We start from the raw sequence: 56,421 nt of genomic DNA on the forward strand, positions 1-56,421 counted from the left end.
GGGTTGCCAAGCCGCTGAAAAGGGCCGCCGAATCGACGCGTTTGCGAGGGGTCCGGCGAACCGGCCGGATGTGGGCCGATTTTCGTTCCGTTCTGTTCTCAACGATGTCAAAGAACCCAAGAGAATCAAAGGCCCGCCGGATTCGAGCGCTGCCGGGGTTTTCGCCTGCACCGCAGCGCTCGAAGAAAAAGAACGGCAGAAGAACGTATCACGATGGCGGGGGCCTGTCACCCGCCCTGCGCACGTCCCGCGCGAGACCGGGGTGCTGGGTGCAACGCGGGTCGGCCGGGCGCTCTCCGCCTTGCGTCGGGAGTTCGTTGGTTGTAGGATTATAGTCCCTGAAGCCGGCAAGCCGGAGGATCCGCCATGCCCGTCGCTCCCGGCCTGCGCCGCGGTCCCCGCGCCGTCCCCCGCGACCGGTCGCAGGGCTTGGCGGCGCTGGGGTTCTATCAGACCTTCACGCAGATCGCGTTCCGGAACAACGACCCGCGCGTGGCCTGCGCGGAGGCCGGGCACAGCCAGCGTGGACGCCGGCTGCCGGAATCCGGTCCTGACGCCATCCCCGGCCCGCCCGCCATCCGGGCGCCGGAGGGGCGGCTGGTGCCGCGGTCGCGGACGCCGGACCGGGTGTGGGCGCGGGCGGCGCGGGCTCTGGCGGCGGGCTACTCGCCGCGTCGGGTGTCGGAGTCGCTGGGCATCGGGCCGGACGCGCTGCGCAACGCCTGGAAGGAGGCGGACGACTTCCGCTACCGCACCTATTGGGAATACCACTCCATGATCGCCGAGGCGCGGGCGAGGCTGCGGCGCAACAACGCCTATGTGCTGCCGGCGGCACTGGTGCCGGACTGGCAGACGGCGATGTGGGCGCGGATGGAGGCGGCGAGCCCGGCGCGACAACCCACCCAACCCCCGTGCGACACCCCTGTCGCACGTTCGCTCACGAACGACTCCGCCCAATCCCTTGACGTGACAACGCAATCCACCGCCGCACCCCATGCGACACCCGGCGCGGGCGCCGGAAAGCGTCGCACGATGTCGCGTGGGGAGGCCGCGGCGCGGGCCCCCCTCCCGACCTCCCCCCACGTCGCGGGGGGAGGAGAAAAAGAAGCCCCCCACGTCGCGGGGGAAGGAGAAAAAGAAGCCTCCCCCCACGTCGCCGGAGGACGGGAGGACGACGCCCCCCGCCCCACCGGGGGGATGCCGTCACGACCCCTCCGCCTCCGCCAGCCGCACCGGCTCCGCGTCCGTCCGGCCCATCAGCCAGAGCAGGATGCAGAGAGCCGGCAGGGCGCCCAGCATCGACACCAGGAAGAAGGACACCCAGCCCAGCCCGTCGGCGAGGAAGCCCGACCACGCCCCGAACAGGTCGCCGCCCAGTTTGAAGAAGCTGGACAGCAGCGCGTACTGCGTCGCCGTGTAGGCGGCGTCGCACAGGCTGGACAGGTAGGCGACGAAGGCGGCGGTGGCGATGCCGCCGCACAGGTTCTCCACCGCCACCGTCACCGCCAGCGCGCCGAGGTCGTGGCCGGCCAGCGCCAGCATGACGAAGCCGAGGTTGGAGACCATCTGCGCGATGCCGCCGAACAGCAGCCCGCGCATGACGCCGACGCGCCCCACCAGCACCCCGCCGAGCAGCCCGCCGACGATGGTCGCCCACAGCCCGAAGACCTTGGTGACGCCGGCGATCTCCTCCTTGGAGAATCCCAGATCGACATAGAAGGGGGCGGCCATCACCCCCGCCAGCACGTCGCCCAGCTTGTAGCAGGCGATGAACAGCAGGATCGCGGCCCACGCCCGCCGCGTCATGAACTGCGCGAAGGGGGCGACCACCGCCCCGAAGATCCAGGACAGCGCGTCGGCCCGCCAGCCGCGCAGGTGCGGGCGCGCCGCCAGCCACGCCGCCACATGCCGCTCGCGCTCCACCGACTCAGCGGACGCCCGCACCTCCGGCTCGCGGATCAGCAGCACCGTCAGCATGCCGACCGCGACCAGCGCCGCCATGGCGGTGTAGGCCGTGGACCAGCCGAAGGAGCCGGCGATGAACAGCGCGCCGGCCCCCGACGCCAGCATGCCGAAGCGGTAGCCCAGCACATAGGTGGCGGCCCCCGCCCCCTGCTGCTCCTCCTCCAGCCGCTCCACGCGGTAGGCGTCGATGACGATGTCCTGGCTGGCCGAGCAGAAGGCGACCACCACCGACAGGAAGGCGGTCCACCACAGATCCGCCAGCGGGTCGGTGGAGCCCAGCCCGACCAGGGCCAGGGCCAGGGCCGCCTGCGACACCAGCGCCCAGCCGCGCCGCCGCCCGAAGGTGCCGGTGACCAGCGGGATGCGCAGCCGGTCGATCAGCGGCGCCCACACGAATTTCAGCGCGTAGGGCAGGGACACCAGCGTGAACAGCCCGATGGCGCTGCGGCTGATGCCGCCTTCGCGCAGCCAGACCGACAGGGTGGCCCCGGTCAGCGCCAGCGGCAGCCCGCTGGAGAAGCCCAGGAACAGGATGGCGACGACGCGGCGGTCGAGATAGACGGCGGCCGCACGGCCCCAGGACGACGACAGCACGGGGATTCACCTCTTCGGGATGGCCCCGTGGTTATACGCGTACGATGCCGGGTGCGGCCAGAGTCCAGCGCCGGACGGCCGGGACGCGGCAATCGCCTGGTGAGACGAGGGTCCGACACGGAGCGTCCGGCATCCGCGGCCGGGTGCCTTGTCCGTTCCACCCACCCGGTGGTAGGGTCGGGCCATGATGTTCATGTCCATATTCCTCCTGCCGGTCTGAACCCCCCGGTGTCGTTCCGGCGCTCCGGCGCCGGTCGGATCAGCACGGCCACGCCTGCGCGGTGGCCGAACGGAAGAATGTGCGATGGGCAAGAGCGAACGCATCGGCCTGACCCCGGGTCAGGTCCAAACCTTCATCGACGATGGTTTCGTCCGGATCGACAACGCCTTCAGCACCGGGCTCGCGGCACGGTGCAGGGATGCCTTGTGGGCGGAGATCGGCCTTTCCCCGGACCAGCCGGGCGGCTGGACCCGGCCGGTCGTCCGGGTGGGATGCATGGCGTCCCCGCTTTTCATCGAAGCGGCCAACACGCCGGCCCTGCATCGGGCCTATCACCAACTGGCCGGGGAGGGGCGGTGGCTGGCGCCCGGAGGCCTTGGAACCTTTCCGATCCGCTTCCCCTCGCGGACCCCGCCCGGAGACGATGGCTGGCACGTGGATGTGAGCTTCGGCACCGAGCACCCGGATTTCATGGAATGGCGCGTCAATGTGACGAGTCGCGGCCGGGCGTTGCTGATGCTCTTCCTGTTCTCGGATGTCGGTTCCGACGATGCGCCCACGAGGATCCGCAAGGGATCGCACGCCACCATCGCGCGGGAACTGCTTCCCTACGGCGACGCGGGCGCGACGCTCCGGCAGCTTTCCGCCGACGGGTACGCGTCGACAGCGGGGTGCGCGGTCGAGCTGGCGACGGGCGCGGCGGGCACCGTCTATCTGTGCCACCCCTTCCTCGTTCATGCCGCGCAGCCCCATCGCGGGACGCGCCCGCGATTCATGGCGCAACCGCCGCTGATACCGTCGGGCGCGTTCGATCCGGCCTTGCCGCCGTCGCCGGTCCAGGTCGCCATCCGCCGGGCCTGCGGCCTCCCCTGGTGACCGGATCGGGCGCCCGCGCACCGCCGCCGGTTGGCGCCGCACCCGTGCCGCCCTACCTTCACACTACGCTGGACGACATGCGATTCGGAGTGACCATGGACGACACGCGGGAGCTGACCCGCCGGGTGGCGGAGGCCGCGATGCGGCTGGCGGCGGAACGGGGCTGGCGCCGCACCGGGCCGGTCGAGGTGGCGAAGGCCGCCGGCGTGCCGCTGGCCGCCGTCTACCGCCATTTCCCCGACCGCGCGGATCTGCTGGGCGCGGTCTCCACCGTGGCCGACGAGGCGGTGCTGGCCGACGGGGATGCGGACGGGGCGGGCGCCGGCATCAACGAGATGGCGGGGGAGACCGCGCGCGACCGGCTGTTCGACGTGATGATGCGGCGGTTCGACGCGCTGCTTCCCTTTCGCGACGGGCTGGCCGTGGCGGTGCGGGACCTGCGGCGGGAGCCCTTCACCGCGCTCGCCTTCGCGCGCCGCTACCGCCGTTCGATGGCCTGGATGCTGCGCGCGGCGCGCATCGAGGCGGACTCGCCCGCTGGCGCGCTCAGGGCGGCCGCTCTTGGTGCGCTGCACGCACGCGTCTTCCGCGTCTGGCTCACCGACGACACGGCCGATCTGGCCCGCACCATGGCGGCGCTCGACGGCGAGTTGCGCAAGGCCGAGTCCTGGGCCAACAGCCTGTGCCGGCGTTCATCGGGTGGCACGACCGCCGGTGGGGCGGAACCAATTGACGCACCCGCTGTCTAATGGGGTTGATCGGCAGAATCCATGTTGCGCTGCACAAAGGAAGTGACTATCTTTTCGGCACACTGCATCGGCAGCGTACACGCGTGTCGCGCCGCGATGGATCGGCTCACTTTCAGGGGATGAAACAACATGGCCAAGACGACGGGTAACCCCTTCCTCGACATCGATGTCACGAAGTTCATGGGCGACTACAAGGTCCCTGGCGTTGACGTCGATTCCCTGCTGGCGAGCCAGCGCAAGAACATCGAGGCCGTCACCGCGGCGAACCAGCTCGCGGTCGAGGGGCTTCAGGCGGTGATCCGCCGTCAGGCCGAGATCCTGCGCCAGTCGCTCGAAGAGGGCAGCGCCCTGATGGGCGACCTGATGTCCGCCGGCTCGCCCGAGGACAAGGCCGCCAAGCAGGCCGACATCGTCAAGGCGTCCTTCGAGAAGGCGCTCGCCAACGCCCGCGAGCTGGCCGAGCTGGTCGCCAAGTCCAACACCGAGGCCGCCGAGATCCTCTCCAAGCGCTTCTCGGAGAGCCTGGACGAGCTGAAGGTCGCGATCGTCAAGGTGAAGAAGTAAGCATCACCCCCGTCAGGGGTGTTGTCGAAAGGGCCGCCCCCGCCGGGGCGGCCCTTTTCGTGTCGGGATGCCGGTGTTAGCCTCCCCTCCCACAGATGACAGGGGAAGGGACCGATGACCATCGGCTACGACGATTTCCTGAAGGTGGACGTGCGGGTCGGCACCATCATCGCCGCCGAGCCGTTTCCGGAGGCGCGCAAGCCCGCCTGCAAGCTGACCGTGGATTTCGGGCCGGAGATCGGCACGCGGCGCAGCTCCGCCCAGATCACCCGCCATTACCAGCCGGACGCGCTGGTCGGCCGCCAGGTGATCGCCGTGGTCAACTTCCCGCCCAAGCAGATCGGCAAGTTCATGAGCGAGTGCCTGTGCCTGGGCGTCCCAGACGCCGACGGCGAGGTGGTGCTGCTGTCGCCCGACCAGCCGGTGCCGAACGGCGGGCGGATGTACTGAACCGAAGCCGGGCCCCTCGGTGAGGAGGGGGCGGTGTCCTACCCCTCCATCCCCTTGCGCGGGTTGTAGCCCTCCGGCGGGGTGTAGCCCTTCACGAAGGCTTCCAGCGCCGGGTCGGGCGGATCGGGGAGGGCGATGCGCACGGTGACGAACTGGTCGCCGCGGCTGCGCCCGTCGGCCTCGGGCAAGCCCTTGCCCTTCAGGCGCAACCGCGTGCCGTTGTTGGCCCCGCGCGGGATGGCCAGCATCACCGCGCCATCCACCGTCGGCACGCGCACGCGGGCGCCCAGCACCGCCTCCGCCAGCGTCACCGGCAGGTCGAGGTGCACGGCGCCGCCCTCGCGCCGGAACCAGGGATGCGGGCGAACGCTCACGGTGATAAGCGCGTCGCCGGGCGGGCCGCCACTGGCGCCGGGCAGCCCCTGGCCCTTCAGCCGCACGGTGGCCCCGTCCTCCAGCCCGGCCGGCAGGTCGACATCCAGGCTGCGGCCGTCGGGCAGGGTGACGCGGCGTTTGCCGCCCTTGGCGGCTTCCACGAAATCCAGCGGCAGGGAGAGGCTGAGATTGCCGCCGCGCGCCCGCGGGCGAGGGCCGCCCGCGGCCCCGAATCCGAAACCGCGGTTGCCGAACAGGTTGCCGAAGGCGTCCTGCAGATCCTCCGCCGAAAAGCTCTCGCCCCCGCGCCCGCGGGCGAAGCCGCCCTGGAAGGGGCCGCCGCCGCCGCCGTGGAACGGCCCACCGCCCTGGAAGGGGTTGAAGCCGCGCTCCTGGCCGGCGGCGTCGATCTCGCCGCGGTCGAAGCGGGCACGCTTCTCCGCGTCGGACAACAAATTGTAGGCCGCCGTCACGTCCTTGAAGCGGCGCTCCGACTCCGCCTTGCCGGGGTTGAGGTCGGGGTGATGCTGCTTGGCGAGCTTGCGATACGCCTTGCGGATCTCGTCCGCCGTCGCGGTCGGCGGAACACCGAGTGTTTCGTAGGGGTTGTTCATGCGCCGGTCGGTTGGTCGGTTCAGTCTGCGCTTTGCATGTGTTCACCCGAACTCCGGCGATCAAGAGGGCGAATGGCGGCCATGGTTTTCTTAGGGATCGGATGAAATCGGCGCCCTCCGCCGCAACATGGAGAGGGAGGATTGTTCCGCCGGCACGAGGCCCGACGCATGGTCTACATCCCGACCGACATCGCGCTGGCGCAGTCGCGGCGACGGCACAAGATCAACAACCTCATCCATTCGGGGGCACTGCTGGGCGGGCTGGGGTTGCTGCTGTCCCTCACCGGCTGGACTCTGGCAGGGTTGGAGGGCATGCTGCTGGCCGTGATGGCGGGGGCGCTCAGCGTGCTGTTCGCGCCGCGGGTGTCGCCGCGCATGGTGCTGGGCTTCTACGGGGCGCGTCGTCTCAGCTACACAGACGCCCCCGGCCTGTTCGAGGTGGTGCGCGCCGTCTCCGCCCGCGCCGGTCTCGCCAGCCCGCCGACCCTGCACTGCGTGGCCAGCCCGACGCTGAACGCCTTCGCCGTCGGCGGGCGCGACCAGGCGGCGGTGGCGCTGACCGACGGATTGCTGCGCGCCCTGACGCTGCGCGAACTGGCCGGCGTGATGGCGCACGAGATCAGCCATATCCGCAACAACGACCTGTTCGTCATGGGGCTGGCCGACACCATGGCGAGCCTGACGCGGCTGCTCAGCGTGCTGGGTGCGGTGCTGCTGATGGTCAACCTGCCGCTGCTGTTGCTGCAGCGGGAGCCGCTGCCCTGGCTGGCGGTGCTGCTGATGACGGTGGCCCCGGCGCTTGGGGCGCTGCTGCAACTGGCGCTGTCGCGCACGCGCGAATACGATGCCGATCTCGACGCCGCCTATCTGACCGGCGATCCTGAGGGGCTGGCGTCCGCGCTCGACCGTGTGGAGCGGGTGCAGGGCCGGCTGTGGGAGGGGCTGGTGCTGCCGCGCCGCAGCACCTCGGCCGGCCCGTCGCTGCTGCGCAGCCACCCGCATACGGAGGACCGCATCCGCCGCCTGCTCGACCTGCGCACGCCGCCGCCGGTGTTGCACGACCTCGACCATCTGCCGGTCCATGTGGCCTTCCCCGCGGCGGACCGCCGGCCGCGCTTCCGCCTGTCCGGCTACTGGTATTGAGCCGCCACCGGCGGCGGACAGGGTGTCGCCTGGACAGGCGGCGGGCCGACCGGTAGAAGCCGTTCCCCAAGGGTCACTCACCCCCGAAGGGAACCCATGGACCTCTCCCGGCGTCTCATCCTGCTTGTCTGCGGCGTGCTGATCGCCGCCGTCGCCGTCACCGGCGGCGTCTTCGCCTATGGCGCCCATGGCGCGCTCCTGGAGCGCGCGCTGGCCGACGGCCGCCATGTGGCGGAGCTTGCCGCCCGTTCCACGGCGCTGGTGCGCGAGGTGCCCCGCGCGGCCGAGGAGCTGCTGTCCGCCCAGATCGTCGCCCAGGCATCGCTCGCCGCCGAGCTGGTGGCGATGGGGGAGGCGGCCAGGCAGCCGGCGCGGGTGATCAACGACCGGCTGCGCGCCGCCGCGGACGCCGGTGCCATCGAGGAGATCGTCGCCACCGACCAGCGGGGCCGCATCGTCTACCGCAGCCGGCCGGTCGCCGATGTCGCCTACGGCGCCGACGCGGCGCCGTCGGAACAGCCCTTCACCACCCTGCTGAAGGGCTCCACCACCCCTGTGGTCCGCCCGGCCCAGCGGCTGGAGGCCGGCGGCCCGGTGATCAAGCCGGCGGCGGTGGCCGGGGCCGACAAGCCGCGGGTGGTGCGGGTGGACGCCGACGTGACCGGGCTGGCCGAACTGGCCCGGCGCGCGGGCGTCGAGCGGGTGATCGACGAGCTGCTGGCGAGCCGCATGGTGGAGGCGGTCTGGCTGCTCGCCCCCGACCAGCGCGTGCTGGCGCACGGTGCCGTCACCGGCATCCGCGCCGCCGGCGCCCCGGCCCCCGACGCCGACGAGCTCGCCGCCGCCCGCAGCGCCAGCGGGGGGCGCAAGGCCGCCGCCGTGCTGGCTGGCCCCTGGGTGCTCGCCGCCGCCCCCGTCACCCTGTCCAACAACGAGCCCTTCGCCACGCTTCTGGTGCGCATGCCGGCCGGCGATCTGGACGGCGGCTGGCGCACCCCGGCGCTGGTCGCCGGCGTGGTGACACTGCTGCTGCTGATCCTCGCCGTCGGGCGCATCGCCGCCACCGTCGGCGGTCGGCTCGACGAGCCGCTGGACCGTCTGGCCGAAGCCGCCTCCGCCCTCCACGTCGGCCGCTTCAACCCCTTTACCCTCAACGACCTGTGCGACCGCGACGACGCCGCCGCCCGCGCCGCCCGCGCCTTCCGCGCCATGGCCGTCGAGGTCACCCAGCGCGAGGAGCATCTGGAAGCCCTGCTCCAGTCGGCCCGCGGGGAGCCGGAGGAGGAGCCCGCGCCGGAGCCCGAGGGGGCGCCGGCGGACGAGGAGTATCGGGACGGGCAGGGGGTGTAGACCCGTAGGAAGCGTGAGTTGTGCGCCGCTTCCGGTTGACACCACCCGGCCCGCGCACTATGGTCCGCCGCTCTTGGAGAACCCCGACCAGTCTGGTTATCGCGAGTCAGGACCATTGCCATGAAGATCGTCAATTCCCTCAAGTCGATGAAGACCCGCCACAAGGCTTGCCGCGTGATCCGCCGCAAGGGCCGCGTCTACGTCATCAACAAGCAGAACCCGCGCTTCAAGGCCCGTCAGGGCTGACGTCCTCAGGTTCGGCCGGGCTTCCGGCCGGCCGGATCGACTGGTCGGGTGTTGCAGCATGGACCGCGCCGCGTCAATTCGGCGCGGTTTTTGCGTTTTCGCGTCATGCGCGCGAATCGTTGTTGCCCATGGCTGGTGATACCACTAAATCCTAGCCCACCGCACGAAGGCCCGGATAAGCCGGGCCATGGCCTTGGGAGGACTTGGCCGGCATGAAGATGCCCGCGCCCGACAGCGGCGTGATCGCACGCCGCCGCGAGATCGTCGACCGCCTGCGGGCCATCGTGCCCGGCGAGGGGGTCATCGTCGACGAGAACGAGCTGCGCGCCTACGAGTGCGACGGCCTCACCGCCTATCGCCAGCTTCCGCTGGTGGTCGTGCTGCCCTCCACCACCGAGCAGGTCAGCCGTGTGCTGAAGACTTGCAAGGAGATGGGGGTGAAGGTGGTGCCGCGCGGCGCCGGCACCTCGCTGTCCGGCGGCGCCCTGCCGCTGGAGGATGGGGTACTGCTCGGCATGGGCAAGTTCAACCGCATCCTGGAGGTCGATTTCGACAACCGGTGCGCGGTGGTTCAGCCCGGCGTGACCAACCTCGGCATCTCCAACGCGGTGGCGCATGCGGGCTTCTACTACGCCCCCGATCCGTCGAGCCAGATCGCCTGCACCATTGGCGGCAACGTGGCGGAGAATTCCGGCGGCGTGCACTGCCTGAAGTACGGGCTGACCACCAACAACGTGATGGGCGTGGAGATGGTGCTGATGGACGGCACCATCCTGCGGCTGGGCGGCAAGCACCTGGACCAGGGCGGTTACGATCTGCTCGGCATCATCACCGGGTCGGAGGGGCTGCTGGGCGTCGTCACCGAGGTGACGGTGCGCCTGCTGAAAAAGCCGGCGACCGCGCGGGCGGTGCTGCTGGGCTTCCCCACCAACGAGCAGGGCGGCGACTGCGTGGCCGCCATCATCGGCGCCGGCATCATCCCCGGCGGCATGGAGATGATGGACAAGCCGGCCATCCACGCGGCCGAGGCCTTCGTCCACGCCGGCTACCCGCTGGACGTCGAATCGCTGCTGATCGTCGAATTGGACGGCCCGGCGGCCGAGGTCGACCACCTCATCGGGCGGGTGGAGGCCATCGCGGGTCAGCATGGGGCCTGCTACAGCCGCGTCAGCCGCAGCGAGGAGGAACGTCTGGTCGTCTGGGCCGGGCGCAAGGCCGCCTTCCCCGCGGTCGGCCGCATCAGCCCCGATTACTACTGCATGGACGGCACCATCCCCCGCAAGGCGCTGCCCCTGGTCCTGCAACGCATGCAGGAGATGGCGGAGCGCTACAGCCTGCGGGTCGCCAACGTGTTCCACGCCGGCGACGGCAACCTGCACCCGCTGATCCTCTACGACGCCAACATCCCCGGCGAGCTGGAGCGGGCCGAGCTGTTCGGCGCCGACATCCTGAAGCTGTGCGTGGAGGTCGGCGGTGTGCTGACCGGCGAGCATGGCGTGGGCGTGGAGAAGCGCGACCTGATGACCCACCAGTTCACGGAGACCGACCTGGAGCAGCAGCAGCGCGTCAAATGCGCCTTCGACCCGGACGGGCTGCTGAACCCCGGCAAGGTCTTCCCGGTGCTGCACCGCTGCGCCGAGCTGGGCCGCATGCACATCTCCGGCGGCAAGCTGCCGTTCCCCGACATCCCGCGCTTCTAGAGGGCCGTCCGGCATGACCATCTCCACCTTCCGCCCGGAAACCGCCGCGCAGGCCGCGGACGCCGTGCGCTGGGCGCTGTCCAACGCCGAGCCTCTGGAGGTCCTGGGGCGCGGCAGCAAGCGCGGGTTGGGGCGCCCGGTGCAGGCCGCGCACGCCATCGACCTGTCGGCGATGACCGGCATCGTCGCCTACGCGCCGGAGGAGTTGGTGCTCACCGTGCGCGCCGGAACCCCGATGGCGGAGGTCCAGGCGCTGCTCGCCGAGAACCGCCAGCAGCTCGCCTTCGAGCCGCCGGATCTGGCCCCGCTCTACGGCGGGGCGGCGGGTGAGGGGACCATCGGCGGGCTGGTGGCGGCCGGGCTGGCCGGTCCGCGCCGCATCAAGGACGGAAGCTGCCGCGACCACACGCTGGGGTTCGAGGCGGTGAACGGCCGCGCCGAGGTCTACAAGGCCGGCGGCAAGGTGGTGAAGAACGTCACCGGCTACGACGTGCCCAAGTTGATCGCCGGTTCCTTCGGCACGCTGTCGGTGCTGACCGAGGTGACGGTGAAGGTGCTGCCGGCCCCGGAAACTTCCGCCACCATGCTGGTCCTGGGGCGGGAGCCGGACGCCGCCTTGCGGGTGCTGACGCAGGCCCTGCAAAGCCCCTACGAGGTGTCGGGGGCCGCTTTCCTGCCGGCCGCGGTCGCCGCCCGCTCCGGCGTGGCGGCGGTGGCGGGGGCCGGAGGGTCTGCGGCGCTGGTCCGGCTGGAGGGCTTCGGCCCCTCGGTGACCGCCCGCGCCGCGGCGCTGCGCGACGAGCTCGGCTGCGACGGCGTGCTCGATGCGGCGGAGTCGGCGGCCCTGTGGGCGGAGATCCGCGACGTGTCCTACTTCAGCGCCGCCGACCGGCCGCTGTGGAAGCTGTCGGTCCCGCCGGCGTCCGGACCCGCGGTCGCCGCCGCACTCCAGGCGTCGGTCGCCTGCGAGCTGTATCTGGACTGGGGCGGCGGCCTGGTCTGGGCCGCGGTCGATGGCGGGGATGGCGCCGAGGCCGTACGCGCGGCCGTCGGTGCCAACGGCCACGCCACGCTGATGCGCGCGCCGGAATCCGTGCGCGCGTCCGTTCCCGTCTTCCACCCGCAGCCGGCTCCGGTGGCGGCCCTGACCCAGCGCGTCAAGGCCAGCTTCGATCCGGCCGGCATCTTCAACCCCGGCCGCATGCACGCCGGCGTCTGAGCGGATTCCATGCAGACCAACTTCTCCCTGGCCCAGCTCGCCGACCCCGACACCAAGGAGTCGGAAGGCATCCTGCGCACGTGCGTGCATTGCGGCTTCTGCACGGCGACCTGCCCGACCTATGTCCTGCTGGGCGACGAGCTGGACAGCCCGCGCGGCCGCATCTACCAGATGAAGGATATGCTGGAGAAGGGCGGGCCGCCGTCCGACTCCACCGTCAAGCACATCGACCGCTGCCTGTCCTGCCTGTCCTGCATGACGACCTGCCCGTCGGGCGTGCATTACATGCATCTGGTCGACCACGCCCGCACCCACATCGAGGAGAACTACAAGCGCCCGCCGGCCGACCGCGCGATCCGCGAGTTGCTGGCGCGGCTGCTGCCCAACCCCCGGCTGTTCCGGCTGGCGCTGCTGGGCGGGGCGCTGGGGCGGCCCTTCGCGGGACTGCTGCCAGGGCGCATCGGCGCCATGATGGGGCTGCTTCCCAAGAGCGTGCCGGCGCCCAGCCACAGCGACCGGCCCGGCGTCCACCCGGCCGAGGGGCCGCGGCGCAAGCGCGTCGCCATGCTGCTGGGCTGCGCGCAGCAGGTGCTGGCCCCCGGCATCAACGAGGCGACCATCCGCCTGCTGACCCGCCACGGGGTCGAGGTGGTGGTGTCCAAGGGCGCCGACTGTTGCGGCGCGTTGACCCACCACATGGGCAAGGTGGAGATGTCGCACGAGAGCGCCAAGCGCACCATCGACGCCTGGACCCGCGAGATCGACGGCGGTGGGCTGGACGCCATCGTCATCAACGCGTCGGGCTGCGGCACCACGGTGAAGGATTACGGCCACATGTTCCGCGACGACCCCGTCTGGGGGCCGAAGGCGGCGCGGGTGGCGGCGCTGGCCAAGGACGTGACGGAGTTCCTGTCCGGGCTGGGGCTGATGGCGCCGGTGGTGGCGACCGGGCAGGCGATCACCTACCACTCCGCCTGTTCGATGCAGCATGGCCAGCGCATCAAGGCGCCGCCGCGCGATCTGCTGGCCGCCGCCGGCTTCCGCGTGCAGGAGGTGCCGGAGGCGCATCTCTGCTGCGGCTCGGCCGGCACCTACAACATGCTCCAGCCGGAGCTGGCCCGGCAGCTCCGCGACCGCAAGGTCCGCAACATCGAGAGCACGCGCCCCGACGCCATCGCCGCCGGCAATCTGGGCTGCATCACCCAGATCGGCGGGGGCACCGGCGTGCCCATCCTCCACACGGTGGAGCTGCTGGACTGGGCCACCGGCGGCCCGCTTCCCGAGGCTGTGGCCGGACACCCCGCCTTCATGGTACGAACGGATCCCGCGCAACGGGCCGAGGCGGCGGAATAGTGGACCAAAGGGTCGAGGTACGCGAGCCATACACGCTGCACCGCCGGGCTTCCGCCTGGGCAGTGCACGTCTTCACGGCCAGCGGGGCGGTGTTCGGCCTGCTGGCGCTGTTCGCCGTGTTCCAGGACCAGCCGGCGATGGTGTTCCTGTGGCTGGCGGTGGCGCTGATCGTGGACGGGGTGGACGGCACCTTCGCCCGCCGGGCGGATGTCGCCAACGTGCTGCCCGGCGTGGACGGCTCGGCGCTCGACCTCGTGGTCGATTACCTCACCTATGTGGTGGTGCCCGCGGTCTTCATGGTCCGCTTCGGGCTGTTGCCGGACGGTTTCGCGCTGGCGCTCGCCGGCTGGGTGCTGCTGACCTCGCTCTACTGCTTCGCCAACACCGGGATGAAGAGCTCCGACGCCTATTTCGTCGGCTTCCCGGCCGTGTGGAACGTGGTGGCGCTCTATCTGTGGCTGCTGGATTTCGATCCCTGGGTCAACACCGGCATCCTGCTGGCGCTCGGGGTGCTGACCTTCACCCGGATGAAGTTCCTGCACCCCTTCCGGGTGCGCACGCTGATGCCGCTGAACCTTGCCGCCACGGCCGTGTGGTTCGTGGCGGGCGGCTGGCTGGTCGCCGTGCACCCCGAGCAGCCTTCCCTGGCCTTTGTGCCGTGGCTGGCGGCCAGCGGTTATGTGGTCGGCATGTGCGCGTGGCGCAGCCTGCGTGACCTGAGGGGCTGACCGAAGGGCGGGTGCAACCCATCGGCGGCCGGGCCGTTGAGAGGGGGTGTCGTTCCGGGACGGAGGCCCCCATGCCCGAATCACCCCCGCATGTCGTGATCGTCGGCGCCGGCTTCGGCGGGCTTGCCTGCGCCGGCGGGCTCGGCCATACGCCCGTGCGTGTCACGGTCATCGACCGGCAGAACCATCACCTGTTCGTGCCGCTGCTCTATCAGGTGGCGACCGCCGCCCTGTCGCCCGCCGACATCGCCCAGCCCATCCGCCGTATGCTCGGCCGCTACCCGAACATCGAGGTGCGGATGGCCGATGTGGTCGGGGTGGACACCGCCGCGCGGCGCGTAGGGCTGGCCGATGGCGGAGCCGTGCCCTTCGACCGTCTGGTGCTGGCGACCGGCTCCTCCTACGGCTATTTCGGGCATGACGAGTGGGCGGAGCACGCGCCCGGTGTGAAGACGGTGGAGGACGCCCGCTTCATCCGCGCCCGCCTGCTCACCGCCTTCGAGCAGGCGGAGGCCTGCGACGACCCGGAGCGGCAGAAGGCGCTGATGACCACGGTGGTCGTGGGTGGCGGTCCCACGGGGGTGGAGATGGCGGGTGCCGTCGCCGAGCTGACCCGCCACGCGCTGGCCCGCGATTTCCGCCGCATCGACCCGCGCGCCGCCACCGTGCTTCTGGTGGAGGCCGGTCCCCGGCTGCTGACCACCTTTCCGGAGGAGTTGTCGGACTACGCGTACGCCAAGCTGCGGGATCTCGGCGTCGAGGTGCGGCTGAACCAGGCCGTGGAGGACGTGCGGGAGGACGGCGTGCGCATCGCCGGGCGCTTCATCCCGGCCGGCACCATGGTCTGGGGGGCCGGGGTCAAGGCGTCGCCCGCCGGGCGCTGGATCGGCGTGGAGACCGACCGCGTTGGCCGCATCCCGGTCAACCCCGATCTCTCGGTCAAGGGGATGGAGGGGGTGGTGTACGCGCTGGGTGACACGGCGCTGACCATGGGCGGGGACGGCCGGCCGCTGCCCGGCCTTGCCCAGGTGGCCAAGCAGCAGGGGCAGCATCTTGGCCGCGCGCTGCGCGCCAATCTGTCGGAGGGCGCGCCGATGCCGCCCTTCCATTTCAAGGACCGCGGCAACACCGCCATCATCGGCCGCAGCGCCGCCGTCTTCGATTTCGGCCGCTACCGGCTGCGCGGCTGGTTCGCCTGGATCCTGTGGGCGATCGTGCACGTCTATCTGCTGGCGGGCTTCGAGAAGCGACTGCTGGTCGCCATGCAGTGGCTGTGGCGCTACGCCACCTACCAACGCGGGGCGCGGCTGATCACCAACCCCACACATGGGCATGTGGAGCGGGCGGCGTCGCCCTTGGGGGAGGCACCGCAGGGGGCGCAGGGGAGCGAGCCCCGCCGCCGGGCCGCCGGCTGAGACGCGGAACCGGGGCCTCGGCCGCGGCGTTTCCTGCGGGCGATACCGCTTCGAGGACACGCGCCTTGCCCACCCCCACCACCGTCGCCGCCGTTACCGCCGCCCCGATCCTGCTGCCGGCCATCATCGAGGCCATCGCCGGCATCGACGAGGCGGTGCGTCGGCGCTGCACCGCGTCGCCTGACACCCGCGTCGGGCCGTTGGCGGTCGCCGGGCGCTACGCCATCAAGCGCCATGTGCTGTTCCCCGCCTTCGCCGCCGCCTGGTGGCTGGGGCGGCGGCAGGACCGTCCGCGCCTGCGCCGGGCGGGGGCCTTGGGATTCACCGGAGTGCTCGCCACCATGGCGGTGGTCGATGCGGTGAAGCTGGCCCTGCCGCGCGGCCGGCCGGACGAATGCGGCGACGCGCGGCGCTGGCGCGCCGGGGACCGTGCGCGCTCCTTCCCCTCCGGCCACACCGGCAGCGCCTTCGCTGCCGCCACCGCGGTCGCCATCACCGCCGCCGACCCGCTGGCCGCCGCCGCGGTGATGGGCGGGGCTGCCGCGCTCGCCAGCGGCCGGGTGCTGCGCGACCGGCACTGGACCAGCGACGTGGTGGCCGGTGCGGTGATCGGCACGGTGACGACGGCGCTGGTGGCTCTGTGGAGGGCCGGCGCGGCTGACCGCCGCACTCAGAAATACGGCGCCTCCAGCCCCTCCGCCACGAAGGCGGCACGTACGGCGGGGCGGGCGTACACCCGCTCCAGGAAGTGGCCGAGATTGGGCAGGTCGCGGGCCTTCAGCGTCATGTTGCGGCTCCAACGCGCCAGCATGAACAGATAGGCGTCGGCGGCGCTGTACGTCTCCCCCAGCAGATACGGGCGGTCGGCGAGCGTTGCGTCGGCGATCTGGAACTGCAGGTGCAGCCGCCCCTCCGCCACCGTCTTCAGGTCGGCGCAGGCGGCAGCCGGCACGTAGCGCTCGGGGTAGAAATAGACGAGCATGTCCGGCTGGATGGTGTTGGTCAGCCACGCCATCCACTGGTAGAAGCGCGCCCGCTCCTGCGTGCCGACCGCGGGGGCGAGGCCCGCCTGCGGGTGGCGGTCGCACAGGTGCAGGCAGATGGCGGCCGATTCGTAGACCACGAGGTCACCGTCCACCAGCGTCGGCACCCGGCCGTTGGGGTTCAGCGCCAGATACTCGGCGGATTTGTGCTCCTCCTTCGCGCGTTCGAGGAAGACCAGCTCGTGTTCCGCGCCGATCTCGCGCAGCAGGATGTGCGGGGCCATGCCGGCGGTGGAAGGCATGGTGTGGAGCGTGTACATCGGGGCCTCCGGCACGGGTGTCGCGTCCATCCGGATAGCCCCGCGCGCGGCGTCCGTCCAGTGGCTCGCCGCGCGCATGGCGGCTTTTCGCGCAGGAGTGCCGCGCGCGGCTTGGACGCTGCGGGGGCGGGGATGTAGCATCGGCTACCGCCGCCGGCGGGGCCGCCACCCGCGAGCCCCCGGCGCAACGCCAGGGAACGACATCATGACCGCGATCGGCAACTCGCCCGCCAGCCGCGACAAGGCCTTTGTCCTGCACCCCTACACCAACCTGAAGGCCCACGAGACGCAGGGGCCGATGATCATCGACCGCGGCCAGGGTGTGCGCGTCTACGACGACTCCGGCAAGGAGTACATCGAGGGGCTCGCCAGCCTGTGGTGCGTGTCGCTGGGCTGGGGGCAGGAGCGGTTGGTCGAGGCGGCGGCGCGGCAGATGCGCAAGCTCGCCACCTACCACACCTTCACCCACAAGTCGCACGAGCCGATGATCGACCTGGCGGAGGCGCTGCTGAAGCTGGCGCCGGTGCCGATGTCGAAGGTGTTCTTCGCGAACTCCGGGTCGGAGGCGAACGACACCGTCATCAAGATCATCTGGTACTACAACAACGCGCTCGGCCGGCCCGAAAAGAAGAAGATCCTGTCGCGGTTGAAGGCCTACCACGGCGTCACCGTGGCGACCGCCAGCCTGACCGGCCTGCCCAACAACCACCGCGATTTCGACCTGCCCATCGCGCGCATCCAGCATCTGGACTGCCCGCACCATTACCGCTTCGCCGAGCCGGGCGAGACGGAGGAGCAGTTCGCCACCCGTCTGGCCGAAAACCTGGAGGCCCACATCCTGGCCGAGGGGCCGGACACCGTCGCCGCCATGTTCGCCGAGCCGATCATGGGGGCCGGCGGCGTCATCATCCCGCCGGAGACCTACTTCGCCAAGATCCAGCCGATCCTGAAGAAGTACGACGTCCTGCTGATCGCCGACGAGGTGATTTGCGGCTTCGGGCGCACCGGCAATTTCTGGGGCTCCGAGACCGTCGGCATGCAGCCGGACATCCTGACCTGCGCCAAGCAGCTCTCGTCCGGCTATCTGCCGATCTCCGCCGTCATGGTGAACGAGAAGGTCTATCAGGCCATGGTGGCGGAGAGCGAGAAGATCGGCATCTTCGGCCACGGCTTCACCTACTCCGCCCACCCCGTCGCCGCCGCGGTGGCGCTGGAGACGCTGAAGATCTACGAGGACATGGACATGCTGAACCATGTCCGATCGGTGTCCCCGCGCTTCCTGGAGCGGCTGACGGCGCTGGGTGACCATCCGCTGATCGGCGAGGCGCGCGGCATCGGCCTGATCGGTGCGGTCGAGCTGGTCGCCGACAAGGAGACCAAGACTCCCTTCGAGCCGGCCGGCATGGCCGGGGCCAAGGTGAACGCGCTGGGCCACGAGCAGGGCGTGATCACCCGCGCCATGGGCGACCGCATCGCCTTCTGCCCGCCGCTGGTGATCGGCACGGACGACATCGACGAGATGTTCGACCGCTTCACCCGCGCGCTCGACGCCGCGATCCCGGTGCTGAAGCCGTAAGGGGCGGGGGAGGGGCCGGGTTGGGCTTCGGCCCTCCCCCACAACGCTGTCAGCACCGCGCCAATCTCGACCGCCTCGACCCGGCTGGCGATGACGGGTTCGGCTGCGGCCGGAGACGGGGGCGGGATGGTGAGGAGAAGGAGGAGGATTCGAAGGACGGTCGGCGTCGGCATATTAATGCATGACTTGGCTGGTCGTTTTTTTGGCCGCTATCTTCCGATACCGTCGCTCTATTGAAAGGGCGATGGTGTTTATCACCAAATTTTTGGTGAAGATCACTCAACCGTTGCAGAATTCGGCGCCGTGCCCGAGTTATCGCATATGATCACGGCGGAGCAGATACGGGCGGCGCGCGGCCTCCTCAGTTGGACCCAGCATGACTTCGCCGACCGTGCGCTGCTGTCCGTGAACACCATCCGTTGCATCGAAAAAGGCTCCGCCGACACTCTCGTCCGCTCGGCATCCCAGGTCCCCGCCGACCTGGAAGCGGCGGGCGTCGAGTTTTCCATGCGCGGGGATCCATGGGGTGCTGGAGCGCAGGGAGGGACCGTAGATTGACGTCAAGTCCGGCCCAGCCATGGCAGGAGGAAGCGGTTTGGCTCACATCGAACCATATCGTGTAGGCGAGCGAAGCAGCAGTGAGAAATAAACAAACGATCGCATTGGCGTAAATTTCTCTAAGAGCGTGTGTGTGTCCGGGTTAGAATGCCGGTGACGCGACAAACTAGCGAGATGAGCGGCGGGTGGCGACTGTACCGTACCTGAGTGATCCACGTGAACTTGAACGCTGGCTGGAGGATAAACCGGCTGACTGGTCGCAGGCCATTGCGGCGCGTGCAGCACTGCGACTGCTGCCAAAGATGTTCGATTCTCCAATCATTCGAGAGCGGGAAGCGGCGTCAGTTCTTGCGGTAATGCGCGCCACGTACATTTCGTGGGCAGCGTCTAAGTTTCCTGCCCATGATATGAAGGCCGCCGCTGCCGCTGCCGCCGCTCGTTCCGCTGCCCATTCCGCCGCCGCCGCTCGCTCCGCCGCTGCTGCTTCGGCGGCCGCGGCAGCAGCCGATAGCGCCACCGCTGCGGCAGCAGCCGCTGCCGCTGTTGCGTCTGGCTCCACCGCCCGCATAGGTGTGCGTGCTGTCAACTACTTCACCTCTGTCGTTTCCGGCGACGCCGCATGGCTATTGGGTGTCGACGGCCAGACAGTGCACCGGGGGGGTAGGGAGTTGATTGATCGCCCACTGTGGCCTTCCGGCGCTAAGAACCCGGTGCGTCAAGGACTGCAGGCTGCCCGGCAGCGTACTCTCTTCGCAGATCACGAATTCGTACTCTGGGCCGCATGGTACGAAGCTCTGCTGCCCGCCACCCCGGCCGCGGAGCCCTTCGACATTTTCGGCGAAGCCTTGACGCTGCGCATCGTGACCCAGCCTGATGCGTGGTGGGACCGCCCGGCCAAGGATGTGAACGCCGAAATCGCGCGGTGGCTGAAGGAGCGGGACGCGGTGGCCGTCACGGACACCTCGTCCCTCGCCCCCGCTATTGCCGCGCTGCCCGGATCCAGCCCCGCCCCAGTGAATTTTCGCTGGCGCGCCGATTGGCTGGAGGCGCTCGACCCCGAGACCGCGGGCGACGCGGCGGGGCTGGCGCAGGATTATCTGGACGAGGCGCGGGAGCAGGCGCTTCACACGCAAACGCGCATCGGTGGCAACGCTGACCCCTCCGTTGTCCGCGTGGTCGCGCGGGTGGTAGATGCTTTGCCGGAGCGGGTGGAGGCGGTGCGGCCGGCAATCCTTGACGCGCGCTGCCTAGCGCTCGGCACCTTCCTCGCCCGCTACGATGGGCTGGACCTGAAGGACCGTGAGCTGTCGGAGGAGGCACTGGCTGACCTCGCGGCCTTGATGCTGATCCTGCGACGGCTGTGTGCGCTGATGCCCGACCTTGCTCGGGAGGCGGTGGAGGCCATGGGGTGCGACCTCGCCGGCAAGGAGGAGGCAGTGCGCCCTGCGCTGATCGCCATCGTTCAGGTGGCTGCCGATGCCCCGATCACCGGAGCTAGCGCCCGGCCGGTGTTGGAGGCCCTGTGCGAGGAGCTGTCCCGCCCGCCGAACGAGCCGGAACGCCGCCGCTGGCTCGCCATCGCCGGAACCACCATCCGCGACTGGCTGCTGGAAGCCGCCCGCTTCGCCCACCGGCCGGCGGCCACCGTGTCCCGTGAACTTGCGGCGCTGGCGAAGGAGGCCTACTCCGACGCCCGTCCGAAGCTGGTCAAGGAGGCCAGCGACGCCATCGTGAAGACTGCCAAGGCCGGCGTGGTCGGCGGCGTGGCGTGGGTGATGACCAGCGTTCTTGATGATTTGACCGCACTCGCCCGCAACATCCCCGGCTTCGAAGAAATTCTCCGCGTCGCCCGCGAGGTGGTTAAGTTCTTCAAGAGCAAGGATCCGGGTTGAGCGGGTGGTCCGATCCCACCGGGGCGGCCAGCGGCCTCAGGTCCGGGACGCTCAGCGCCCCTCCGCCACGAAGGCGTCGAACAGCTCGCCGGCACGATGGACGCTGCTCGCAGCCCTCTCCCGCGGCAAGGGCATGGAGAACTGATAATCCGCGGCCACGCGGACCCGTTGCAGGAAGGGCAGGGCATCCTGGGCCGTCAGCAGGAAGCCGCCCGCCGTGGACGCATCGACCGGAACGAGGCGGGCGAGCAACTGGTCATGGCGGGCCTGCCGACGGTCGCCGCGGTCAAGGCCGAAGAAGCCGGCCACCAGATGATAGGCCGCGCAATAGGCAGCGTGTGCTGCGGCCCGGTGCCCGGCCTCCCCCTGGTCCGGCTCGGCCAAGCGGCGGGCGAGACCGAGCTACGCGTCAGGCGCCATCAATCCTCTGGGTGTACTCCGCCACCATCCGCCCCGACCACGGCACACCATCCGCCCGCAGCATGGCCTTGGCCCGGCGCTCTCGCTCGATCAGGCCCTGTGTGTCGTCGAGCAATGGCCGGGGCACAGTGACATCGACCACGAGGAAGACCGCATCCTCCGGCCAGGATTCCCACCGGCGGCCGACAATGCGAGCCTCCGGCAACAGCCGCGCGAAGGCGTCGGCGAAGGCGTCAGCCATCCGCTCCGCCGTGGCCTTCTCCGCTTCGGTCAGCCCGATTTCGGCGCGCGCGACATGGTTCATGGGGTCGAAGTGTAGGAGCGGCCGGGAGGGCCGTCAACGTCGTCCGCCCCTCGCGGCGACGGCCGGACATCCCCCTTGAGCCCATACCACATCCACCCCACACTCCCCCCCATGAACCACATCACCCCCACCGTCGACCTCGACCTCGCACCGGAGGAGATCGCGCGCGCCGAGCGGATGGCGGACGCGTACGCAGAGGCGTTCCCGCGCCTCGTCCCCGGTTCGCGGGTGATCGGGCAGCGTTGGGAGGCTTGGCCCAACGACGCGGTGTTCCGGGTGGTCACCATCGCCGTGCCCGCGGCGTTGCGCGAGGATGCGGCGCGGCTGGTGGCGATTAACCGTGACGTCCGTCGGCACGTGTACGCGAACGGCGTCGCCTATTCACCCTATGTGGTCCATCAGTTCGAGACGGTGGGCGATGGTGCCTGACCGGTTCCTGGCGCTCGCCCGTTCATTGCTGACGACGGAAGGCGCCGAGGCCGAAGAGCGGTTCCGGGGTGTGGCGCACGCCGCGTACTATGCCAGCTACCATCTGATCGCGCGCCACTATGGGCTTGATCCCCTGAACCGCCGGCAGGCGCGGCACGACCCTCTGCTTGCGCGTCTGCGTGATGATCCTGCCGATGCGCTGCTGGTGTCCATCGGCCGGGACGCGTTGCCTCTGCTCCACGCCATGCGCACCCGCGCCGATTATGACCTCGGCATCCGCTTCGGGCACGAGGCGGCGGCGGAGGCTCTGGCCGAAGCCGAACGCCTCTTCGCCGCCGGTCCTGCCGTGGACGCCCGGTAGCCCCCCGTCACGCCACCGCGTCGCAGCGCCGGGTTTCGGCCAGCAGGGCTTTCAGTTCCGGGATGCAGGAGCCGCAGTTGGTGCCGGCCTTGAGCGCGGCGCCGATGGCCTCGACGCTGGCGAGCTCCTGATCGCGGATCGCCGCGGCGATGCGGGTGACGCCGACGCCGAAGCAGGCGCAGACTGTCCGCCCCTCGTCCGGCCGCGCCACCGCGGGGCGGCCGGAGAGCAGGGCGAGGCGGCTGGGCGCTTCGGCATCGGCGGCGAACAGCGACACCAGCCAGCCGCGGTCGAGCCGGGCACCCTCCGCGGCGAGGAAGACGCAGGCCTCCACCCGTCCGTCGCGGAACCACGCCCGCCGCAGCACGCCCCGGGCAAGGTCCAAATACTCGACCGTCTCGGCTCCGAACCCGCCGAACCACGCGTCGAGATCGTCCAGACCGGGCAGGGCGCCGTCGCCGGCCAGTTCGTGCATGTGGCAGCCCGCCGCCGCATGCCGGCACCAGTAGGGGACCGCCGCCGGCTCCACGGCCGCCCGGCTCACCAGCAGGCCGGACCACGCGGTGGGAAACGCCGTCACCTCGGCCGGCATGCGCTTGCTGTCCGGCTGGCCCGAGAAGGGGTCGGTGATGCCGTCGATCAGCGCGCCGACCACGCAGGACGCGGTGAAGCGGTCGGTCCAGTGCATGGGCAGGAAGACCTCGCCGCGGCGCTGGCCGTCCTCGATGCGCACCCGCGCGATGGCGGTGCCGGTTGCGGTGGCGATGCTGGCAAGCGCGCCGTCCTTCAGCCCGCGCGCCGCTGCGTCGGCCGGGTGGAGGGCGACGGCGGGTTCCGGCGCGTGTGCCGACAGGCGGGGTGAGCGCCCGGTGCGCGTCATGGTGTGCCACTGGTCGCGCAGGCGGCCGGTGTTCAGCCGCAGCGGGAAGGCGTCAGTAAGGCCGCGCGCCATCGGCCGGCCGGTGACCGGAACCAGTCGACCGCGCCCGTCCGGCGTGAAGAAGCGTCCGTCGGCGAACAGGCGGCCCGCCGGCACCCCGCCGGCCGGGAAGGGCCAGCGCACCGGTGCCAGCGCCTCGTACGCGTCGTCGGTGGCGGTCGTCAGGGCCCCGATGTCGAAATCGCGGCTGCCCCCGTTCTCGAAGGCCGAGAGGGCCGCGTGCTCGCGGAACACCGCCGCCGGACCGGCGTAGGCGAAGGCGTCGCTCCAGCCCATGGCGCGGCCCACCGCCGACAGGATCCACCAGTCGGCCCGTGCCTCCCCCGGCGGAGCCAGGAACGGGCGCTGGCGGGAGATGGTCCGGTCGCTGTTGGTCACCGTGCCGTCCTTTTCGCCCCAGGCGAGGGCGGGCAGGCGGATGTGGGCGTGGCGCAGCGTGTCGGTGTCGGCCTCCGTCTCCGACGCGATGACCAGTTCACAGCGGCCCAGCGCCGCGCGCACGCGTTCGGCGTCGGGCAGGCTGACGGCGGGGTTGGTCGCCATGATCCACACCGCCTTCACTCGGCCGTCGCCAACGGCGTCGAACAGATCGACCGCCTTCAATCCCTCGGTCTCCGCTACGCGGGGAGCATTCCAGAAGCGACGCACGCGGTCGATGGAGGCGGCGTCGAACCCCATGTGCGCGGCGAGCTGGTTGGCGAGCCCGCCGACCTCGCGCCCGCCCATGGCGTTGGGCTGGCCGGTGACGGAGAAGGGACCCATGCCCGGCCGGCCGATGCGGCCGGTCAGCAGATGGGTGTTGATGATGGCGTTCACCGTGTCGGTGCCCTGCGCCGACTGGTTCACCCCCTGGGAGAAGACCGTGACCACCCGCTCGGTCCCGGCGAACAGACCATAGAAGCGCTCGATCGCCTCGACCGGCAGGTCGCACGCGTCGGCGACGGCTGCAACGTCCGGAACCTCCGCCATGGCGGAGGCCAGCGCCCCCTCGAGGCCGGTGGTGTGCGTGTCGACAAAGCCGCGGTCGGTCAGCCCGCCGCGCGCCAGCCGCAGCAGCAGCCCGTTGAACAGCGCGATGTCGCTGCCCGGACCCAGCGGCAGGTGCAGGTCGGCGTCCTCGGCGGTGGCGGTGCGGCGCGGGTCGATCACCACCACGCGGGTGCCGCGCGCCGCACGGGCCGCCAGCAGCCGCTGGTGCAGCACCGGGTGGCACCAGGCGAGGTTGGAGCCGACCAGCACCACCAGATCGGCCAGCTCCAGGTCCTCGTAGACGCCGGGCACCGTGTCGGCCCCGAAGGCGCGCTTGTGCCCCGCCACCGTCGACGCCATGCACAGGCGGGAGTTGGTGTCGACGTTGGCGCTGCCGATGAAGCCCTTCATCAGTTTGTTGGCGACGTAGTAGTCTTCGGTGAGCAGTTGGCCGGACAGGTAGAAGGCGACGGAGTCCGGGCCGTGCCGGTCGATGATGGCGGACAGGCGCTGCGCCACCGCGCCGATGGCGTCCTCCCAGCCGACGCGGTGCCCGTCGATCACCGGGTGCAGCAGACGGCCGTCGGGCCGGGTCGTCTCGCCCAGCGCCGAGCCCTTGGAACAGAGCCGTCCGCGGTTGGCCGGATGCTCCGGATCGCCGCGCACCACCGACAGGCCGCCGGGGCCGGCCTCGGCCAGCACGCCGCAGCCGGTGCCGCAATAGGGGCAGGTGGTGCGGCGGCCATGCCCGGCGCCCAGCTGTATGACGGGATTGCTCATGCCCTTGTTGCCCCCATGGTCCGCTGCTGCCCGATCCGCAGGCACGGCGCCGCCGCCACCCGCATGCCGGGACAATTCAGCAAGAAACAAGCCAAGACCTTGGTATTGGGGGCAAGACCAACGGAGGTGGCAGAAAGGCCCGTGGGACCAGGCGCGGGTGGCCGGTGGAAATTCTTGATGGGATTGGCTTTTCCGCATGTGACGGCGATCCGGCCCGCCGCCCGTCCGACTGGCGCTCTGTCGGACGGATGGCGCCGGGGCCGGGCGCGTGACGCGCCTTCTGCCGGCTTCTTGTGCGCATGCGCTCGGAATGGGCGGGCGGGACCGCGGGAGGACCCCGCCTTCGCGGTTCCCAACCGTGCCATCGATGCGCTAAAACCCTGACGCGGTGTTCACGGCGCCCGCTGGGGCGCCCTCGTTCGCGCATCCCCGTGGTGTCCAGGGCTGGAGAGGCGCATGGCGTCCTATCAATACGTTTATGTCATGAAGGGCCTGACCAAGGTCTATCCCGGCGGCAAGAAGGTGCTGGACAATGTCTGGCTGTCCTTCTACCCCGGCGCCAAGATCGGCGTCATCGGCGTGAACGGTTCCGGTAAGTCCACCCTGCTGAAGATCATGGCCGGGCTGGACAAGGACTACAACGGCGAGGCGTGGTCGGCGGAAGGGGCGAAGGTCGGCTACCTGCCGCAGGAGCCGCAGCTCGATCCGTCCAAGACCGTACAGGAGAATGTGCTGGAGGCGTTGAAGGAGACCAAATCGCTGGTCGACCGCTTCAACGAGGTCTCCAACCTGATGGCCGAGCCGGACGCTGATTTCGACGCGCTGCTGACCGAACAGGCGGAGCTCCAGGAAAAGATCGACGCCGCCGACGCCTGGGACCTGGAGCGCACGGTCGACATCGCCATGGACGCGCTGCGCTGCCCGCCGGGCGACAGCAGCGTGGACAAGCTGTCGGGCGGCGAGAAGCGCCGGGTGGCGCTGTGCAAGCTGCTGTTGGAGAAGCCCGACCTGCTGCTGCTGGACGAGCCGACCAACCATCTCGACGCCGAATCCGTGGCGTGGCTGGAACGGCACCTGGAGGAATACAAGGGCACCGTGGTGCTGGTGACCCACGACCGCTACTTCCTCGACAACGTCACCGGCTGGATCCTGGAGCTCGACCGCGGCCAGGGCATCCCCTACGAGGGCGCCTATTCGGCGTGGCTGGAGCAGAAGCAGAAGCGGCTGGAGCAGGAGGGCAAGCAGGAGCAGGCCCGCCAGAAGCAGCTTGCCGGCGAGCTGGACTGGATCCGCGCCAGCCCGCGGGCCCGCCAGGCGAAGAGCAAGGCCCGCATCGCCGCCTACGAGACGATGCTGGCCCAGCAGAAGGACGCCGCGCCCGACCAGGCGCAGATCGTCATCCCCGCCCCGCCGCGGCTGGGCGATCTGGTGATCGAGGCCGACGGCATCGCCAAGGGCTTCGGCGACCGGCTGCTGATCGACGGGCTGTCCTTCAAGCTGCCGCCGGGCGGCATCGTCGGCATCATCGGTCCCAACGGCGCCGGCAAGACCACGCTGTTCCGCATGATCACCGGGCAGGACAAGCCCGACAGCGGCAGCTTCCGCGTCGGCGAGACCGTGGTGCTCGGCTATGTGGACCAGAGCCGCGACACGCTCGACGGCAAGCGGACGGTGTGGGAGGAGATCTCCGACGGGCTCGACGTGATCGAGCTCGGCAAGAAATCCATGCCCAGCCGCGCCTACGTCGCCGCCTTCAACTTCAAGGGGTCCGACCAGCAGAAGAAGGTCGGCCAGCTCTCCGGCGGTGAGCGCAACCGGGTGCATCTGGCGAAGATGCTGAAGTCCGGCGCCAACGTGCTGCTGCTCGACGAGCCGACCAACGACCTGGACGTGGACACGCTGCGGGCGCTGGAGGACGCGCTGGCCGATTTCGCCGGCTGCGCCGTGGTGATCAGCCACGACCGCTGGTTCCTCGACCGCATCGCCACCCACATCCTGGCCTTCGAGGGCGACAGCCACGTCGAGTGGTTCGAGGGCAACTTCCAGGATTACGAAGCCGACAAGAAGCGCCGCCTGGGCGCCGACGCCGACCAGCCGCACCGCATCAAGTACAAGCCGTTGGTGCGGGGCTGACGGCAGCCTCCATGTACCGGGCAAAGAAAAAGCCCCTCTCCCGTCGTCGGGAGAGGGGCTTTTTCTTTGCGGCTCACCTCACTTCGGCATCGCCGTTCCCAGCCGGCCGCTGGGGGCCGGACGGGCGTCCGGGGTCGGGTCGGTGTGGTGGAAGCGCATGGCCATGACCGACAGGAAGCTGATGGCGGCCACCACGGCGACGTAGGCGCAGATCCACCAGGGTTGGCCGTTGCCGTAGCCGAGCAGCGCCGTGGCGATCAGCGGGGTCAGGCCGCTCGCGAAGATGCCGGAGAACTGGTAGACGAAGCTGATGCCGGTGTAACGCACCCGTGGGCTGAACAACTCCGAGAACAGCGCCGCCTGCGGGCCGTAGACGGCCGGGTAGGCGAAGGAGAAGGGCAGGACGATGGCGAACCAGACCCAGGCCGCCTCGCGGTAGGTGTTCATCAGCCAGAAGGACGGAAACACCAGGATGCCGATCGCCGCCGCACCGCAGCAGTAGATGGTGCGGCGGCCGATGCGGTCCGACAGCATGCCGTAGAGCGGGACCATGACGATCATGATGGCGGAAGCGATGATCACCCCCATCAGCGCGGTCGAGCGCGGCAGTTGCAGCGTCGTCGTCACGTAGGTGATGATGAACACGCCGAAGATGTTGAAGCACACTCCCTCGATGTAGCGGGCGCCCATGCCGAGCAGCACGTTCTTCGGATGGGTGGTCAGCAGCTCGACGAAGGGGACGGCGGCTTCGCTCTTGGATTCCTTGACCTTCTGGAAGTCGGGCGTCTCGATGATCTTGACCCGGATGTAGAGACCGACCGCGACCAGCAGGCCCGACAGCAGGAAGGCCACCCGCCAGCCCCAGGCCAGGAACTGCTCGTCCGTCAGGTTCGACAGCAGCGCCACCACCCCGGCGCTCAGCATCAGGCCCGCCGGCACGCCGATCTGCGGCCACGAGCCGTAGAAGCCGCGCCTCCCCTTCGGCGAATGCTCCACCGCCATCAGCACGGCCCCGCCCCATTCGCCGCCGATGCCGATGCCCTGCATCACGCGCAGGAACAGCAGCAGGATCGGCGCCCAGATGCCGATGCTGTCGTAGGTGGGCAAAAGTCCGATGAAGAAGGTCGCCAGCCCCATGATCAGCAGGGTCAGCACCAGAATGGTCTTGCGGCCGATGCGGTCGCCGAAATGGCCGAAGATCACACCGCCCACCGGCCGCGCCACGAAGCCGACGGCAAAGGTTGTGTAGGCCAGCAGCGTGCCGACCAGCGGGTCGTAGGACGGGAAGAACAGCTTGTTGAAGACCAGCGCGGTGACCACCCCGTAGAGGAAGAAGTCGTACCATTCGATGGTGGCGCCGACGGCGCTGGCGAAAGCGATCTTGCCGATGGACACAGGCTCGTGCGCGTTCGAGCTTGCGGGGTTGCTCATCATCCCTCCGATTGTGTTGTCGTTGCCGCCCCCGGCGCGGAGGGCCGGCCATTGCCCCGGGCAGGCCTTCCGCAAGAAAATTTGCCGCGGAGGTTATTTTGTACGCGGATAATCGGCAACATGGAAATCTGTGCAGTCCCGCAATATGATAACGATCTGTCGCATTGAATGAGACTGAGGGCGGATGATGGAGGGTGGCTCGACCCGGTCAGCCGTTGGCAAGATCGTCGCCGTGATCGAGGCGCTGGCGCGCGCCCGCAAGGCACCGACGGTGACCGAGTTGGGAGCGGCACTGGGGCTCAGCCGCGCCCAGGCTTACCGCATCGCCGCGGCCTTGCAGGAGGAAGGCGTACTGACGCGCCATCCCAGGAGCGGGCGCCTGATGTTCGGCCCGCGGCTCGGCGCAGCGGCGCTGCGCATTGCCGGCGGCTCGCCGATCAACCCGCTGTGGCACAAGCTGCTCCAGGACTTGCGGGAGGCGGTGGGCGAAACCTGCAACCTCGTGGTCTTTCCCGACGCCACACCCACCTACTTCGACCGGGTGGAGGCGGGATGGCCGCTGACCCTGCATTTCGGGATCGGCACGCGGGTGCCGCTGCACTGCACCTCCGCCGGCAAGCTGTACCTGACGCGGCTGCCGGCCACCGAGCGGACGCTGTTGCTGGAGCGCATGGACCTGCATTCCTGCACGCCGCGGACCTTCACCGACCGCGCAGCGCTGGCGGCGCATCTGAACGAGTTGGCGGTCGAGGGGATCGGCATCGATCTGGAGGAGTTCGTCGTCGGCATGGTCGCCATCGCCGTGCCCGTGCTCACATCCGACGACCGCCTTCTCGCAGCCCTGTCGGTGCACGCGCCAACGGCCCGGCTGCCGCCGTCGGGCTTGCGGGGGTTGCTGCCGCAGCTCCGGCGCACCGCCGCCGATCTGGGGGCGGTGTTCGACGCGGTGGGGTAGGGTGGGCACCCGCTGTGGCGGCACACCCGTTCCTGGCCGATCCCTGAAACGACGAAGGGCCGCACCCTGCGGTGCGGCCCTTCGTCAGGCGAAGCTGGAGTGGACGGCTCAGCCCTTGCCCACGCGCTGGCGCAAAGCGTCGATCAGGCCGGCGACGCGGCCGCCGTTGGACTGGATGACGGAGGCGAACTCGGAGCGCTGGGTCACGCCCATGCTCACGCCTTCGACCACCACGTCGATGATCTTGTGGCTCGAGTCGCGGCTGCGCACGCGCCATTCCACATTGATCGGCGGCCCATTGGTGCGGACGACCTGGGTGGCGACCATGGAGTCGTTTTCACCGGCCGGGGCCGATCCGGTGATCTTGAACGTCTCACCCGCATAATCGACAAAGCGGTTGGCGTAGGTCTCGACCACCAGCTGCTCGAACAGGCGCTGGTATTCCTGCTGCTCCTGCGGGCTGGCCTGGTTCCAGTAGCGGCCCAGCACCCAGCGACCGATGTAGGGGACGTCGAAGCCCTTGTTCAGCAGCGACTTGAAGCGAGTCACCGCCTGTTGGCGGGACAGGCTCTTGTCGGCGAAAGTGGCGATCGTCTCGTTCCCCAGGGTCTGGATGAACGCGACGGCGCTTTTGTCGCCGGACTGGGCGAAGGCGGGGGGCACGACCCAACTGCCCAACGCGAGCAGGGCCGCGCACGCGATGAACGAACGGCGTGTCAGCATGGTATGGATCAAGTATCGACTACACGCCCCTTGTCAATGGGGAGCCTGCGAAAGGCTCCCCATCCGCGCCGACCGTCACTTCTTGGCCGCGTCGGTGGTGTATTCAGGGAAGTCCGGCTGCGGCGAGGTGCCGGACTGGTCGCGGATGGCGGCCGCACGCTGCTGCGCGTACAGGCTGCGCACGGTCGCGTACATGTCGATCGAGTTGCGGCGGAGATCGTCCACCTCGTCGAGAAGACGCGAGCGGCGATCGACACCGGACGCTCCGGTGCGTGCATACAGCCATTCCTCGTGGTCGTTGCTGACACCCCAGATGCGCACCGGATCACCGACGGTGTCCACCACATAGCCCGTGGTGTCGCGCAGGTTCGACGGGCCCAGCAGCGGCAGCACGATGTAGGGGCCGTCACCGACGCCCCAGACCGCCAGCGTCTGGCCGAAATCTTCCGCGACGTAGCCATTGCCGGCCTGGGTCGCCACATCGGCGATGCCGCCGGCACCCAGGATGGTGTTGGTCATGAAGCGGCCGGTCGCCTGCACCGCCCCGTCGAAATCGCCCTGCAGCAGGTTGTTGGCGATGGTCAGCGGGCTCAGCAGGTTGCGGATGAAGGACTGCACCGAATCGCGGACGGGGTCGGGCACCACAAAGACGTAGCCCTGGGCGACCGGCTTGATCACCGCCTTGTCCACCGCTTCGTTGACCGCGAAGACACCGCGGTTCACCGGTTCCAGCGGATCATACACGGCGTTGTCCGTCGTCGGCTGGGTGGCGCAGCCGCCGAGGCAGGCCGCGAGGGTCGCGGCAGCCGCCGCACGGATCGGGGAGCGGAACATCGAAGCGGGCATCGAACGGGCTCGTCTCACGTCGGTTGTTGTTGGAACGTCCCGAAGCGGCCGTTGGATGGTGCTGCGGGCGCGAGGCGAAACTGGCTGAAGAGCGCGGACATCTCCCGGCGAGCGCCGGACAACACCCGTCCTGAAGGTTGATCTAACACCCTCTTTGCCCTTTTGCCAGGGCACGCGGCGGTGCACAAGCCTGATTTGGCCACAGCTGTGGTAACCTTGCACAGGGTGGTAATCCGTTTAGGGGAGAAGGCCGGTCAAAAACCGGTTTACGCTGCATAAAGATATCTTTATATCTGTATTCGGCAGCGTGACGGAGGGCTGGCGGCGCATGGATGATCTGTTGGGAACCCTGAAGGCGGCGGCGGAGACCACGCGACTCCGGTTGCTGGCGCTGTGCGCGCATGGTGAGCTCACGGTCACAGAGCTGACCCAGATATTGGGGCAGAGCCAGCCGCGCGTCTCCCGCCACCTGAAGTTGCTGTGTGACGCCGGTTTGCTCGATCGCTTCCGGGAAGGCACCTTCGCCTTCTTCCGGCTGGCCGAATCGGGAGCCTCCGCGGCGCTGGCCCGCGTGCTGGTGGACGCCATTCCCGCCGACGACCCGGTGCTGGCGCTCGACCTGGAGCGGCTGGAGGCGATCAAGCGCGGGCGCGCCGAATCGGCCGCCGCCTATTTCCGTGAAAACGCGTCGCGCTGGCATGAGATCCGCGCTCTGCATGTGCCCGAGCGCGAGGTGGAGGAGGCGCTGCTGCGCCTTCTGCCGCTCGACGGCATCGGCTCCTTGCTCGACATCGGAACCGGCACCGGCCGCGTCCTCGAACTGCTGGGGCCGCGCGCCGAGCGCGCCGTGGGCGTCGACCAGTCGCGCGAGATGCTGGCCGTCGCCCGCCTGAAGCTGGAGGAGGCGGGGCTGCGCCACTGTCATGTCCGGCAGGCGGACATGTACCAGCTTCCCTTCTCCACCGGCAGCTTCGATGCCGTGACCGTCCATCAGGTGCTGCATTTCGCCGAGTCCCCCGCCGAGGTGCTGGCCGAATCGGCGCGCGTGCTGCGCCCCGGCGGGCGGCTGCTGGTGGTGGATTTCGCCCCGCACGGGCTGGAAAGCCTGCGCGCCGAGCACGCCCATCGCCGCCTGGGCTTCGCCGACGAGGAAGTGGTGCACTGGTGCCGGCAGTCGGGACTCGACTGCGGCCCGGTCGTGCATCTGCCGGGCGACCCGCTCACCGTGTCCATCTGGCCCGCCTTCCGGCCGCCGCGGCGGTCGGTGGCCACCCCTCAACCCATCACCACCGGAGCCCTTTCATGACGTCCGGCGCGCCGACGGTCAGCTTCGAGTTCTTCCCGCCCAAGACGGAGAAGATGGAACAGAGCCTGTGGCAGGCGATCCGGCGGCTTGCCCCGCTGGCGCCGGCCTTCGTGTCCGTCACCTACGGCGCGGGCGGCTCGACGCGCGAGCGCACCCACGCCACGGTCTGCCGCATCCAGAGCGAGACCGGCATCCACGCCGCCGCCCACCTGACCTGCGTCGGCGCCACCGCCGACGAGATCGACGCCGTCGCCCGGACCTACTGGGACGCCGGCATCCGCCACATCGTGGCGCTGCGCGGCGATCCGCCGGAGGCGGCGGGAGGCGTGGCCGGCCATTACACGCCGCACCCCGGTGGCTACCCCTACGCCGCCGATCTGGTGGCGGGCCTGCGCCGGGTGGCCGATTTCGAGCTGTCGGTCGCGGCCTATCCCGAGAAGCACCCGGAGGCCGGCTCGGCCGAGGCCGACCTCGACAACCTCAAGCGCAAGATCGACGCCGGGGCGACGCGCGCGATCACCCAGTTCTTCTTCGACAACGACGCCTATTTCCGCTTCGTGGACCGTGCGCGCGCGGCCGGCATCGATGTGCCCATCGTGCCCGGCATCCTGCCCATCACCAACTTCGCCCGCGCGGTGGAGTTCGCCGGCCGCTGCGGCGCGGCCGTGCCCGCCGCCATGGCCGACGCCTTCGATGGGCTGGACGCCGACCCGGAGACGCGCCAACTCGTCGCCGCCACGGTCTGCGCCGAGCAGTGCCAGGCGCTGCGCGCGCAGGGCGTGCACGATTTCCACTTCTACACGCTGAACCGGGCCGACCTGACCGTCGCGATCTGCCACCTGCTGGGCGTGCGCGCGAAGGCGGTCCCGGCGGAGGCGGTGGCGGGAGCCTGATCCACCCATGCTACACTGACCGGAGTCCGGCAAGGGAACCCCACCCATGGACCGCCACCCCGCCTACGACGACGATTTCTACGCCTGGACCCAGGACCAGGCGCGGCGCCTGCGCGACGCCGCGGCCGAGCGGGTGAACGCGCCCATAGACTGGGAGAACCTGGCGGAGGAGGTGGAGAGCATGGAGCGGTCGGAGGTCCGGGCGCTGGGCAGCGCTCTGATGTGGGTGATCGAGCATCTGTTGAAGCTCGAACACGCGCCGGCTGCCGACCGCCGGCCGGGCTGGGAGGAGTCCGTGCTCACCCATCGCGTGGCGGCGTGGGAGGAGATGGAGGCCAGCCCCTCCCTGTGCGGCCGCATCGACCTGGAGCGCCGCTATCAGGACGCCCGCCGCTTCGCGGCCCGCGGGATGGCGCGCGATGGCCTGCCGGAATCGGTCCTGCCCGACGCCTGTCCCTATACGCTGGAGCAGGTGCTGGACCACGATTGGTGGCCGGTCAACCGCCACGGGCTGGAGGACTGACCATGGACCGGCATCCCGGCTACGACGAGGACTTCTTCGCCTGGACCCAGGATCAGGCGCGGCTGCTGCGCGAGGCGGCGGCCGAGCGGACGAACACGCCGATCGACTGGGACAAACTGGCGGAGGAGGTCGAAGGCGTGGGGCGGTCGGAGCTGAGCGCGGTAGAGAGCGCCCTGATGAGGGTGATGGAGCATCTGCTGAAGCTCGAGTTCTCCCCCGCCGCCGACCCGCGCGCGGGCTGGAAGGCATCCGTGATCGAGCACCGCGCCCGCGCCGCCAAGGACCTGAAGGCCAGCCCGTCCCTGCGCAACCGCATCGACCTGGATGGCGAGTACGCGACGGCGCGCGACCTTGCCGCCCTTGGCCTCGCCCGCGATGGGGTTCGGGCGGAGGAGTTGCCGGAAGCCTGCCCCTATGGTCTCGACCGGCTGCTCGACCGCGCGTGGTGGCCGGCGAACCGGCGCGGGCTGGAGGACTGACCATGGACCGGCACCCGGCTTGCGACGAGGACATCTACGCCTGGACCCAGGAACAGGCCCGGCTGCTGCGCGAGGCGTCCGCGGTAAGGGTCAACCTGCCGCTGGACTTCGCGCACTTGGCCGAGGAGATCGAGGGCATGGGCAAGAGCGACCGCCGGTCGGTGCAATCGGCGCTCGCCCGCGTCATCGAGCATCTGCTGAAGCTGGAATTCTCCCCCGCCGCCGACCCGTGCGGCGGCTGGCGCAAATCGGTGCGCGAGCAGCGCGCCGCGGCGCTGGATGCGCTTGACGACAGCCCCTCCCTGCGCGGCCGCATCGACCTCGTCACCGCTTGGCGGCGTGGCCGCGGCTTTGCGGTGGACGGGTTGAATCAGAACCGGGTGGACGAACGGCTGCTGCCGGACGAGTGCCCCTACGACCTCGACCAACCGCTCGACGATGACTGGTGGCCGGCGAACCGGCACGCCCTCGACTGACCCCGCCCTTTTGCCAAGAAGAACAGACGATCCCCATGCCCCACATCCTCGACCTCCTCCGCGACCGCGTGCTCCTTTGCGACGGCGGGTTCGGCAGCCGCATCCAGGCGATCGACCTCGACGTCGAGCGGGATTTCTGGGGGCATGAGAACTGCACGGACATCCTGCCGCTGTCGCGGCCGGACATCGTGCGCGACATCCACCGCGGCTATTTCGAGGCCGGGGCGGACATGGTGGAGACGGACACCTTCGGCGCCTCGCCGGTCACGCTGGGCGAGTTCGGCATCGGCGACAAGGCGCACGCGATCAACAAGCGCGCGGTCGAGCTGGCGCGCGAGGCCGCCGAGAGCTTCGGCGACGGGCGCGACCGCTTCGTGCTGGGCTCCATCGGGCCGGGCACCAAGCTGCCCAGCCTGGGCCACATCGCCTACGCCGCGGCGGAGGCATCCTTCCATGTGCAGGCGGCCGGGCTGATCGCCGGCGGCTGCGACGCCATCCTGATCGAGACCTGCCAGGACCCGTTGCAGATCAAGTCCGCCGTCAACGGCGTCAAGCGCGCCCGCGCCGAGGCGGGGACCGACACCCCCGTCTTCGTGCAGGTGACGGTGGAGACCACCGGCACGCTGCTGGTCGGCACCGACATCGCGGCGGCGGCCACCATCATCGATGCGCTCGACGTGCCGCTGATCGGCCTCAACTGCGCCACCGGCCCGCTGGAGATGAGCGAGCACGTGAAGTGGCTGGCGCAGAACTGGCCGGGGCTGATCTCCGTTCAGCCCAACGCCGGCCTGCCGGAACTGGTGGACGGCAAGACCCACTACCCGCTTCAGGCCGGCGACTTCGCCACATGGCTGGAGCGTTTCGTGGCCGAGGACGGGGTCAACATGGTTGGCGGCTGCTGCGGCACCAACGTGCCGCACATCGGCGCCGCCGACGCCATGCTGCGCAAGCTGGCGCCGGCCGGGCAGCTCCGCCCCAATGTCAAGAACCGCACGGTGCATTGGGTGCCGGCGGTGGCCTCGCTCTACTCGCAGGTGACGCTGCGGCAGGAGAACGCCTTCTTCGCCATCGGCGAGCGTTGCAACGCCAACGGCTCCAAGAAGTGGCGCGAGCTTCAGGAGCGCGGGGATTGGGACGGCTGCGTCGATATGGCCCGCGAGCAGACGCGCGAGGGCTCCCACGCGCTGGACGTCTGCACCGCCTTCGTCGGGCGCGACGAGGTCGCGGAGATGAACGAGGTGGTGGGTCGCTTCGTCGGCTCGGTCACCGCGCCGCTGGTGATCGACAGCACCGAGTACGTGGTGCTTGAATCGGCGCTGGCTCTCTATGGTGGCAAGGCGATCATCAACTCGATCAACTTCGAGGATGGCGAGGAGCCGGCCCGCAAGCGGCTGGCGCTCGCCAAGAAGTTCGGGGCCGCGGTGATCGCGCTGACCATCGACGAGGAGGGGATGGCCAAGACCGCCGAGCGCAAGCTGGCGATCGCACAACGCCTCTACGACATGGCGGTGAACGAGTACGGGCTGAAGCCGCACGACCTGCTGTTCGACCCGCTGACCTTCACCATCGCAACCGGCAACGAGGACGACCGGCGTCTCGCCATCGAGACTCTGGACGGCATCGCCGCCATCGCCGAGGCGATGCCCGGTTGCCAGATCATCCTGGGCCTGTCCAACGTGTCCTTCGGGCTGAACGCGGCGGCGCGGCACGTGCTGAACTCGGTCTTTCTCGACCATGCGGTGAAGCGCGGGATGACCGGGGCCATCGTGCACGTCTCCAAGATCATGCCGCTGCACCAGATCGCCGAGAAGGAGGTGAAGACGGCGGAAGACCTGATCTTCGACCGCCGTGCGGACGGTTACGACCCGCTCCAGGCCTTCATCGCGCTGTTCGAAGGGCGCAAGGCCGCCGACGCCAAGAAGAAGGTGCGGCCCGACACCATCGAGGAATGCCTGAAGCAGCGCATCGTCGACGGCGACCGCACGGGGCTTGAGGATGACCTTAAGACGGCGATGGTGACCCACCCGCCGCTGGAGATCATCAACAACTTCCTGCTCGACGGCATGAAGGTGGTGGGCGAGCTGTTCGGTGCCGGCAAGATGCAGCTTCCCTTCGTGCTCCAGTCGGCGGAGACGATGAAGACCGCGGTGGCGTGGCTCGAACCCTTCATGGAGAAGGTGGAGGGCCAGCAGAAGGGCACCATGGTGCTGGCCACGGTGAAGGGCGACGTCCACGACATCGGCAAGAACCTCGTGGACATCATCCTCACCAACAACGGCTACAAGGTCGTCAACCTCGGCATCAAGCAGCCGATCGCCAGCATCATCCAGGCGGCGAAGGAGCACAAGGCGGATGCCATCGGCATGTCCGGCCTGCTGGTGAAGTCCACCGTGGTCATGCGCGAGAACCTGATGGAGCTGAGCCGCGAGGGGCTGGAGGTTCCGGTGGTGCTGGGCGGTGCCGCCCTCACCCGCGCCTATGTGGAGGAGGATTGCGTGCGCTCGTACGCGTCGGGCCGCGTGGCGTACGCGGGCGACGCCTTCGACGGGCTGACGCTGATGGACCAGGTGGTCACCGGCCAGTTCGACACCCAGCTCGCCATCCAGCAGGCCAAGCGCAAGGGACGCGCGACCAACCGCCGCCGCGTGCTGGGACAGGCCACCGGTGCCGCCACCGGGCCGGTGGACGTGGAGGCCGTACGCGCCCGCCGTGCGCGCCTGGCCGAGGGCGTGCCGGTTCCGACGCCGCCCTTCTGGGGGCCGAAGCTGGTGGAGTTCGTGCCGCTGAAGACGCTGGTCACCTACCTGAACGAGCGCATGCTCTACCAGCTCCAGTGGGGCTACCGGAAGGACGGCAAGTCCTTCGAGGAGTTCAAGGAGTGGGCGAAGAAGGAGCTGCGGCCGGTGCTCGACCGCATCCTGCGCATCGCCGCCAAGGAGGAGATCCTGATCCCGCAGGCGGTCTACGGCTATTGGAAATGCGCCGCCGACGGCAACGACGTGATCCTGTTCGAGGAGGACGGGCGGACCGAGACCGCGCGCTTCACGCTGCCCCGCCAGGGCCGGGAGGACGGGGAGTGCGTGGCGGACTTCTTCCGCGACGTGACCGACCCGCAGCGCGACGTCATCGGTCTCCAGATCGTCACCATGGGCCAGCGGGCCAGCGACGTGGCGCGCGACTGGTTCGCCGAGAACCGCTACCAGGACTACCTGTACCTGCACGGCCTGTCGGTTGAGATGGCCGAGGCGATGGCGGAGTACGTGCACGCCCGCATCCGCTCCGAACTGGGCTTCGGGGCGGAGGACAGCCGCGACAAGGAGAAGCTGCTGCAGCAGGACTACCGCGGCAGCCGCTACAGCTTCGGCTATCCCGCCTGCCCGAACCTGCAGGACCAGGAGGCGCTGCTGCGCCTGCTCGACGCCGGCCGCATCGGGGTGGAGATGTCCGACGAGTTCCAGCTCCACCCGGAGCAGAGCACGTCGGCCATCGTCTGCCACCACCCGCGGGCGAAGTACTTCACGGTGTGACCGGGCGGGGTGGCCCCGACGGCGGATCGCCGCGGGGCCGTCAGCCCCGGCCGGCGATCAGGCTGTCGGCGGCGGCGCGGGCTTCCGGGGTGACGGTGGCGCCGGAGAGCATGCGGGCGATCTCCTCGCGCCGCTCATCGCCGTCCAGCTCGGCGACGCCGGTGGTCACGGCGTCGCGCCGGGCGGTCTTCTGCACCTTCAGGTGCACCGAGCCGCGGGCGGCGACCTGCGGGCTGTGGGTGACGACCAGCACCTGCCGGACCTGACCCAGCGCGGCCAGCCGTTCGCCGACCGCGGCGGCGACGGCGCCGCCGATGCCGGTGTCCACCTCGTCGAACACCAGCGTGCCGACGGTGCCGGTCTGGGCCAGCACCACTTTCAGCGCCAGCATGAAGCGGGCCAGCTCGCCGCCCGACGCGATCTTGTTCAGGGCACCCGCCGGGGCGCCGGGGTTGGTGGCGACCTGGAAGGCCACGCGGTCGATGCCGTGCGGCCCCCAGTCCGCCTCCTCCAGCGCCTCGACCGTGGTCTGGAATCGGGCCTTCTCCAGTTTCAGCGGCGGCAGCTCGGCGGCGACCGCCTTGTCCAGCCGCTTCGCCGCGTCCCGCCGGCCGGCGCTCAGCGCGTCGGCGGCCTTGCGGTACGCGGCGCGCGCGGTCTCCGCCTCCCGCGCGAGGCGGGCGAGCAGGTCGCCCTGATCCTCGATCAGGGCCAGACGGCCGGCGAAGTCCTGGCGCAGGGCGGCCAGACCGTCCACATCGACGGAATGCTTGCGGGCGGCGGCGCGCAGCGCGAACAGCCGCTCCTCCAGCTTCTCCAGCGCGGCCGGATCCAGATCCATGTCGGCCGACGCGGCCTGGAGGGCGGCCACCGCCTCCGCCGCCTCGTTGGCGGCACGGTCCAGCGCGTCGATGGCGGCGTCCAGCTTGCCGGCCGCCTTGTCGGCGATGCGCGCCAGCACGCGCGAGGCGCTGGCCAGCGCCCGCTCGACGCCGCGGTCGCCGGACAGCTCGGCGAAGGCGGCGTTCATGGCGTCCACCAGCTTCTCGCGGTGCATCAGCACGGCGCGCGTCTCGGCCAGCTCCTCCTCCTCGCCGGGGCGGGGGTTGAGGCTGTCGAGTTCGGCCACGGCGTGGCGCAGATACTCTTCCTCCGCGCGGGCGCGGGCGATCTCGGCGGCGGCGTTGGCGCGGGCGTCCTCCACCTGCCGCCAGCCGCGGTAGGCGGCGGCGACCTGGGCGGCCTGGATGTCGAGTTTGGCGTAGGCGTCGAGCACGCCGCGGTGGGTCTGCGGGTTCAGCAGGCCGTGGGTGTCGAACTGGCCGTGCACCTCGACCAGCTCCTCCCCCAGCCGCTTCAGCAGCCCGACACCGACCGCCTGATCGTTGACCCAGGCGCGGCTGCGCCCATCGGCGCTGACGGTGCGCCGCACCACCAGCCGGTCGTCGGGATCGAGCCCCTGTTCCTTGAGGATGGCGAAGGCGGGGTGGTCGCCGGACAGCTCGAACTCCGCCGTGACGGAGGCTTGATCGGCGCCGTGCCGCACCAACCCGCTGTCGGCCCGCGCACCCAGCGCCAGACCCAGCGCGTCGAGCAGGATGGACTTTCCGGCACCCGTCTCGCCGGTTAGCACGCACAGGCCGCGGCGGAAGGTCAGCGACAGCTTCTCGATCAGGACGACGTCCCGGATCGACAGCGTGACCAGCATGGACCGTCCTAGAACGGCGAGAGGGAGCTGAGGGCCCGGCTGATCCACGACTGTTCGTTGCGGGCCGGACGCACGTTGGCGTCCACCAGCAGCGCGTAGCTGTCCATGTACCATTCGCTGCCCGGGTAGTTGTGGCCGAGAACGGCCGCCGCGGTCCGCGCCTCGTCGGTGATGCCGAGCGCGAGATAGCACTCGACCAGGCGGTGCAGCGCCTCCGGCGTGTGGGAGGTGGTCTGGAAATTCTCGATCACCGCCCGGAAGCGGCCGATGGCGGCGGTGTACTGGCCCTGGCGCAGGTAGAAGCGGCCGACCTCCATCTCCTTGCCGGCGAGATGGTCGTTGGTCAGGTCGATCTTCAGCTTGGCGTCGCGCGCGTACTCCGTCTCCGGGAAGCGGCGGACGACCTCCTGCAAGGCGTTCAGCGCGTTGCGCGTCATGCGCTGGTCGCGGCGCACGTCGGTGATCTGCTCGTAATAGGCCAGCGCCCGCATGTAGTAGGCGTAGGCCACCTCCGGCGCGCCGGGGTGCAACTGGATGAAGCGGTCGAGCGCCAGGATCGCGTCGTCGTACTTCAAATCCTCGTAATGGGCGTAGGCCGCCATGAGCTGCGCCTTGGTCGCCCACTGCGAATAGGGGTGCTGCCGCTCCACCTCGTCGTACAGCTTGGCCGCCGTCTTGTAGGTGCCGGCCTTCATGGCCGCCTCCGCCTCGGCGTAAATGGTCTCGGGCGGGCGCTCCACATACTCCAGCTCGTCCTTGGTGGACGAGCAGCCGGCGAGCGCCAACACCATCAGCGCGGTGGCGAGAAGGGGGCGGTACGGGCGGAGGGGCATCGGCGTTTCGGCGTAGTCGGTCTGAGGTGGCGCCTGTATAGCACGGCGCGGGGGCGGGGCGGCAAGGGCAATGGGACCGCAGCGGCCTGCCCGAAAAGAAACACCGGGCTCGGCGGTTGCGCGAGCCCGGTGTCCGGGACGGGGTCGATGGGCGTGAGTGGCTTACGCCACGGCCAGCCGCTTCTCACGGTGGCTCCACACCGCCGGGACCAGCGTCTCGGCCGGAGTGTCCCAGCACCAGGCGGAGCTGTCGGCGAACAGCGTGCGCAGCAGCTTGTTGTTCAGCGCATGGCCGGAGCGGTGGCCGTGGAAGCGGCCGACGATCGAAGCGCCGGCGAGGTAGAGGTCGCCCACCGCGTCCAGGATCTTGTGGCGCACAAACTCGTCGCTGTAGCGCAGGCCGCCCTCGTTCATCACCCGGTCGCGGTCGATGACGATGGCGTTGTCGAGCGAGCCGCCGCGGGCCAGACCCATGCGCCGCATCATCTCCACCTCGTGCAGGAAGCCGAAGGTGCGGGCGCGGCCGATCTCGTCGCCGAAGGCACCGTCGGTCAGCTCGAAGCAATAGGTCTGATTGGCGATCGCCGCGCTGTCGAAGTCGATCTCGAAGCTGAAAATCTCGGCGTCGTCCGGGGTGAAGGAGGCGGTCTTGTGCCCCTCAACCGCGGTGACCGGCTTCAGGATGCGGATTACGCGCCGCGGCATGGACTGCCGGGTGGTGCCGACGCTGGCAATGGCTTCCACGAAGGCGGCGGAGCTGCCGTCCATGATGGCCACCTCGGCCCCGTCGATGGCGATCTCGGCGTTGTCGATGCCGCAACCGCGCAGCGCGGCCATCAGATGCTCCACCGTGCCGACCGTGGTTCCGGCGTCGTTGCCCAGCACAGTGCACAGGCGGGTGTCCACCACCCGGTCCCAGGCGGCGGGGAGCACCGCGGCGGCGCCGCGCTTGTCGGTGCGCAGGAAGGTGATGCCGCTGCCGGCCTCCGCGGGCGACAGGGTCATCGTGATCCGCGCGCCCGAATGAAGACCGACGCCGGAAAAACGAACCGGCCGCTTCAGCGTGCGCTGGAACAATCCTTCGGTGATCCTGCGGGCGTGTTGCACGGTGTCGTCCTGCTGTGAGCGCGGCCGGGACTCACTTCGGCTGGTTGTTGGCAATCCCAATGGTTGGATTTGCTTCCATCCAGTGTCGCGAATGACCGCACTCACTAGCTAACACCCGCTCCCGACAGGGACAAATCACTCTTTGTTACCGATTGTTGCAGAGCGGCGAAGCGGTGAAACCCAAGGAAACGCGGGGTTTCAGGCCATGTCGCAGGTGAAGCTGGCGACGTGGTCCTGGTCCGCCTCGAAGGGCTCGGCGCCGAATCCGATCAGGCCGGAGCCGCTCAGCTTGGTGCTGTCGCGGCGCAGCGCCACCGCGTGGGCGTTGCCGTTGCGCACGAAGGAGCCGTTGGTGGAATGGTCGGTCAGGATGAAGCTTTCCCGGCTGAAGTCGATCACCGCGTGCTGGCGCGAGGTCTGGCGGGAGAGGATGCGGACGTCGCTGCTCTCCTCCCGGCCGACGGTCAGGCGCGGGTAGAGCCGGTTGGCCGTGTAGGTGTGGCCGCGGTAGGTGATGCGCAACACCAGCATTCCCTCGCCGCCCGGTTTGGGCAGGGAGATGCCGAGCGTCGTGCTGTCGACCGTCGTGTCCTCGCCGGGGATGGTCGGGCGCAGTTCGTGAATGCGGATGGGTGCGGACTTGCCGCGCACGGACACGTTGGACAGCGGCTTGCTGCGCGCCTGCATGCGCGGCGTGAGCTGCTGGACGAAGGCGTCGGTCGCCAGGATCTCGCCGGGCTTGGCGATGTGCTCGACCCGCGCCGCGACGTTGCAGGCATCGCCGTACAGATCCTCCGCCCGCTCCACCACCGCACCGTAATGGATGCCGACGCGCAGCCGCAGCCCGAAAAGCGGGGCACTGTCGATCATGCTCATGGAGGCCCAGGCCGCGTCGTCGGCGGTCGGGAAGGCGGCCAGCAGCCCGTCGCCCAGCGTCTTGATGACGGTGCCGCCGTTCACCTCGATCGCCAGCCGCAGGTGGAACAGCATCTTCCGCGTCAGCGCAGACGCGCGCATATTGCCGATCTGCTCGTAGAGCTGGGTGCTGTCCGCGATGTCCACGAACAGGATGGCGAGGGGCTTTTCCATGGATCGTCGCGGTTTACCGGTGACGGAAACGGGCGCCGGGCGCCGACGCGCGTTCCGTCCGGCACGATACCATGGAAGCCCGTTGCTCAGAAGCGCTTGATTTCAATGTTGTACTTACGGAGCGCGTAACTCACCTGGCGGGTGGTCATGCCGAGAAGGCGTGCCGCCTTCGCCTGCACCCACCCCGTCCGGTCCATCGCCCACAACAGCCGCTCGCGCAGCGAGCCGTTGTCCGGTACGTCGGACAGGGCGTCGGCATCGGCGTCGGCCTCGGCGCCGTCGGCCGGCTCCGGTTCGGGCAGGGGGGCCAGCGGCACCGTGACGCTGCTGGTGCCGGAACCGCAGGTCGGGCTGGCCGCGCAGGCCGACGCGCAGGCCGGCCAGGGCTTGCCGTTGGGCGACGCCGCCGGGGCCGGCAGCGGGGAGGACTGTACGGAGAAGGGGGGGGCGGAGAAGGGGGGCGCGCCGCCGTTGTGGCCGTTCGGGGCCGCCGGCCGCGGCCCGGTCGGGGTGACCGCCGCGGCGGGGGCGAGGCCGCCCACCGGTGTGCCGGTGGTCCGGTACTGGAACAGGATCGACGAGTTGCAGAGATTCATGCTGCAGGACAGGTCGACGGCCTTGATGACGCCGTTCGTGCACTGGGTGGCTGCGCGCTCGACGCAGTTCTCCAGCTCGCGCACGTTGCCGGGCCACGGACAGCGGTCCAGCACGCCCACCGCGTCGTCGGCCAGCTTGATGTTCAGCCCGTTGTCCTTGCTAAACTTGGTCACGAAATGGCGGGCCAGCGTGGCGATGTCGCCCGGCCGTTCGCGCAGCGGCGGCAGCATGATGCTGATCACGTTGATGCGGAAATACAGGTCGGCGCGGAACTTGCCCTGGCCCACCGCCTCTTCCAGATTGGCGTTGGTGGCGCAGACCATGCGCACGTCGGTGCGGATGGTCTTGGTGCCGCCGATGCGCTCGAACTCCTGCTCCTGTAGCACGCGCAGCAGCTTCGCCTGGAAGTTGCTGGAGATGTCGCCGATCTCGTCCAGGAACAGGGTGCCGCCGGACGCCAGCTCGAAACGGCCCTTGTGATCCTTCTGGGCGCCGGTGAAGGCGCCCTTCTCGTGGCCGAACAGCTCCGATTCCAGCAGCGACTCCGGCAGTGCCGCGCAATTCACGCGGATGAAGGGGCCGTCCTTGCGCTGGCTCAGGTTGTGGATGGCGCGGGCGATCAGCTCCTTGCCGGTGCCGCTCTCGCCGCGGATCAGCACGGTGGACTTGAAGGGCGCCACACGGTGCACCTGCGCCAGCACCTCCATCATGCTGGGGCTGCCGCCGACGATGTCGGCGATCGGCTCGGGCTGGCGGAGCTCCTTCTGGACGCGGAAGGTCTCCCGCATCATGTAGCGCCGCTCCTCGGCGACCGTGCGGTGCAGCCGAACCGTCTGGCCGATCAGGTTGGCGACCATGGACAGGAAGCGCACGTCGCTGCCGAAATGGGTGGTCGGACCCTCGTCGGAGATGCGGTCGATGGTCAGCACGCCGACGACGCTTCCCGCCGCCTTGATCGGCACGCCGACCAGCGACGCGATCTGTTCATCGAGGTCCTCGCGCCCGCCGGCGACGTTCCGGAACAGCGGCTCCTCGGCCAGGTTGGGGATCACCACCGGCATGCCGGTCTTCAGGATCCGGTCGCTGATGCCCTCGCCCTCGCTGATCGCAGTGGCGGTGATCTGCTCGTTGGAGAATCCGTTCACGGCGACCAGCCGCAACACGTTGTCGTCGCCCAGCAGATAGACCCGGCCCCGGCGCATCTGGAGATGGTAGGACAGCACCCGCAGGACTTCACGCAGGGTCTGCTGCAGATCGAGCGACGAGCCGAGGATCTTGCTGACCTCGTAGATCGCCAGCAATTCAAGGTTCGACGAGGACTGGCGCGACACAACCCGCATGGATCACACCTCCAATGGCCGTCACGCTGGCCCGCCGCACCGGATGGTGCCGCTTCGGCCGGCCGCAACCCTGGACCCTATCCCTCTGCGTCGCCCTTGATCGCAATTCCCGCCCCGGTTTGCAGCCCATGCGCTGGGCCGGGACCGGGGTCCGTCCTGTGCCCGCGTGCCCGGAAATGCCTGGAGCAGCTCCTCAATTGACGACGCGGACGATGCGAGCATCGGCGACTATGCCCGCAAAGGCAAGAGCTTTCGTAACGGCAATGCTGCGGCGCAGCAACTCTTTTGTGGACGGGTGGCGCGATCGGTCCGCGTCATTCCGCGCGCTTGCGCCGACGGTCCGGAGGTATTAATAACTGACCGGTCATTAATAAACGAGGCCGTTATGGCCACCGACCCGTCGCCGCGCTGGCGCCGCCGCAAGGAGGCGCGCCCGCAGGAGATCACCGCCGCCGCGCTGGAGCTGTTCGCCGAGCGCGGTTTCGCGGCATCCCGGCTGGACGACGTCGCTGCACGCGCCGGCATCTCCAAGGGCACGCTCTACCTGTACTTCCCGAACAAGGAGGAGCTGTTCAAGGCGGTGGTCCGCGACGCCGTCGTCGCCACCATCGACGAGGCGGAACGGCTGGCCGGCAGCTTCTCCGGCGGCTCCTTCGAGCTGCTGGAGATGGTGGTGCGCCGGCTGGCGGGGCGGATCGTCGGCACACGCGCCGGCGTCATCCCCAAGCTGATCCTGGCGGAGGCCGGCAACTTCCCCGAACTCGCCCGCTTCTACCACGACGAGGTGGCACGCCGCGGCTTCGCCACGGTGGCCGCCGTGCTCCGCCGCGGGATCGAGCGGGGGGAGTTCCGGCCGGTGGACGCGCGCGCCATGGTGCCGGTGATTATCGGGCCGCTGCTGCTGGCGTCCCTGTGGAAATCGACCTTCGAGCCGGTGGCGGCCGAGCCGCTGGATCTGGCCGCCCTGCTCGACACCCACCTCGACCATCTCCGCCGGTCCCTGGCCGCCGACGCCCCGAAGGGAGGCCCGCCATGACCTGGTTTTCCGATGCCGTCGCCGCCGTCGCCCTGTTCCTCGGCCTGTCCGGCCCGCCCGCCGGCCCGGTGGCGCACGGCTATGTGGAGGGGGAGTATCTGCGCATCGCCGCCCCCGTCGCTGCCACGCTGGACAAGCTGAACGTTGTGCGTGGCCGGACGGTGGAGGCGGGGGCGCCGCTCTTCGCGCTCGACCGGACCATGGCGCGGGCCGAGCGGGATCGCCTCGCCGCCGCCGTCGCCCAGGCCAAGTCCCAGCGCGCCGATCTGACCAAGGGCAAGCGGCCGGAGGAGATCGCCGTGATCGCCGCGCAGACGGCGCAGACCGAGGCCAGCCTGCACCAGACCCAGGCCGAGCTGCACCGTCAGGAGGTGCTGGTGCGCCGCAACGTCGGCGCGGTGGAGCGGCTGGAGGCTGCCCGCGCCGCCCGCGATCGCGACGTGGCGCGGCTGGCCGAGCTGTCGGCCCAGCTCGACACCGCCCGCCTGCCGGCCCGCATCGACCAGATCGCCGCGGCCGAGGCCGCGCTGGCGATGGCGGAGGCCGCGCTGGCGCAGCAGGAGCGGCGGCTGGCGGAGATGGCGCCGATGGCTCCGACGGCCGCGCTGGTGGAGGATACGCTGTACAACCCGGGCGAATGGGTGCCGGCCGGCTCCCCCGTCGTCACGCTGCTGCCGCCGGAGCGGCGCAAGCTGGTGGTCTTCGTGCCGGAGCCGCTGGTGGCGCGGGTGCGGCCGGGGCAGGCGCTGCCGGTGTCCTGCGACGGCTGCCCGGCCGGGCTGACCGCGGTGGTCGCCTTCGTGGCGCCGCGTGCGGAGTACACGCCACCCGTCATCTACAGCGTCGGCAGCCGCGAGAAGCTGGTGTTTCGGATCGAGCTGGCACCGGACCCGTCCTGGTCCGCCGCCCCCGGCCTGCCCGTGGATGTGGGGCTGCCGCCATGACGGCGCCCGCCGCCGCCGACTCCGGCCCAGCCATCGACGTGCGCGGCCTCGTCAAGCGGTTCGGCGCCAAGACCGTGGTGGACGGCTTCTCCATCCGCGTCGGGCACGGGCGCATCCATGGCTTCCTCGGCCCCAACGGTTCGGGCAAGACCACCACCATCCGCATGCTGTGCGGCCTGCTCACCCCCGACGCGGGGGAAGGGACCTGCCTCGGCCTCGACATCCGCAGCCAGAGCGCCGCCATCAAGCGGCAGGTCGGCTACATGACCCAGAAGTTCAGCTTCTGGGAGGATCTGAGCATCGCCGAGAACCTGGACTTCGTCGCCCGCATGTACGGCCTGTCCGACCGCAAGCGGCGGGTGGCCGACGCGCTGGAGCGACTGGGCCTCGGCAACCGACGCCGGCAGTTGGCGGGGGAGCTGTCGGGCGGGTGGAAGCAGCGGCTGGCGCTGGCCGCCTGCATCCTGCACGATCCCAAGCTGCTGCTGCTGGACGAGCCGACCGCCGGCGTCGATCCCAAGGCGCGCCGGGAGTTCTGGGACGAGATCCACGCGCTCGCCCGCGACGGGCTGACCGTTCTGGTCAGCACCCATTACATGGACGAGGCCGAGCGCTGCCACGCCATCGCCTATCTCGCCTACGGCCGGCTGATGACGGAGGGCACGGTCGACGAGGTGGTTGCCCGTTCCGGCCTGCACACCTGGACCATCGCCGGTCCCGACCTCGGGCCGTTGGAGCGCGAGCTGGCCGGCCGGCCCGAGGTGGAGATGGTCGCCGCCTTCGGCGCCCGCCTGCATGTGAGCGGCAGCGACGGGGCGGCCCTGGCGGCGGCGCTGGCCCCCCTGCGAGGGCAGCCCGGCCTGACCGTCGCCGAGGCCGAACCGACCCTGGAGGACGTCTTCATCCACCTGATGAACCGCTCCACCGACAATTTCGCGTGAGCCGGTAGGCAACTGAGAGATACAAGGGGGAGGTTTCCATGTCCGCCCGATTCTCGCCCGCGCGCTTCCTCGCCATTCTGGTGAAGGAGTTCATCCAGATGCGGCGGGACCGGCTGACCTTCGCGATGATGGTCGGCATCCCGATCATGCAGCTCGTGCTGTTCGGCTTCGCCATCAACTCCGACCCCAAGCGGCTGCCCACCGCGGTGTTGGCCGCTGATCAGAGCGTGTTCGCCCGCACCATCGTCGCGGCCATGAAGAACTCCGGCTATTTCGAGATCGGCCGCGCGGTGATGGACGAGGCGGAGCTGGGCCGCCTGCTGGCGGAGGGGGAGGTGCAGTTCGCCGTCACCATCCCCGCCGGCTTCGCCCGCGACCTGCAGCGCGGCGCCCGGCCGGTGCTGCTGGTGGAGGCGGACGCCACCGACCCCGCGGCGACGTCGAACGCCATCGCCGCCCTGATGCAGGTGGCGCGCACGGCGCTCGACCCCGAGCTCGACGGGCCGCTCGCCCATCTGAAGGCCGGAGCCGATCCGGTCGATCTGCGCATCCACCGCCGCTACAACCCGGAGGGGATCACCGCCTACAACGTGGTGCCGGGCCTGATGGGCACCATCCTGACCATGACCATGGTGATCATGACCTCGCTCGCCGTCACCCGCGAGCGGGAGCGCGGCACCATGGAGAACCTGCTGGCCATGCCCGTGCGCCCGTTCGAGGTGATGCTGGGCAAGATCGTTCCCTTCATCCTCGTCGGTTACGTGCAGGTGGTGATCATCGTGCTGGCGGCGCGCGTGCTGTTCCAGGTGCCGATCGTCGGCAGCCTGGGGTTGCTGTCGCTGGTGATGATCCTGTTCATCGCCGCCAACCTCGCGGTCGGTTTCACCTTCTCCACCGTCGCGAAGAACCAGCTCCAGGCGATGCAGATGTCGTTCTTCTTCTTCCTGCCATCGATGCTGCTGTCGGGCTTCATGTTCCCGTTCCGCGGCATGCCCGGCTGGGCACAGGCGATCGGGGAGGTGCTGCCGCTGACGCACTTCCTGCGCATCGTCCGCGGCATCCTGCTGAAGGGCAACGGCTGGGCGGAGATCCTGCCGGAGATCGGGCCGCTGCTGGCCTTCCTGGTGGTGGTGACGGTGATCGCGCTGAAGCGGTACCGGCAGACCCTGGACTGAATCCATTACAATCATAGGGTTTGACGTTCGTAGAATATCCGATCTAACGTCCGGACTGCACGAAGGTGGTATGCGGTCGCCAGGGGGCGACTGGTCGCCGCCGTGCTTCATGGGGGAATAGCATGGTTCGCAGCTTGGCTCTTGGTGCGGCCCTGGTTGTCGGAATGGTGGCTCCGGCCTTCGCCCAGAGCGCCGACTCGGTCGTCGGCAACTACAGCTACACGGGCACCGACACCGACGGCTCCAAGTATTCCGAGGCCGGCAAGGTTGTGGTGAAGAAGGCCCCGTCGGGAGCGCTGGAGGTGAGCTGGGACGACGGCGCCTATGTCGGCGTCGGCCAGGTGACCGGCAACGTGTTCGCGGTGGCGTCGGTGGCCGACGGCAAGAACAGCATCATGCTCCTGACCATCGGTGCGGACGGTTCGCTGAGCGGCCCGTGGTGGCGCCGCCTGGACAAGGGCGCGAAGGGCACCGAGGTCTGGACCAAGAAGTGATCCGGCGGCCCCCACCCCGGCCGGCGATGCGGGCCGGGGTGGGGGCCGGCCTTCCGCGCGCTGTGATCGTTCCATTTCCTCCATGTTTCGTTAATCGTCGTTCGGCATAAGATCCACCGGTCCCGATCGGGGCGTACGCGGGTGGAGGGGCCGATGCGTGGTGTCGTTTTTGGCGCGCTGCTGGCGCTCGGTCTGGCGACCCTCACCGGGGCCGCGGCGCAGGCCCAGCCGCAGAAGGCGACCGACCGCGTGAAGGGGCTGCAGGCCGCCGCCTGGGCCGCCGCTCCCGGCCCGACGAAAGGCGCCGCCTATGCCATTGGCGGCTACGCCGCGGGGTGCCTCGCCGGCGGTGTGGCGCTGCCGGGGGAGGGCACCGGCTATCAGGCCATCCGCCTGTCGCGCCAACGCAATTTCGGCCACCCCGTGCTCGTGGACTTCGTGCGCGACTTCGGCCGCCGTGTGGCGACGGCGGGGCTGGGCACCGCCCTGATCGGCGATATGGGCCAGGCGCGCGGCGGACCGATGACCTTCGGCCACGCCAGCCACCAGATCGGGCTCGACGTCGATGTCTGGCTGCGGCTCGACCTGCCGCCCATGGGGCGCGCCGCGCGCGAGCGGCTGGAGGAGATCAAGTACGTCGATTACGACGCCGGCCGTGTCGATGCCGGTGTCTGGACCCCGGCGCAGGGCGGGATGATCCGCATCGCGGCGTCCGACCCGCGCGTCGCCCGCATCTTCGTGCATCCGGCCATCAAGCTGGCGCTCTGCGATCATCCCGGATCCGACCGCGTTTGGCTGCGCAAGGTGCGGCCCTGGTACGGCCACGACGGCCACATGCACATCCGCCTGAGCTGCCCGCCCGGCAGCCCGCAGTGCGAGGAGCAGAAGGAGCTGCCGCCGGGCGACGGCTGCGACGACGACCTGTACGACTGGATCCGCTCCGCCTCACGGCCGGTGGTCGAGCGCGCGCCGGGCGAGGCCAAGCCGCCGGCCCCGGCGCTGCCGGCCGCCTGCCGGGCGGTGCTGCGCGGGACGAGCCTTCCGGTGGTGGCCGCGCGCTGAGGTGTCCTATGCGCGGTGCATACCTATGCATCGAAGGTCATTGTAATATCTGTTTAATGCGCGCTTAACCGGATTGCGCCAAACTGCGTCGGGATGTGTCATCCGGTCGCCGTGCGCGCGTGGCTGAATGACCCGAGGGGGGTGCCAACGGAGCGGACGCAGTGTCGATGACCGGGCAAAATCACGAAAACGAGTCGCAGGGGCCGAGCCTCAAGACCAAGCTCAAGGCGTGGTGGGAGGGTTACGACCTCTCCGCCCGGAACCGCCGTGCGGCCGACGAAGCACCACCTCCAACGTCGGCACCCGCACCGGCCAAGCCAGCCGTCGCACAACCCGGCGTCAACCGCTGGGGAAAGCCGCTGTGGAGTGCCAACCGCATCCAGGTCGCCGAACAGATCTGGGGTCAGGGCTTCTCCACGCCCGGTGGCGCCGACCATGTGCCCTACCTCGTGCGCCCATTGGGGTTGAACCCGGCGATGAGCGTGCTCGACCTGTCGGCCGGGCTTGGCGGCACCAGCCGCGCCATGGCCGCGAAGTTCGGCTGCTGGGTCACCGGGCTGGAGGCGTCTCCCCTGCTCGCCAAGGCCGGCATGGAGCGGTCCTTCATGGCCGGGCTCGCCAAGCAGGCGCCCATCGAGGCCTACGATCCCGAGAACTTCTCCTTCGCCCGACGCGTCGACGCCGTGTTCTACAAGGAAGGGATGTTCACCGTCGCCGGCAAGGACCAGATGTTCGACGGGATCGAGGTGCACCTGAAGCCGCGCGGCCATGTGCTGATCACCGACTACATCCTGGCCCCCGGCGCCAAACTCGACGACCTCACCGCATGGCACCAGCACGAGCCGCAGGAACCGCATCTCTGGACCAAGGAGGAGTTCGCCAACGCCTTCGCCCAGCGCAACCTCGACCTGCGCATCGCGGAGGACATCACCGACACCCACCGCGGCCTGATCCTGACCGCCATCCAGCGGCTGGTCGAGCATATGGAGAAGCACCACCTCGACCATGAGACCAAGATGAACGTCATGGACGAGGTGGAGTTGTGGGTGCGGCGTGTGAACGCCATGGAACGGGGATTGCGCTGCTTCCGCTTCTACGCCCTGAAGCCGCCGGAGTGACCGGCCCTCACAGCCGCAGCCGACGCAGCTCGCCCTCGCGGCGGCGGCGGTCGTAGTCCAGGAAGAACTCGTCGAGCTGCGGCGGCTCGGCACAGGTGCCGGACAGCATGGCGTGCGCCTGGCCGCGGTGGTGGATCTGGTGCACGAACAGGTGCGCCAGCACCTGCCCGACCGTTTCCCGGTCCAGCCCGTCCTCGCCCCGGTCGATCACCACCACGCGCTCCAGCCCGTCCGGATCCGCAAGCCCGTCGCAGAAGGCGATCAGCCGGCGGTCCACCGCTCCTTGCGCTTCCACCAGCCCGGCGGCGGCGGGGTAGGGTATGGCCGGATCGAACACCGACAGCCCCATGCCGCCGCCTTCCAGCGCGTCCAGATAGAAACAGTCCACCGTCAGGATATGGTTCAGCGTCGCCTGCAGCGAGGGAAAGAACCCGGTCCGCGGTGCCGCGAACGCCTCCTCCGTCAAGCCGGCGCAGGCGGTGAGCAGCCGGTGGTTGGACCACGCGTTGTTCCGCGCCATGGCACGGACATGCTCGACGAGGGTCATGGGGGCGAATCCTCCGCGATTTTTTGGTTCGTGGTTGGGGGAGGTGGTGGTGGACGGCGGTCCGTGCAAGGCCGGCGCATCGTCGCGCCCCCGCGGTGATGGGTGGGGTTGTGGTCGCACGAGGCGGCACCCGGCGAGGCGATGCCGTGGGCGGCGGCGGTGGGGACGGTGGGGTTGAAGAAGGGTACGCCATCCACCCATCATTCTACCCATCAACGTGCGCCGGATCGCCTCAGAGCGGCCCAACCATGTCACGACGCTCTGTCTCCTTGCTGGTGCTCGATCACTGTCATGCCGGGCCTGCGCATATTGATGTATGCAACCTCAGTGCAAAAGATTGTGATTGGATACAACCATTTGACTCGACAGCCGGCGTTTGTATGCGCATTATGGTCCTACAACATAAGGACTATGGCCTATGCCGAACAGCCGACCAATGTCGTCCTGCTGCCGTGCTGTGCATCTTGTCCGAGAGCATAGCCGTGCGATATCCGGCATAGCCTGCCGCGAATTCCTTCTTCGCGTGGAGCGTCGCCTCCTTGAGTTCGCCTCCGACGACGAAGCGGCACATTCAGCATCCGGGGGGCCGCCATGCTCGTAGAAAGCGCTTTGACGTGGGGTGCAACGGAAGACGTGGCAGTGGGCATGCCGAATTGGACATGTGAGGAATGCGCACACTTGGACGTGTGCTTGGTCGTTAAACCTGCCTCGCTGATGAACCCGACAAGGTAACGTTTGTTCAGCGCTGGCTGTGCAATCAATCGAATTCCGAACTGGACGAGTTGGCGAAGCGGCTTCTGACTGCCGTGAGGGAATAGCCCTCAGAGTTCCCCCCGAAAGCATGCTGCCGTGGAGCGGGGCTCCGGGAAATCCTGGTCATCCCACGCGCCGACTTCGGCCCGCCCATGGCGATGCGGCGATCATGTCGGGTGGAGCCTCGCACCTCGGTTCGTCGGGGGGCGCCCCCAACTTGCCAGCCAGAGGGGCGGCCTTCTCCATCTCGTCAATCCGCGCGGCGCCTTCTACGAACCGTAGCGCACGCCGCAGCTTGACCGCGGCCCCGGCCGAGACGTGGGCGGGAGTCGCCGCAATGACGTCTTGCGCTTCGTCGGCGGGAGCGTCGAGCGGTTCCATGGTAGCGATTGTGGCGGATGGGGGGTCTGCCGAACCGCTGTCCGCCTATGTCCACCCTCTACCGCGTTCCCCTTGAAACTGCTGAATTTCTTTTGTTCGATTGTCCGCCAACGTCCGTTGTTATCCGCCTACACCCCACATAAAATGTGGGGCAGAATGTGGGGCAGGATCGACGGGGAATCGAATTGCCGAAGCGGAACGGGCGCCACCCGGAAAAGGCCCTGACAGCGGTAGCGGTGCGCTCCGCCAAGCCCGGCCGGCACGCGGACGGGAACGGTCTCTATCTGGAGGTGGACCCATCGGGCGCCAAGCGGTGGCTGTTGCGGCTGATGATCCAGGGGAAGCGCCGGGACATCGGACTCGGCTCCGCGTCCCTGGTGTCGCTGGCGGAAGCGCGGGAGACAGCCGCGACGATGCGGAAGGCCGCCCGAGCCGGCGGTGATCCGCTGGCCGAACGCCGCGCCGAGCGTCGAGTCGTGCCGACGTTCGCGGAAGCGGCGCGGTCCTGCCACGAAGAGCACAAGGGCAGTTGGAAGAACGGCAAGCATGCCGACCAGTGGCTCAACACCCTGGAGGCGCACGTCTTCCCGACGCTGGGCGCCGTGACCGTGGACAAGATCGGCACGCCCGAGGTGCGCGACGTGCTGTTGCCCATCTGGCTGGAGAAGCACGAAACGGCCCGCCGGGTGCGCCAGAGGATCGGCACTGTCCTGGATTGGGCGACCGCCAAGGGCCTTCGGGAAGGCGACAACCCCGTGCGCGGCGTCACCAAGGGCCTGCCGAAGCCGAAGGGGCAGCGGGGGCACTTCGCCGCGCTGCCCTATGCCGACGTGCCCGCCTTCCTGGCCCGGCTGCGGGAGACGCTGAAAGCCGGCCCCATGGTCAAGCTGCTGTTCGAGTTCGTGGTGCTGACCGCGGTGCGCAGCGGCGAGGCGCGCGGGGCGCGGTGGAACGAATTCGACCTCGACGCCAAGCTGTGGACGATCCCCGCGGATCGGATGAAAGCCGGCAAGCCCCATGTGGTGCCGCTGGCGCCGCGCGCCCTGGCACTGCTGAAGGCGGCCGGGGAGCTGCGCACCAGCGATGATCCGTCCGCCCTGGTCTTCCCCGGCGAGCGGTTGGGCAAGGCCATGTCCGACATGGCGTTGACCATGCTCTTGCGCCGGATGGAGGTGGACGCGACCGCCCACGGCTTCCGTTCGTCCTTCCGCGACTGGTGCGCGGAGGCGACGAACTTCCCCCGCGAGGTAGCGGAGGCCGCGCTCGCCCACGCGCTCGAAAGCAAGGTGGAGGCAGCCTATCGCCGCTCCGACCTGCTGGAGAAGCGCCGCAAGATGATGGAGGCGTGGGCGCGGTACTGCGAGGCGACGGCCGGCAAGGTGGTGCCGCTGGCGAAAGCGCGGAGGCCGCAGGGATAGGCCGCAACGTCTCACACGAGGTTCATGTTTTCTGGTGGTACAGGTGGTACAGGTGGTACAAAGTCGCGAAACGCTGATAATTCAGTACCTTGCGGTTTCCGTCCTCTGTACCACCTGGGAAATGGCGTGGTGGTACAGGTGGTACATCAAGCCGCCGGCCGGGTGACGACGGTGGCGCTGGTGGTCCCTGCCCGCGCTGCCAGCTTGTCCGCCATCTCTCTGGGGACGATCCCGCACCACGCGGCTATATCGTCCCGGCGCTGAAGGCCCGCCCGGTCAATGAGCTTGCGCGTGTAGCCGTTCGACCGGCTTCCGGTGCGGACGGCAACGGCGACCTCTCCCGGCCCTGGCACCAGATCATCGGGGACGGCGAGCGGCCCCCATCGCACGTCTTCGTTCGTCGCTCGCATCGCCAGCGAGCGGAGCACCTTGTGGAGGGGTTCCCCGGCCCTGGTGCGCTGGGCTATCTCCCGAAGCGCAGCGTGGGCGGACTGAGGGGCAATGATGTTGATCTGCGCAACGGCGGCTTCAGCGAGTCGGGCGCGGCGCTTTGCCTGTCTGGCGGCTGCTGTCTGATCGGGCATGGCGCGTGACTAGTCACAGGTTCCCCCAAAAGATGGGCGTGACTAGTCACGGTTCAAGGGGCGCACTATCGTGATTAGTCACGGCTACCCTTCAAAGCTGTTATCCGCAACCCATTGGCGGAATTCGTCTTCCGACCGTTCGCTTGCCGCCACCGACAGAATCATGTCAGCGGCTTCCCGCTCGCTCACGTCGAGATGAAGACCATTCATGTGCAGGATCATGCCGAGAGCGACGAAGCCGGCCCGCTTGTTGCCGTCCACGAAGGGATGGTTGCGTAGGATGCTCACGCACACCGCCGCCGCCAGATCAAAGACGGTGACGTGCCCATCCGCATAGGCGATGATCTGGTGGGCGCGGGCAAGCGAGGCTTCCAGGGCGCCGCGATCACGCAACCCTGGTGCCCCGCCGTGCTCCGCCAAGAGTTCCGCATGAAGGTCGATGATCGCCTCAATGGGCGGAAAGACCGGCTCCTTCACTTCGCCAGCACGGCCATGGTACGGCGGTAGCGGGCGGCGAACGCCCGGCCGGCTTCCATAGCCCGGTTGTAGGCATCATCGGCCCTGGCGATTTCAATGCGGCCATCACGGACGCTGAGCGTCACCTCATCGCCGCGGTCAAGGTGCGCTTCGGCCAGCACGTCGCGCGGGATGGTGACTCCCGTGGAGTTCCCAATCTTGGTCAGTCGCGTGGTGTGCATGGCGTGCTCCTTCATCGTTCCCGTCATTATGTAATGACGAGCGTTCATACGTCAACGGCGAACTTGGGTGGACAACAGCGGACAGTGGCGCACATCACCGCCTCTGAAAGCCCCTCCCCTTTCCCCCTGCCGCTTGGTTGTCCGCCAACGTCCGATTTAGGACTTGACTCCTACTCCCGTATGTGGCGAGAATGGGCCTGTCAACGCCCGA

Annotated in this window: 51 protein-coding genes and 1 pseudogene; 34 read left to right on the top strand and 18 right to left on the bottom strand. The window is 69.5% G+C overall.

Going from position 1 to position 56,421, the window contains the following annotated elements; translation table 11 throughout:
• Window positions 1-1,203: 1,203 nt before the first annotated feature.
• Complete coding sequence (locus tag HL658_RS16605) at window positions 1,204-2,559, bottom strand: AmpG family muropeptide MFS transporter (RefSeq protein ID WP_180283440.1); 1,356 nt, start codon at window positions 2,557-2,559, stop codon at window positions 1,204-1,206.
• 304 nt (window positions 2,560-2,863) lie between these two features.
• Between HL658_RS16605 and HL658_RS16610 the strand changes: the two genes are divergently transcribed.
• The 4 genes from HL658_RS16610 (at window position 2,864) to HL658_RS16625 (ending at window position 5,418) form a co-directional block, all read left to right on the top strand.
• Window positions 2,864-3,655 (top strand): phytanoyl-CoA dioxygenase family protein, encoded by a 792-nt coding sequence (locus HL658_RS16610; protein WP_180283441.1) that lies wholly within the window; start codon window positions 2,864-2,866, stop codon window positions 3,653-3,655.
• Between the two features lie 95 nt (window positions 3,656-3,750).
• Window positions 3,751-4,404: a TetR/AcrR family transcriptional regulator gene (locus HL658_RS16615; RefSeq protein ID WP_246337651.1), complete on the top strand. Its 654-nt coding sequence runs from the start codon at window positions 3,751-3,753 to the stop codon at window positions 4,402-4,404.
• Between the two features lie 129 nt (window positions 4,405-4,533).
• Window positions 4,534-4,968, top strand: coding sequence for a phasin family protein (locus HL658_RS16620; RefSeq protein ID WP_180283443.1), 435 nt, complete (start codon window positions 4,534-4,536; stop codon window positions 4,966-4,968).
• 114 nt (window positions 4,969-5,082) lie between these two features.
• The gene (locus tag HL658_RS16625; protein WP_180283444.1) at window positions 5,083-5,418 is read left to right on the top strand and encodes a tRNA-binding protein; all 336 of its coding nucleotides are present in this window, start codon (window positions 5,083-5,085) and stop codon (window positions 5,416-5,418) included.
• 38 nt (window positions 5,419-5,456) lie between these two features.
• On the opposite strand, the gene HL658_RS16630 is transcribed toward HL658_RS16625, so the two are convergent.
• Window positions 5,457-6,407, bottom strand: a complete 951-nt coding sequence (locus HL658_RS16630) for a DnaJ C-terminal domain-containing protein (protein ID WP_180283445.1) — start codon at window positions 6,405-6,407, stop codon at window positions 5,457-5,459.
• Between the two features lie 168 nt (window positions 6,408-6,575).
• On the opposite strand from HL658_RS16630, the gene HL658_RS16635 reads away from it, so the two are divergent.
• The 9 genes and pseudogenes from HL658_RS16635 to HL658_RS37115 form a co-directional block, all read left to right on the top strand.
• Window positions 6,576-7,550, top strand: a complete 975-nt coding sequence (locus HL658_RS16635) for a zinc metalloprotease HtpX (protein WP_180283446.1) — start codon at window positions 6,576-6,578, stop codon at window positions 7,548-7,550.
• 96 nt (window positions 7,551-7,646) lie between these two features.
• Entirely contained in the window at window positions 7,647-8,900 is a 1,254-nt protein-coding gene (locus HL658_RS16640) for a hypothetical protein (RefSeq protein ID WP_180283447.1), read from the top strand.
• 120 nt (window positions 8,901-9,020) lie between these two features.
• Entirely contained in the window at window positions 9,021-9,146 is a 126-nt protein-coding gene (gene ykgO / locus HL658_RS16645) for a type B 50S ribosomal protein L36 (protein WP_012973122.1), read from the top strand.
• Between the two features lie 212 nt (window positions 9,147-9,358).
• On the top strand, window positions 9,359-10,846 hold the full coding sequence (locus HL658_RS16650) for an FAD-linked oxidase C-terminal domain-containing protein (protein WP_211109766.1): 1,488 nt from the start codon (window positions 9,359-9,361) through the stop codon (window positions 10,844-10,846).
• A 13-nt stretch (window positions 10,847-10,859) separates the two neighbouring features.
• Entirely contained in the window at window positions 10,860-12,065 is a 1,206-nt protein-coding gene (glcE, locus tag HL658_RS16655) for a glycolate oxidase subunit GlcE (protein WP_180283449.1), read from the top strand.
• A 9-nt stretch (window positions 12,066-12,074) separates the two neighbouring features.
• Window positions 12,075-13,418, top strand: coding sequence for a glycolate oxidase subunit GlcF (gene glcF, locus HL658_RS16660; RefSeq protein ID WP_180283450.1), 1,344 nt, complete (start codon window positions 12,075-12,077; stop codon window positions 13,416-13,418).
• Entirely contained in the window at window positions 13,418-14,146 is a 729-nt protein-coding gene (locus HL658_RS16665) for a CDP-alcohol phosphatidyltransferase family protein (RefSeq protein ID WP_343055153.1), read from the top strand. Before glcF ends, HL658_RS16665 begins: the two co-directional genes overlap by 1 nt.
• A 71-nt stretch (window positions 14,147-14,217) precedes the next feature.
• Window positions 14,218-15,561: an NAD(P)/FAD-dependent oxidoreductase gene (locus HL658_RS16670; RefSeq protein WP_180283451.1), complete on the top strand. Its 1,344-nt coding sequence runs from the start codon at window positions 14,218-14,220 to the stop codon at window positions 15,559-15,561.
• Window positions 15,562-15,890: 329 nt separating this feature from the next.
• Window positions 15,891-16,196: pseudogene (locus tag HL658_RS37115) on the top strand (phosphatase PAP2 family protein); the annotation flags it as partial.
• Window positions 16,197-16,231: 35 nt separating this feature from the next.
• On the opposite strand, the gene HL658_RS16675 reads toward HL658_RS37115, so the two are convergent.
• Window positions 16,232-16,942, bottom strand: a complete 711-nt coding sequence (locus HL658_RS16675) for a glutathione S-transferase family protein (RefSeq protein WP_246337652.1) — start codon at window positions 16,940-16,942, stop codon at window positions 16,232-16,234.
• A gap of 127 nt (window positions 16,943-17,069) precedes the next feature.
• Between HL658_RS16675 and HL658_RS16680 the strand changes: the two genes are divergently transcribed.
• The 3 genes from HL658_RS16680 (at window position 17,070) to HL658_RS16690 (ending at window position 20,890) form a co-directional block, all read left to right on the top strand.
• Window positions 17,070-18,440, top strand: a complete 1,371-nt coding sequence (locus tag HL658_RS16680; RefSeq protein WP_180283452.1) for an aspartate aminotransferase family protein — start codon at window positions 17,070-17,072, stop codon at window positions 18,438-18,440.
• 321 nt (window positions 18,441-18,761) lie between these two features.
• Window positions 18,762-18,998, top strand: coding sequence for a helix-turn-helix domain-containing protein (locus tag HL658_RS16685; RefSeq protein ID WP_180283453.1), 237 nt, complete (start codon window positions 18,762-18,764; stop codon window positions 18,996-18,998).
• Between the two features lie 185 nt (window positions 18,999-19,183).
• On the top strand, window positions 19,184-20,890 hold the full coding sequence (locus HL658_RS16690) for a hypothetical protein (RefSeq protein WP_180283454.1): 1,707 nt from the start codon (window positions 19,184-19,186) through the stop codon (window positions 20,888-20,890).
• Between the two features lie 51 nt (window positions 20,891-20,941).
• Here HL658_RS16690 and HL658_RS16695 read toward each other — a convergent pair whose 3' ends face one another.
• Window positions 20,942-21,274 carry a hypothetical protein gene (locus HL658_RS16695; protein WP_180283455.1) on the bottom strand — a complete coding sequence of 111 codons (333 nt, stop codon included), beginning with the start codon at window positions 21,272-21,274 and terminating at the stop codon, window positions 20,942-20,944.
• Window positions 21,275-21,299: 25 nt separating this feature from the next.
• The gene (locus tag HL658_RS16700) at window positions 21,300-21,614 is read right to left on the bottom strand and encodes a hypothetical protein (RefSeq protein ID WP_180283456.1); all 315 of its coding nucleotides are present in this window, start codon (window positions 21,612-21,614) and stop codon (window positions 21,300-21,302) included.
• Window positions 21,615-21,725: 111 nt separating this feature from the next.
• Between HL658_RS16700 and HL658_RS16705 the strand changes: the two genes are divergently transcribed.
• Entirely contained in the window at window positions 21,726-22,043 is a 318-nt protein-coding gene (locus HL658_RS16705; protein WP_180287645.1) for a KH domain-containing protein, read from the top strand.
• Window positions 22,033-22,404, top strand: coding sequence for a hypothetical protein (locus HL658_RS16710; RefSeq protein ID WP_180283458.1), 372 nt, complete (start codon window positions 22,033-22,035; stop codon window positions 22,402-22,404). The genes HL658_RS16705 and HL658_RS16710 overlap by 11 nt, the downstream gene beginning before the upstream one ends.
• A gap of 7 nt (window positions 22,405-22,411) precedes the next feature.
• On the opposite strand, the gene HL658_RS16715 is transcribed toward HL658_RS16710, so the two are convergent.
• Window positions 22,412-25,093, bottom strand: coding sequence for a nitrate reductase (locus HL658_RS16715; RefSeq protein ID WP_180283459.1), 2,682 nt, complete (start codon window positions 25,091-25,093; stop codon window positions 22,412-22,414).
• Between the two features lie 456 nt (window positions 25,094-25,549).
• Between HL658_RS16715 and ettA the strand changes: the two genes are divergently transcribed.
• The gene (gene ettA, locus HL658_RS16720; protein ID WP_180283460.1) at window positions 25,550-27,226 is read left to right on the top strand and encodes an energy-dependent translational throttle protein EttA; all 1,677 of its coding nucleotides are present in this window, start codon (window positions 25,550-25,552) and stop codon (window positions 27,224-27,226) included.
• A 78-nt stretch (window positions 27,227-27,304) separates the two neighbouring features.
• Here the strand turns inward: ettA and HL658_RS16725 are convergent, their stop codons facing one another.
• Complete coding sequence (locus HL658_RS16725; protein WP_180283461.1) at window positions 27,305-28,657, bottom strand: MFS transporter; 1,353 nt, start codon at window positions 28,655-28,657, stop codon at window positions 27,305-27,307.
• Window positions 28,658-28,841: 184 nt separating this feature from the next.
• On the opposite strand from HL658_RS16725, the gene HL658_RS16730 reads away from it, so the two are divergent.
• Window positions 28,842-29,612: an IclR family transcriptional regulator gene (locus tag HL658_RS16730; RefSeq protein WP_180283462.1), complete on the top strand. Its 771-nt coding sequence runs from the start codon at window positions 28,842-28,844 to the stop codon at window positions 29,610-29,612.
• Between the two features lie 108 nt (window positions 29,613-29,720).
• Here HL658_RS16730 and HL658_RS16735 read toward each other — a convergent pair whose 3' ends face one another.
• Window positions 29,721-30,335: an MlaC/ttg2D family ABC transporter substrate-binding protein gene (locus HL658_RS16735; protein ID WP_180283463.1), complete on the bottom strand. Its 615-nt coding sequence runs from the start codon at window positions 30,333-30,335 to the stop codon at window positions 29,721-29,723.
• A gap of 75 nt (window positions 30,336-30,410) precedes the next feature.
• Complete coding sequence (locus HL658_RS16740; protein WP_180283464.1) at window positions 30,411-31,181, bottom strand: MlaA family lipoprotein; 771 nt, start codon at window positions 31,179-31,181, stop codon at window positions 30,411-30,413.
• Window positions 31,182-31,509: 328 nt separating this feature from the next.
• On the opposite strand from HL658_RS16740, the gene HL658_RS16745 reads away from it, so the two are divergent.
• Genes HL658_RS16745 through metH form a run of 6 tightly spaced genes read left to right on the top strand, consistent with a single transcriptional unit; the run spans window position 31,510 to window position 38,385 of the window.
• Window positions 31,510-32,487 carry an ArsR/SmtB family transcription factor gene (locus HL658_RS16745; protein WP_180283465.1) on the top strand — a complete coding sequence of 326 codons (978 nt, stop codon included), beginning with the start codon at window positions 31,510-31,512 and terminating at the stop codon, window positions 32,485-32,487.
• Window positions 32,484-33,380, top strand: a complete 897-nt coding sequence (metF, locus tag HL658_RS16750; protein ID WP_180283466.1) for a methylenetetrahydrofolate reductase [NAD(P)H] — start codon at window positions 32,484-32,486, stop codon at window positions 33,378-33,380. The genes HL658_RS16745 and metF overlap by 4 nt, the downstream gene beginning before the upstream one ends.
• Window positions 33,381-33,426: 46 nt before the next feature.
• Entirely contained in the window at window positions 33,427-33,903 is a 477-nt protein-coding gene (locus HL658_RS16755; RefSeq protein ID WP_180283467.1) for a DUF29 domain-containing protein, read from the top strand.
• A 2-nt stretch (window positions 33,904-33,905) separates the two neighbouring features.
• The gene (locus HL658_RS16760; RefSeq protein WP_180283468.1) at window positions 33,906-34,382 is read left to right on the top strand and encodes a DUF29 domain-containing protein; all 477 of its coding nucleotides are present in this window, start codon (window positions 33,906-33,908) and stop codon (window positions 34,380-34,382) included.
• Between the two features lie 2 nt (window positions 34,383-34,384).
• Window positions 34,385-34,858 (top strand): DUF29 domain-containing protein, encoded by a 474-nt coding sequence (locus HL658_RS16765; protein WP_180283469.1) that lies wholly within the window; start codon window positions 34,385-34,387, stop codon window positions 34,856-34,858.
• A gap of 35 nt (window positions 34,859-34,893) precedes the next feature.
• Window positions 34,894-38,385, top strand: a complete 3,492-nt coding sequence (gene metH / locus HL658_RS16770) for a methionine synthase (RefSeq protein WP_180283470.1) — start codon at window positions 34,894-34,896, stop codon at window positions 38,383-38,385.
• 40 nt (window positions 38,386-38,425) lie between these two features.
• On the opposite strand, the gene recN is transcribed toward metH, so the two are convergent.
• The 5 genes from recN to nifA form a co-directional block, all read right to left on the bottom strand.
• The gene (gene recN / locus HL658_RS16775; RefSeq protein ID WP_180283471.1) at window positions 38,426-40,093 is read right to left on the bottom strand and encodes a DNA repair protein RecN; all 1,668 of its coding nucleotides are present in this window, start codon (window positions 40,091-40,093) and stop codon (window positions 38,426-38,428) included.
• Between the two features lie 8 nt (window positions 40,094-40,101).
• Window positions 40,102-40,926, bottom strand: coding sequence for an outer membrane protein assembly factor BamD (locus HL658_RS16780; RefSeq protein ID WP_180283472.1), 825 nt, complete (start codon window positions 40,924-40,926; stop codon window positions 40,102-40,104).
• Between the two features lie 162 nt (window positions 40,927-41,088).
• On the bottom strand, window positions 41,089-42,033 hold the full coding sequence (lpxC, locus tag HL658_RS16785) for a UDP-3-O-acyl-N-acetylglucosamine deacetylase (RefSeq protein ID WP_180283473.1): 945 nt from the start codon (window positions 42,031-42,033) through the stop codon (window positions 41,089-41,091).
• A 198-nt stretch (window positions 42,034-42,231) separates the two neighbouring features.
• A complete protein-coding gene (locus tag HL658_RS16790; protein ID WP_180283474.1) occupies window positions 42,232-43,122 on the bottom strand; it encodes an adenylate/guanylate cyclase domain-containing protein in 891 nt (296 codons plus the stop codon).
• An 86-nt stretch (window positions 43,123-43,208) separates the two neighbouring features.
• Window positions 43,209-45,059, bottom strand: a complete 1,851-nt coding sequence (nifA, locus tag HL658_RS16795; protein WP_180283475.1) for a nif-specific transcriptional activator NifA — start codon at window positions 45,057-45,059, stop codon at window positions 43,209-43,211.
• A gap of 385 nt (window positions 45,060-45,444) precedes the next feature.
• Between nifA and HL658_RS16800 the strand changes: the two genes are divergently transcribed.
• From HL658_RS16800 to HL658_RS16830, 7 genes are all read left to right on the top strand, one after another.
• Window positions 45,445-46,095 (top strand): TetR/AcrR family transcriptional regulator, encoded by a 651-nt coding sequence (locus HL658_RS16800; RefSeq protein ID WP_180283476.1) that lies wholly within the window; start codon window positions 45,445-45,447, stop codon window positions 46,093-46,095.
• Entirely contained in the window at window positions 46,092-47,039 is a 948-nt protein-coding gene (locus HL658_RS16805; RefSeq protein WP_180283477.1) for an HlyD family secretion protein, read from the top strand. Before HL658_RS16800 ends, HL658_RS16805 begins: the two co-directional genes overlap by 4 nt.
• The gene (locus tag HL658_RS16810; protein WP_180283478.1) at window positions 47,036-47,980 is read left to right on the top strand and encodes an ABC transporter ATP-binding protein; all 945 of its coding nucleotides are present in this window, start codon (window positions 47,036-47,038) and stop codon (window positions 47,978-47,980) included. The genes HL658_RS16805 and HL658_RS16810 overlap by 4 nt, the downstream gene beginning before the upstream one ends.
• A 38-nt stretch (window positions 47,981-48,018) precedes the next feature.
• Window positions 48,019-49,155: an ABC transporter permease gene (locus tag HL658_RS16815; protein ID WP_180283479.1), complete on the top strand. Its 1,137-nt coding sequence runs from the start codon at window positions 48,019-48,021 to the stop codon at window positions 49,153-49,155.
• Window positions 49,156-49,319: 164 nt separating this feature from the next.
• A complete protein-coding gene (locus HL658_RS16820; RefSeq protein ID WP_246337653.1) occupies window positions 49,320-49,649 on the top strand; it encodes a hypothetical protein in 330 nt (109 codons plus the stop codon).
• A gap of 153 nt (window positions 49,650-49,802) precedes the next feature.
• Window positions 49,803-50,711 (top strand): penicillin-insensitive murein endopeptidase, encoded by a 909-nt coding sequence (mepA, locus tag HL658_RS16825; protein ID WP_180283481.1) that lies wholly within the window; start codon window positions 49,803-49,805, stop codon window positions 50,709-50,711.
• 167 nt (window positions 50,712-50,878) lie between these two features.
• The gene (locus HL658_RS16830) at window positions 50,879-51,829 is read left to right on the top strand and encodes a methyltransferase domain-containing protein (protein WP_180283482.1); all 951 of its coding nucleotides are present in this window, start codon (window positions 50,879-50,881) and stop codon (window positions 51,827-51,829) included.
• 7 nt (window positions 51,830-51,836) lie between these two features.
• Here HL658_RS16830 and HL658_RS16835 read toward each other — a convergent pair whose 3' ends face one another.
• Complete coding sequence (locus tag HL658_RS16835) at window positions 51,837-52,376, bottom strand: DinB family protein (protein WP_180283483.1); 540 nt, start codon at window positions 52,374-52,376, stop codon at window positions 51,837-51,839.
• A gap of 1,319 nt (window positions 52,377-53,695) precedes the next feature.
• On the opposite strand from HL658_RS16835, the gene HL658_RS16840 reads away from it, so the two are divergent.
• The gene (locus tag HL658_RS16840; RefSeq protein ID WP_180283484.1) at window positions 53,696-54,928 is read left to right on the top strand and encodes a tyrosine-type recombinase/integrase; all 1,233 of its coding nucleotides are present in this window, start codon (window positions 53,696-53,698) and stop codon (window positions 54,926-54,928) included.
• A gap of 146 nt (window positions 54,929-55,074) precedes the next feature.
• Here the strand turns inward: HL658_RS16840 and HL658_RS16845 are convergent, their stop codons facing one another.
• From HL658_RS16845 to HL658_RS16855, 3 genes are all read right to left on the bottom strand, one after another.
• Window positions 55,075-55,512, bottom strand: a complete 438-nt coding sequence (locus tag HL658_RS16845; RefSeq protein ID WP_180283485.1) for a hypothetical protein — start codon at window positions 55,510-55,512, stop codon at window positions 55,075-55,077.
• A gap of 84 nt (window positions 55,513-55,596) precedes the next feature.
• On the bottom strand, window positions 55,597-55,989 hold the full coding sequence (locus tag HL658_RS16850) for a type II toxin-antitoxin system death-on-curing family toxin (protein ID WP_180283486.1): 393 nt from the start codon (window positions 55,987-55,989) through the stop codon (window positions 55,597-55,599).
• The gene (locus HL658_RS16855) at window positions 55,986-56,210 is read right to left on the bottom strand and encodes an AbrB/MazE/SpoVT family DNA-binding domain-containing protein (RefSeq protein ID WP_180283487.1); all 225 of its coding nucleotides are present in this window, start codon (window positions 56,208-56,210) and stop codon (window positions 55,986-55,988) included. Before HL658_RS16855 ends, HL658_RS16850 begins: the two co-directional genes overlap by 4 nt.
• Between the last annotated feature and the right edge of the window lie 211 nt (window positions 56,211-56,421).

Source organism: Azospirillum oleiclasticum (genome assembly GCF_013423485.1).
In the GTDB taxonomy this organism is placed as follows: domain Bacteria; phylum Pseudomonadota; class Alphaproteobacteria; order Azospirillales; family Azospirillaceae; genus Azospirillum; species Azospirillum oleiclasticum.

Bases quoted from the DNA above. Each gene is read 5' to 3' on its own strand.
- HL658_RS16610 (WP_180283441.1), top strand. From the start codon at position 2,864: ATGGGCAAGAGCGAACGCATCGGCCTGACCCCGGGTCAGGTCCAAACC.
- HL658_RS16615 (WP_246337651.1), top strand. From the start codon at position 3,751: ATGGACGACACGCGGGAGCTGACCCGCCGGGTGGCGGAGGCCGCGATG.
- HL658_RS16620 (WP_180283443.1), top strand. From the start codon at position 4,534: ATGGCCAAGACGACGGGTAACCCCTTCCTCGACATCGATGTCACGAAG.
- HL658_RS16625 (WP_180283444.1), top strand. From the start codon at position 5,083: ATGACCATCGGCTACGACGATTTCCTGAAGGTGGACGTGCGGGTCGGC.
- HL658_RS16630 (WP_180283445.1), bottom strand. From the start codon at position 6,407: ATGAACAACCCCTACGAAACACTCGGTGTTCCGCCGACCGCGACGGCG.
- HL658_RS16635 (WP_180283446.1), top strand. From the start codon at position 6,576: ATGGTCTACATCCCGACCGACATCGCGCTGGCGCAGTCGCGGCGACGG.
- HL658_RS16640 (WP_180283447.1), top strand. From the start codon at position 7,647: ATGGACCTCTCCCGGCGTCTCATCCTGCTTGTCTGCGGCGTGCTGATC.
- ykgO (WP_012973122.1), top strand. From the start codon at position 9,021: ATGAAGATCGTCAATTCCCTCAAGTCGATGAAGACCCGCCACAAGGCT.
- HL658_RS16650 (WP_211109766.1), top strand. From the start codon at position 9,359: ATGAAGATGCCCGCGCCCGACAGCGGCGTGATCGCACGCCGCCGCGAG.
- glcE (WP_180283449.1), top strand. From the start codon at position 10,860: ATGACCATCTCCACCTTCCGCCCGGAAACCGCCGCGCAGGCCGCGGAC.
- glcF (WP_180283450.1), top strand. From the start codon at position 12,075: ATGCAGACCAACTTCTCCCTGGCCCAGCTCGCCGACCCCGACACCAAG.
- HL658_RS16670 (WP_180283451.1), top strand. From the start codon at position 14,218: ATGCCCGAATCACCCCCGCATGTCGTGATCGTCGGCGCCGGCTTCGGC.
- HL658_RS16675 (WP_246337652.1), bottom strand. From the start codon at position 16,942: ATGCGCGCGGCGAGCCACTGGACGGACGCCGCGCGCGGGGCTATCCGG.
- HL658_RS16680 (WP_180283452.1), top strand. From the start codon at position 17,070: ATGACCGCGATCGGCAACTCGCCCGCCAGCCGCGACAAGGCCTTTGTC.
- HL658_RS16685 (WP_180283453.1), top strand. From the start codon at position 18,762: ATGATCACGGCGGAGCAGATACGGGCGGCGCGCGGCCTCCTCAGTTGG.
- HL658_RS16700 (WP_180283456.1), bottom strand. From the start codon at position 21,614: ATGAACCATGTCGCGCGCGCCGAAATCGGGCTGACCGAAGCGGAGAAG.
- HL658_RS16705 (WP_180287645.1), top strand. From the start codon at position 21,726: ATGAACCACATCACCCCCACCGTCGACCTCGACCTCGCACCGGAGGAG.
- HL658_RS16710 (WP_180283458.1), top strand. From the start codon at position 22,033: ATGGTGCCTGACCGGTTCCTGGCGCTCGCCCGTTCATTGCTGACGACG.
- HL658_RS16715 (WP_180283459.1), bottom strand. From the start codon at position 25,093: ATGAGCAATCCCGTCATACAGCTGGGCGCCGGGCATGGCCGCCGCACC.
- ettA (WP_180283460.1), top strand. From the start codon at position 25,550: ATGGCGTCCTATCAATACGTTTATGTCATGAAGGGCCTGACCAAGGTC.
- HL658_RS16725 (WP_180283461.1), bottom strand. From the start codon at position 28,657: ATGAGCAACCCCGCAAGCTCGAACGCGCACGAGCCTGTGTCCATCGGC.
- HL658_RS16730 (WP_180283462.1), top strand. From the start codon at position 28,842: ATGATGGAGGGTGGCTCGACCCGGTCAGCCGTTGGCAAGATCGTCGCC.
- HL658_RS16735 (WP_180283463.1), bottom strand. From the start codon at position 30,335: ATGCTGACACGCCGTTCGTTCATCGCGTGCGCGGCCCTGCTCGCGTTG.
- HL658_RS16740 (WP_180283464.1), bottom strand. From the start codon at position 31,181: ATGCCCGCTTCGATGTTCCGCTCCCCGATCCGTGCGGCGGCTGCCGCG.
- HL658_RS16745 (WP_180283465.1), top strand. From the start codon at position 31,510: ATGGATGATCTGTTGGGAACCCTGAAGGCGGCGGCGGAGACCACGCGA.
- metF (WP_180283466.1), top strand. From the start codon at position 32,484: ATGACGTCCGGCGCGCCGACGGTCAGCTTCGAGTTCTTCCCGCCCAAG.
- HL658_RS16755 (WP_180283467.1), top strand. From the start codon at position 33,427: ATGGACCGCCACCCCGCCTACGACGACGATTTCTACGCCTGGACCCAG.
- HL658_RS16760 (WP_180283468.1), top strand. From the start codon at position 33,906: ATGGACCGGCATCCCGGCTACGACGAGGACTTCTTCGCCTGGACCCAG.
- HL658_RS16765 (WP_180283469.1), top strand. From the start codon at position 34,385: ATGGACCGGCACCCGGCTTGCGACGAGGACATCTACGCCTGGACCCAG.
- metH (WP_180283470.1), top strand. From the start codon at position 34,894: ATGCCCCACATCCTCGACCTCCTCCGCGACCGCGTGCTCCTTTGCGAC.
- recN (WP_180283471.1), bottom strand. From the start codon at position 40,093: ATGCTGGTCACGCTGTCGATCCGGGACGTCGTCCTGATCGAGAAGCTG.
- HL658_RS16780 (WP_180283472.1), bottom strand. From the start codon at position 40,926: ATGCCCCTCCGCCCGTACCGCCCCCTTCTCGCCACCGCGCTGATGGTG.
- HL658_RS16790 (WP_180283474.1), bottom strand. From the start codon at position 43,122: ATGGAAAAGCCCCTCGCCATCCTGTTCGTGGACATCGCGGACAGCACC.
- nifA (WP_180283475.1), bottom strand. From the start codon at position 45,059: ATGCGGGTTGTGTCGCGCCAGTCCTCGTCGAACCTTGAATTGCTGGCG.
- HL658_RS16800 (WP_180283476.1), top strand. From the start codon at position 45,445: ATGGCCACCGACCCGTCGCCGCGCTGGCGCCGCCGCAAGGAGGCGCGC.
- HL658_RS16805 (WP_180283477.1), top strand. From the start codon at position 46,092: ATGACCTGGTTTTCCGATGCCGTCGCCGCCGTCGCCCTGTTCCTCGGC.
- HL658_RS16810 (WP_180283478.1), top strand. From the start codon at position 47,036: ATGACGGCGCCCGCCGCCGCCGACTCCGGCCCAGCCATCGACGTGCGC.
- HL658_RS16815 (WP_180283479.1), top strand. From the start codon at position 48,019: ATGTCCGCCCGATTCTCGCCCGCGCGCTTCCTCGCCATTCTGGTGAAG.
- HL658_RS16820 (WP_246337653.1), top strand. From the start codon at position 49,320: ATGGTGGCTCCGGCCTTCGCCCAGAGCGCCGACTCGGTCGTCGGCAAC.
- mepA (WP_180283481.1), top strand. From the start codon at position 49,803: ATGCGTGGTGTCGTTTTTGGCGCGCTGCTGGCGCTCGGTCTGGCGACC.
- HL658_RS16830 (WP_180283482.1), top strand. From the start codon at position 50,879: ATGACCGGGCAAAATCACGAAAACGAGTCGCAGGGGCCGAGCCTCAAG.
- HL658_RS16835 (WP_180283483.1), bottom strand. From the start codon at position 52,376: ATGACCCTCGTCGAGCATGTCCGTGCCATGGCGCGGAACAACGCGTGG.
- HL658_RS16845 (WP_180283485.1), bottom strand. From the start codon at position 55,512: ATGCCCGATCAGACAGCAGCCGCCAGACAGGCAAAGCGCCGCGCCCGA.
- HL658_RS16855 (WP_180283487.1), bottom strand. From the start codon at position 56,210: ATGCACACCACGCGACTGACCAAGATTGGGAACTCCACGGGAGTCACC.